This window comes from Janthinobacterium rivuli (assembly GCF_009208735.1).
Lineage (GTDB): Bacteria > Pseudomonadota > Gammaproteobacteria > Burkholderiales > Burkholderiaceae_D > Janthinobacterium.
This window is the reverse complement of sequence record NZ_WFLJ01000019.1, coordinates 1-57,671: the sequence shown is the minus strand read 5'-3', so window position 1 is coordinate 57,671 and position 57,671 is coordinate 1. Positions and strand designations below refer to the sequence as shown.

Below are 57,671 nucleotides of genomic sequence, written 5' to 3'. Positions count from 1 at the left end.
CGAAGAAGCGTCGTTCACGCATCTGGCCGATCTTTGCCATCATCGTGCTGGCGCTGATCGCCGGCGTGGCGTGGTTCGTCATGCGCGAAGTGCGCACCTCGGCCCTGCAGGCGGAATTTTTCACGCGCCTGGACCGCCAGCTGACTTTCAAGGTCGAACCCGGCCCTGCACCGGCGGGCGCCATCCGCTATCCGCAGCACGGCCCGTATGACGAGCGGCTCGGCTATGCCAGCCTGCCTGACTTCATTTCCAAGCTGAATGCGCGCGACTATGCCGTCACGGCGCAGGCGCGCATGTCGCCGAAAATGGTGCAACTGGTCGACCGGGGCATCTTTGCCACGTATCACGAGAAAAACCGCGCCGGACTGAGCATCCTCGATTGCCGCGCCGCGCCCCTGTTCGCGGCCAGCTATCCCGAGCGCATGTTCGACGGCTTCGCCGATGCACCGCAGGCGCTCGTGCAAAGCCTGCTGTTCATCGAAAACCGCGAATTGCTCGACCCTGGCACGCCCATGCGCAACCCGGCCGTGGAATGGGACCGCCTGAGCAAGGCGATCCTGGACAAGGCGCTGAATATGTTCGGCGGCCACCGGGGCGGCGGCGGCAGCACCCTGGCCACGCAAATAGAAAAATACCGCCATTCGGAAGATGGCCGCACCAGCTCCATGCAGGACAAGTTGCTGCAAATGATTTCGGCCAGCCTGCGCTCGTACCAGGATGGCGAAAACACCATGGAAGCGCGGCGCAAGATCGTCGTCAATTACCTCAATACCGTGCCGCTGTCGGCCAAGAGCGGCTTTGGCGAAGTGAACGGCATCGGCGACGGCATGTGGGTCTGGTATGGCCGTCCGTTCGCCGACGTGAAGACTTTGCTCAAGGGTAATATGGACCAGCCGGGCAGCGCCCTGGCCTACAAGCAGGCGCTGAGTCTCTTGATCGCGCAGCGCCGTCCCTCGCACTACCTGGTGGCCGGGGGCGCCGACCTGGAAGAATTGACCAACAGCCATCTGCGCCTGCTGGCGCAGGCGGGCGTGATCTCGCCGCAGCTGCGCGATGCGGCCATCGCCGAGAAGCTGCGCCCATCGACGGCCTCTGGCGTGCAGTCGGAAGCGTCGACCTCGTTCGTCACGCGCAAGGCCTCGAATGCCGTGCGCAACCACCTGGCCAGCATGTTGGGCGATCCGCGCTTGTACAACCTCGACCGCCTGGACCTGAAAGTGGTCAGCACGCTCGACGCGCAGGCGCAAAACGCCGTCACCAAGGTCTTGCGCGAGCTGCGCGACCCGGAAGTGGCGAAAGCGGCCGGCCTGACGGGCAAGGGCATGCTGGGCAATGGCGACCCCGCCAACGTGGTCTACAGCTTTACCTTGCTGCAAAAGGGCGAGCAAGCCAACTTGCTGCGCGTGCAAACGGACAATTTCGACCAGCCGCTCGACATCAACGAGGGCGCCAAGCTGGACCTCGGTTCCACGGCCAAGCTGCGCACTCTGGTGACTTACCTGGACATCATCGACCAGCTGCACCAGCGCTACGGCGGCATGGGCGCCGCCGAACTGAGTAAGATCGCCGTCGATCCGAAGGACATGCTGTCGCAGTGGGCGATTGCCTACTTGAAACCTTTGCCGCTCGGCGAGGCGAGGAATTTACCCGCCATGCTGGCGGCCGCCATGGAACGCAAATATTCGGGCAACCCGGGCGAAGGCTTCTTCACGGGCGGCGGCTTGCACCATTTCGGCAACTTCTCCAAGCTCGACGACAGCCGCATCATGACGGTGCAGCAGGCGCTGCGCCAGTCGACCAATCTGGTGTTCGTGCGCCTGATGCGCGACGTGGCCCGCTACTACATGTTCTCGCGTCCCGATTCATCGGCTTCGCTGCTGGCGGATGCGGACGATCCGCGCCGCGCGCAATATTTGAGCCGGTTTGCCGACAAGGAAGGGCGCGAATTCCTGCACCGCTTCTATCAGAAATACCGTGGCAAGAGCGTCGACGAGCAGGAAAAGATCTTATTGGCCAGCATCCGCCCGACCCCCGTGCGTCTGGCGAATATCTTCCGCACCGTCAATCCGAAGGGGACGGTGGCCGAATTCGGCGACTTCCTCAACGCCAACTTGCCGTCGCAAAACGAAGTACCGCCCGAGCGCGTGGCCAAGCTGTACCAGCAGTACGCGATGGAAAACTGGTCGCTGGCCGACCGCGGTTATCTTGCCAACGTGCATCCGCTGGAATTGTGGATGGTGGCTTACCTGCGCCAGCATGAAGGTTCCACCCTGTCGCAGATGGTGGCGGCCAGCGAAAAGGAACGCCAGGAAGTCTACAAATGGCTGTTCAATACGCACCGCAAGCATGCGCAGGACCGCCGCATCGCCAACTTGCTGGAAGTGGAAGGTTTCCTGGAAATCCACCGCCAATGGAAGAAGATGGGCTATCCATTCGACTCGCTCGTGCCGTCCTACGCGACGACCCTGGGCGCCTCGGCCGACCGTCCCGCCGCGCTGGCCGAGTTGATGGGCATCATCATCAACGATGGTGTGCGCAAACCGAGCGTGCGCATCGATTCCATGCATTTCGCCGCCAACACGCCGTATGACACCATGGTCAAGCGGGGCAGCAAGGTGGAGGCGGAGCAAGTGTTGTCGCCGGACGTGGCCAAGGCGGTCGCCAAGGCAATCCGCGAAGTGGTGTCGGACGGCACGGCGAAACGGGCGAAGACGGCGTTCGTCGGCGCCGACGGCGTGCCGATCCCGATGGGCGGCAAGACGGGCACGGGCGACCAGCGTTTCGACGTGTATGGCGCCGGCGGCCGCCTGATCGAATCGCGCTATGTGAACCGTTCGGCCACGTTCGTCTTCAATATCGGCGAGCGCTTCTATGGCAGCATGACGGCGTATGTGCGCGGACCGGAATCGAAGAACTACGATTTCACCAGCGCCTTGCCGGTGCAATTGCTGGTCTCGCTGGCGCCGAGCCTGATGCCGCTGATCGAGCCGCCCGCGTCGGCCGAAGGCGTGGCGAAGCAGTGCACGAATTAAATCGTTGCTGCAACTAAAAGCCGGCCCTCGCGGGCCGGTTTTTTTTGCACAGGAGTAAAAGAAATGGAAACAACGCAGCGCATTTTTGAGCAATACCACCGTTTTGACGATGGCGCGCTCGTCTCATTCGAGCAAATGTACGGGCCCCACGGCGTGCAGGCCGTGCGCATCGTCTTGTACGCGAGAAATCATGCATTGGAAGGCAACGTCTGGCGCCAGGTCGCCATCACGGTGGGCGCGGTGCGGGAAGTGCTGCTCAAGACTCAGGGTAACTTCATCAACCGCATCTGCTGCGGCGTGAAGTTGCTGCGTTTCGGCGACGTCTGGTGCGTCGACGTCGACGGCACGTATACGCACGATGATCCGGCGAGCTTGGAGGAGGTGCGCCGCGATGGCGATTGCTACGTCATCGGCGGCACGGTCGCGGCAATCGAACTGGACTAACCGGCAAACACGGCGGTCTTAGCTTCCAGGCGCGCGTGATACGCGGCGATGGCGGGATACGCGGGACGTTGCATGGGCGCCATCAGCCAGCGCTTGACGGACAGCCCCAGCACGATATCGGCCAGGGTGAACTGTTCGCCGCAGACAAAGGCGCCCGTGCGCTGCAATTGCTGCTCGAGGATGCCCATCATCTTGTTCCATCCGGCAATGCCGGCCGCCAGCTGCGCCGCATCCTGGTGCGCGGGGCTCTGGCGCACCAGCGACATGAAGGCGTAGCGCCAGCTGTTGTTCAGGTCGCCCATTTGCCAGTCCATCCATTTTTCCACTTGCGCGCGGGCGCGGGGACTGCTTGGCAGCAAGTCGTCGCGGCCGGCCTGGGCGCACAGGTAGCGGCAGATCGTGTTCGATTCCCACAGCACCAGGTCGCCGTCGACCAGCACGGGCACCATGGCGTTCGGGTTCAGGGCCAGGAAGGCCGGGTCGTCCGTGCTGCGAAAGCCGCTGCCCCAGTCTTCGCGTTCGTATGGCAGGTCGAGTTCCTCGCAGGTCCACAAGACTTTGCGGACGTTGATCGAGGCGGCTTTTCCAAGAATTTTCAGCATGCGGGGCTCCGGGGGCAGGTGAGTGATCTGCTACTGTAGCGGATTTGACCACGCCACGCATGTGAGATGCCTTGCATAGTTGAGGTTTTCTTGGCATCGTAGCCACCCATGAAACCTATGCGCCACCACATGTCCAAAATTCTCGCGTTCAGCCGCTTTTCCGTGCGCGATTTCCTCGCCACCGCCGGTCCCACCCTGCTGCTGGTCGGCGCGTTCTGCGCGCTCGCTTACTGGCTGGTCGACCCGGCGCCGCCGCGCCAGGTGAGCCTGTCGACGGGGCAGGACAATAGCGCGTATGAAGAGTTCGGCAAGAAATACGCGGCCACCCTGGCCAAGCACGGCATCAAGGTGACCTTGCAGCCGTCGCTGGGCTCGCAGGAAAACCTGCAACGCCTCAATAACGGCAAGACCGATATCGCCTTCGTGCAAAGCGGCTCGACGGAGCACGCCGATGCCGAGCGCCATGGCCTGATTTCCCTGGGCAGTTTATTTACGGAACCCGTCTGGCTGTTCTTGCGCGAAGACAAGGCGGTGACGGAACTGACGCAATTGAAGGGCATGAAGATCAACCTGGGGCCGGAAGGCACGGGCGTGCCCAGCCTGTTCCGGCAGTTGCTGTCCGTCAATGGCGTGGAAGCGAAGGAATTGACGGTCAGCGACCTGCAGAATACGCCCGCCACGGTGGAACTGCTGGAAGGGCGCATCGACGGTCTCGTGTTCAGCTCGGCGCCGGAAGCGCCGCTGATCCAGATGTTGCTGCAAACGCCGGGCATCAAGCTGTTTGATTTTTCGCAAGCGGAAGCGTACACGCGGCGCCTGCCTTTCCTCACGCATGTCGTTTTGCCGCGTGGCATCGTCGACCTGGGGCAAAACATTCCCGCGCAGGATTATCATTTGATCGCGCCGACCGCCACCCTGGTCGCGCGCGAAGACTTGCATCCGGCCCTGGTCGACCTGTTCGTGCAGGCGGCGGCCGGCATACACGGCGGCACGGGCTGGTTCCAGCAGCAGGGGCAGTTCCCATCCGCGCGCTACACGGAAATTCCCGTCGCGCCGGAAGCGCTGAAATTCTACAAGGATGGCGCGCCCGTGCTGCAGCGCTACATGAGTTTCTGGCTGGCCAATTTCTTCGACCGCATGTGGGTGCTGGTGGTGGCGCTCGGCGCCCTGATATTGCCCCTGTCGCGCGTCGTGCCGCCCCTGTACGTGTGGCGCATCCGCTCGCGCGTGTACCGCTGGTACGGCCAGCTGCGCACGGTGGAGCAGGCGCTGGAAGACGTGCCGGAGGAGCAGCGCGCGCAAGTGTATGCGGCGCAATTGCAGCGATTGGACCAGATCGAGGAAATGGTCAACCAGATCTCGATACCGCTGTCGTTTGCCGATGGCTTGTATGGCTTGCGCAGCCACATCAATTTCGTGCGCAAGCGCATTCTGACGCTGATGGGCGAACATCCAGAGGCGGGTGAGCCAGCCTGAAGCATCAAGCCAGGGCGGGACTTGTCTCTGGTCGACGTATGGCCGTCATCGGCAGCTGTTCCGTTACTCCTGCTTTCAAGCGCCCAGCCACGGCAAACCCGCCTTGCACCAGCCGCCGATCTGCTTGCGGTGGCCGTCGGCGTCCTTGTCGCCTTCAAAACCTTCGAGGATGTCGAAGCAGTTGATATAGCCGTGCTCGGTGGCCAGCTTGGCGGCGTGGCGCGAACGCACGCCGGAGCGGCACAGGAACAGCAGCACCTCATCCTTGCCGGCCTGGGCCGCCAGCTGCGCGAGGAAGTCGGGATTCGGCACGCCGCCCGGATACGTGGCCCACTGCACCGCACCATGCTGGGTATCGGCGATGTCGACCCTGCCTACCCAGTCGCGCTCGGCATTCGTGCGCACGTCGATGAGCTTGACGCCGGCATCGCCTTGCAGCAAGTCATATGCTTCCTGCGGCGTGACGGCGCCGGCATACGGCGTACCTTCATTGGCCCGGCTGCGGGCGGTGGTCAGGATGTCGGCGGCGGTGTTCATGGCGTCCTCGATGAAAGTGGGCAGGTGTGAGTACGATTATAGTGCGCCGTCCGCGCCCCGCAAACGGGAATCCATGGTGCACGGCGCATGCACCACAACGAGGCATTTTTCAGAAATCGGCATAAAATGCACGATAATGGTGCGTTATGCGTTTTTTGCACTTGCATAGTGCATTCTTGGTTGTGGGCAAACGCGCGTGAAAATCGCGGGCTGGAAAACTTTCACTGGGATGGCCGGGTTTTGACCTTGGCGGCCACGTCCGTTCAGAAGCTGGCATGGAATCTGCTATGATCCTTATGAGTTTTGGTGGCACGCAATGTTTGCTTCGCTTCATCAGCCCAGACGCACTAAGGTCGGCTCACCCCACATTCATTTAGGAGATACGCATGGCAATGACAGCCGCAGAAGTCTTGAAGATGGTAGAAGAAAACGAAGTCAAATTCGTTGATTTCCGCTTTGCTGATACCCGTGGTAAAGAGCAGCACGTGACGGTTCCCGTGTCGCACTTCGACATGGACAAATTCGAGTCGGGCCACGCCTTTGACGGTTCTTCGATCGCTGGCTGGAAAGGCATCGAAGCGTCCGACATGATCTTGCTGCCGGATCCAAACACGGCCAATATCGACCCGTTCATGGAAGAAACGACCCTGTTCATGCAGTGCGACGTGATCGAACCGTCGGACGGCAAGGGCTACGACCGCGACCCGCGCTCGATCGCGAAACGCGCCGAAGCCTACCTGAAATCGTCGGGCATGGGCGACACCGCCTACTTCGGCCCTGAGCCGGAATTCTTCATCTTCGACAGCGTGCGCTGGAAGATCGACATGTCGGGCTGCTTCGTCAAGATCGGTTCGGACGAAGGTTCGTGGTCGACCGGCAAGGACATCGAAGGCGGCAACAGCGGCCACCGTCCTACCGTCAAAGGCGGCTACTTCCCCGTGCCACCAGTGGACAGCTTCCAGGACATGCGTTCGGAAATGTGCCTGATCCTGGAATCGCTGGGCATCCCGGTTGAGGTACATCATCACGAAGTCGCCGGCGCCGGCCAGAATGAAATCGGCACCAAGTTCTCGACCCTGGTCGAGCGCGCCGACTGGACGCAAAACCTGAAATACGTGGTGTGGAACGTGGCGCACAGCTATGGCAAGACCGCCACCTTCATGCCGAAACCTATCGTTGGCGACAACGGTTCGGGCATGCACGTGCATCAATCCGTATGGAAAGATGGCAAAAACCTGTTCGCCGGCGACGGCTATGCCGGCCTGTCCGATTTCGCCCTGTACTACATCGGCGGCATCATCAAGCACGCCAAGGCACTGAACGCGATCACCAACCCGGGCACCAACTCGTACAAGCGCCTGGTACCAGGCTACGAAGCGCCGGTGAAATTGGCGTACTCGGCGAAAAACCGTTCCGCCTCGATCCGTATCCCGCACGTGGCCAATCCAAAAGGCCGCCGCGTCGAAGCGCGCTTCCCGGATCCACTGGCGAACCCGTACCTGTGCTTCGCCGCACTGCTGATGGCCGGCCTGGACGGCGTTGCCAACAAGATCCATCCGGGCGAAGCCGCCTCGAAAGATCTGTACCATCTGCCGCCGGAAGAAGACGCACTGATCCCGACCGTGTGCGCTTCGCTGGAAGAAGCACTGGAAGCCCTGGACAAGGACCGCGAGTTCCTGACCCGTGGCGGCGTGTTCAGCGATTCCATGATCGACGCTTACCTGGAACTGAAAATGCAGGACGTACAGCGCATGCGCATGACCACGCATCCTGCCGAGTTCGACATGTACTACTCGCTGTAATGGCGCCACGCCGGCAATGTGCCGGTTGTGAATAAGAAACGCGGGTGAGGCGATGGTCTCGCCCGCGTTTTTTTATGCAGTACGCCAAGGCCGTGAGAGTGTGGTGTTGTATAGTCGGCCCAGGAACGATGCGGCACGAGCCGACAGGAGTGAAGATTGACCAAGCATTACAGAATGGCGCTGATGGCAGGATTGCTGGGCGCGGCGGCGCAGGCGCACGGACAGTTGTATGTCTGCGCCGATGCGCAGGGACACAAGACCTACACGGACAAGCGCGCCGGCGCGCATTGCCAGCTGCTCGATTTGCCGGGGGCCATGACGGAGCCGCCGCGCAAGACGGCGCCGCTGGCCGGCGCGCCTGCCCGGCCCGCCACGCAGGCGGTGGCCACGGCGGCGCCGGCCGCCGGCGCGTTTCCCAAGGTCGATGGCGCCGAGCAACGCGCGCGCGACCTGGACCGGCGCCAGATCCTGCAGGATGAGTTGCGCAGCGAAGAGCAGAAACTGGCGGCGCAGCGCCTGGAATTGAATGGCGGCCAGCCCGAGCGCCAGGGCAATGAGCGTAACTACGCGAAATACCAGGAAAGAGTGGCGCAGTTGAAAGAGAATATCAACCGGACTCAGCAGAACGTCGAGGCCCTGAAACGCGAGATCGCGAATATTCGGTAAAGCACATGACATTAGACAACCATTCCAGCCGTCCCGCCCACCTGGCCGGCCTTGATTTGTTGGCCTCGGCCGTGATCCTGCTCGATGGCGACGGCCGCATCAGCTATGCCAACGCGGCGGCGGAAAACCTGCTGGAAAGCTCATTGAAAGCGCTGTCGCGGCAAAAGTTGACGGCGCTGTTCCTCAATCCCGATGAGCTGGCCGGCATCTGCGCGCAGGCGCTCGAACATAAATTTTCCGACCTGCGCCAGGACCTGACGCTGGAGCGCCTGGGGCGCGAGCCGCTGCGCGTGCACAGCATCATCAGCGCGCTCGACGCGCCGCGCGATGGCGTGCTGATCGAGCTGCGCGAAAACGTGCAGCAGTTAAAGCTCGACCGCGAGGAGCGCATCCTCGACCAGAGCCAGGTCAACAAGGAGCTGATCCGCAACCTCGCGCATGAAATCAAGAATCCGCTGGGCGGCATCCGCGGCGCGGCCCAGCTGCTGGAGCTGGAATTGCCGGCCCTGCACCTGAGCGAGCTGCGCGAATACACGCAAGTCATCATCAAGGAAGCGGACCGGTTGCAGACCCTGGTCGACCGCCTGCTGGCGCCGCACCGCCGCCCGCACATCGTGGGCGACGTGAATATCCATGAAGTGTGCGAGCGGGTGCGCAGCCTGATCCTGGCCGAATTTCCCAGCGGGCTGACCATTTCGCGCGATTACGACGCCTCGATCCCCGAGTTTCGCGGCGACAAGGAGCAATTGATACAGACCGTGCTCAACATCGCGCACAATGCGGCGCAGGCGCTGGCCGAGCGCATCGAGGCGGGCGATGCGGAGCTGATTTTCAAGACGCGCGTGGCGCGCCAGGTGACCCTGGCCAAGGTCCGCTACAACCTGGCATTAGACTTGCATATCATCGACAATGGACCGGGCATCGCACCCCAGATCCGCGACCGGATTTTCTACCCGCTGGTGTCGGGCAGGGAAGGCGGCAGCGGGCTGGGACTGACCTTGGCGCAAACCTTCGTGCAACAGCACCTGGGCGTGATCGAGTGCGAAAGCCGGCCTGGATACACCGATTTCAGGATCGTTCTCCCCTTGCCATAAGCGAGGAAGTATCCCACCCATGAAATCCATTGCGGGACGCACACACTAATGAAGCCAATCTGGATAGTTGACGACGACGAATCAATCCGCTGGGTGCTGGAAAAAGCCCTGGCGCGGGAAAATCTCGCCACCAAGAGTTTTGCCAATGCGCGCGACGCCATCGCCGCACTGGAATTTGACACGCCGCAAGTGCTCGTGTCCGATATCCGCATGCCGGGCGCCTCCGGCCTGGAATTGCTGCAGACGGTCAAGTCGCGCTTTCCCGGCTTGCCGGTCATCATCATCACGGCCTTTTCCGACCTCGACTCGGCCGTCGCGGCCTTCCAGGGCGGCGCCTTCGAATACCTGGCCAAGCCCTTCGATATCGACAAGGCTGTCGAGCTGATCCGCCGCGCGCTGGAAGAAAGCTTGCGCGAGACCAGCGTCGAGTCGGGCCCGTCGGAAACGCCGGAAATCCTCGGCCAGGCGCCGGCCATGCAGGAAGTGTTCCGCGCCATCGGCCGCCTGTCGCAATCGAACGTGACGGTGCTCATCACGGGCGAATCCGGTTCCGGCAAGGAATTGGTGGCGCGCGCGCTGCACAAGCACAGCCCGCGCGCGGCGCAGCCGTTCATCGCCCTGAATACGGCGGCGATCCCCAAGGATTTGCTGGAATCGGAACTGTTCGGCCATGAGCGGGGGGCGTTTACGGGCGCCCAAACGACGCGCCGGGGCCGCTTCGAACAGGCCGAGAACGGCACCCTGTTCCTCGACGAGATCGGCGACATGCCGTTCGACCTGCAGACGCGACTCTTGCGCGTGCTGTCCGACGGGCATTTCTATCGCGTCGGCGGGCATCAGCCCATGAAGGCGAACGTGCGCGTCATTACGGCCACGCACCAGAACCTCGAGCAGCGCGTGCGCGACGGCCTGTTCCGCGAAGACTTGTATCACCGCCTGAACGTGATCCGCCTGCGCCTGCCCAGTTTGCGGGAGCGGCGCGAGGATATCCCCATCCTGGTGCGCCACTTCCTGGTGCAGAGCGCACGCCAGCTGGGCGTGGAAGCCAAGCGCATGAGCGAGCCGACGATGCAGTTTCTCAGCAGCCTGGATTTGCCCGGCAATGTGCGCCAGCTGGAAAACCTGTGCAACTGGATCACCGTCATGGCGCCGGGCCAGACGGTGGAAATCAAGGACTTGCCGCTGGAATTGACGCAGGGGCAGGGCGATGCCGCAGCCAGCGCGCCGGCGGGCGAAGCTGCACCGGCGGCCGTTGCCCATCCACACGGCGGCCAGGTGTTCGAAGCGGCCGCGCCCGCCAACGGCGCGCCGCCGGGCTGGATCGGTTTGCTGGAATTGCAGGCGGCCGGCATGCTGGGCGCGGGGCAGCAGGAAGTCATGGCCGTGCTGGGACGGCAATTCGAGTCGGCCCTGATCAAGACGGCGCTCAAGCATACGCACGGGCGCAAGAACGACGCCGCCGTGCGCCTGGGCATCGGCCGCAACACCATCACCCGCAAGATCTCCGAACTGGGCATCGACGGCGCCAAGGACGATTGACGCCTTGCCGGACGGGGACTCCCCCGTCCGCCTTTTCTTGCGGTGTTCCTCGTACGCCACAACACCCACAGCAGGCGATAAGGTAAGCTGGCGCCTGTCGGACTGTTTCGTCCGGTGTTAACTTTCATTGTGGAACTGTATGCTGATTAACTGCGTGGCCTACCAGGATGGCAAAAAACTGGCCGACTTGCCGATTGACGATATCAGCGATTACGTCGAGCGCCCCGACTGTTTCGTCTGGGTGGCCCTGCTCGACGCCACGCCGGCCGAGCTGAAACAGATGCAGCACGAGTTTTGCCTGCACGAACTGGCGGTGGAAGACGCGCAGCGGGGCCATCAGCGTCCGAAGATCGAGGAATATGGCGATTCCCTGTTTGCCGTCGTGAAAACCGTGGAAATGGTCGAGAACGAACTGGTGCTGGGCGAAGTCGATATTTTTGTCGGCGCCAATTATGTGCTCTCGTCGCGCAGCAACAGCTCGCAAGGTTTTCTTGGCGTGCGCGCGCGCGCCGAGCGCGAACCGCATCTGCTGCGCCAGGGCTCGGCCTTCGTGCTGTACGCGCTGATGGACGCCGTCGTCGACCGTTACTTTCCCGTGCTCGACGCGCTCGAATCGGAGCTGGAACTGATCGAGGACCGCATCTTCGACCGCGGCACCGAGCGCGACAATATCGAACGGCTGTATCAATTAAAACGCAAGGTCATGGTCTTGCGCCACGTGGTGGCGCCGCTGATGGAAGCGGTGGGCAAGTTGCACGGCGGGCGCGTGCCGCCCCTGTGCCACGATACCCAGGAGTATTTCCGCGACGTGCACGACCATTTGGCGCGCATCAATGGCACGCTCGACACCATCCGCGACACCATCAGCACGGCCATCCAGGTGAATCTGTCGATGGTGGCCATCGACGAGAGCGAAGTAAACAAGCAATTGGCGGCCTGGGCCGCTATCTTTGCCGTGTTTACGGCGTTTGCCGGCGTGTGGGGCATGAACTTCAAGTTCATGCCGGAGCTGGACTGGCAATACGGCTATCCCGTGGCCGTGGGACTGATGAGCTGTGTCTGCGGTTATATGTATTACTTGTTCAAACGTTCCGGCTGGCTGTAAAAAATTCCTGGATATCTGTATTATTAAGCAATAGCCAGGGGTACAATCGCGGCAGGTCCGCTGGGGCGGGCCATGGCTGAGAGTCGCCGCGCCGGCGGGCGTGCCTGCGCTTCCGGTGCCGTGCAGGAGCATTCATGAGTATTCCGTTGTTTGATGTGAATTCGCAAGAACCCCTGTTCGATGCCGAGCAGCGGCGCACCCTGGCGGAAGCGGCCCTGCGCTCGATTACCGCCTCGACGGCGCACGCCCGGGGCGACGACTTCCTGCGCATCCTCGTCAAGGACTTGGCCGAAGCGCTCGACGTGCACTATGTGATCGCCGGGCGGCTGGTGCGCCTGGACGATGGCAGCGAAGGCATCCGCACCCTGGCCCTGTGGGGTGGTGACGGCTACCAGCCGAATATCGAATACAGCCTGCAGCACACGCCTTGCCAAGACGTGACGTGCCAAAGCATGTGTTTTCATGGCAGCGATATCCAGCGTCGCTTTCCATACGATAGTCTCCTCGTCGACATGCAGGCGGAAAGCTATGTCGGCATGCCGCTGATCGATACCGATGGCAAGACCCTGGGCATCCTGTCGGCCATCGACACGCGGCCCATCGATGAAAACAAGCGCTTGCTGGCCTTGCTGCTGCTGTCGATCTTTTCGGCCCGCGGCGCGGCCGAGCTGCAGCACCAGGAGCGCACGCAGCAGCTTGAGGAGATCGTGCGCGTGCGCACCGAATCGCTGCTGGCGGCGCAGGCGAACCTGATCGAGCAGGAACAGATGGCGGCCCTCGGTTCGCTGGTGGCCGGTGTCTCGCATGAAGTCAACACGCCCATCGGCGTGGCGCTGACGGCCGCGTCGAGCATGGGCAGTTATGCCGACCAGCTGGTGCAGCTGCTGGGCGGCGCCAAGGTCAGCCGTGCCGAGCTGGTCGACATTGCCGAATCGCTCAAAGGCGCGGCCGCCCTGATCGAGCGCAACCTGGCGCGCGCCGCCGACCTGATCGGCAATTTCAAGCAACTGGCCGTGGACCAGGTCAGTGAATACGTGGCAGACCTGGCGCTGCACGACTATGTGCACGGCCTGGTATCGGCGCACAGCCCGGAATTGCGCAAGGCGGCGCTGGGCGTGGAACTCGACATCGCCCCCGATTGCCAGGTGCGCCTGGCGGCTGGCAAGCTGTCGCAAATCCTCTCGAACCTGTTGATGAACAGCGCCCGCCACGGTTATCCGCAGGGCGGGCCGGGGCGCATCACGATACGTGCGCGCATCGAGGCGGACGACACCGACGCGGCCGCGCGCTGGCTGCTGCTGGATTTTTCCGACGACGGCATCGGCCTGGCGCCGGCCGTGCGCGAACACATGTTTGAACCGTTTTTCACCACCAAGCGGGGCCAGGGCGGCTCCGGCCTGGGCATGCACATCGTCTACACCATCGTGCAGCAACTGGGCGGCCAGGTGTGCGCCATCGACAGCAGTCCCGGCTGTCACATACAGATCAGGCTGCCGCTGGCCAGCTGACGCTGCACGGCCTCGCGGCTGGCCGCGAGCTGCGCTTTTCCCTTGTCTCCCCTGCTTTTCACATGTTGTATGTACGCCATACGCATGCTGAGTTCTGTTGACACTCATATTCTTGCCGTGATTCTATGTAGTTGTCTAGTTGACTTTCAGTCTCCTAGTGCCATTTCTGTACCAGTGTCCCAGTGAACTTCACGGCACGTGATCGTGGTGCCGTGCAAGGCGTTTCCTTTAGATAAATGAGTGCAATCCGGGTAGCAAATCCGGAGTCATATATAACCATACAAATGAAAAAGGGTTCACCATGCTTAAAGAAACCGTCATCTCTCGTGCCGTTCGCATCTTCTGCGCCGGTGGTGTAGCCGCCGCCATGTCCGTTGTTTCGCAGTCCGCGATCGCACAAGATGCACAGGCTGCCGATACGCAAATCCAGCGCGTGGAAGTCACGGGCTCGTCGATCAAGCGCATCGCCGCCGAAGGCGCCTTGCCGGTTACCGTCCTGACCGCCGAAGCCATCCGCACCTCGGGGGCCACCTCGGTCACCGATCTGGTCAAGAAGCTGTCTTCCGCCCAGGGCGCCACCAGCGAAAGTTCCTCGGTTGGCGGCAGCACCTTCGGTTTCTCTGGCATTTCCGTGCATAACGTGGGTGAGACGCGTACGCTCGTCTTGCTGAACGGCAAGCGCCTGGCCCAGTTCGGCGGCCAGACGCTGACGGGCTTCGCCGCTGGCTTCGACTTGAATTCGATCCCTATCTCGGCAATTGAACGTGTGGAACTGCTAACCGATGGCGCCTCCGCGCTGTACGGTGCCGATGCCATCGCTGGCGTGGTCAACTTCATTACCAAGCACGATACGACGATCGGTGATGTGTCCATCGGCTACTCCGCACCAAAAAACGGTGCGCGTGAGAAACGCCTCAGCGCCACCAAGGGCTTTGGCAACCTGGACGAAGATGGCTACAACGTGGTGCTGACCTTTGGCCACGACGAGCGCGACAAGCTCGCTTCCGTCGACCGCAGTTTCGCCAACACGGGCAAGGTGCAATTCTCGGCCAATGGCAAGCGCTATCAGAAGCAACAGTTTTCGGCCAGCCCGATTCCGGCCAATGCCACCGATGACAAGGGCCAGTTGATCAGCCCTTACCAGAAGGCTAACGGGTCCTGCCCGGACAAGACGTTTCGCGTGATCGAACCGTATACCGATGGCAGCGGTCTGGTCGATGACTACTGCGGCTACGATTTCACCAAGGACCTGGAAATCTACCCGGAGCGCAAGCGTGACAACTTCATGGCATCGGGCACCTTCAAGATCGCTGGCCACGAAGTGTATGCGGATGTATTGCTGTCACGCACGAAACAAACGTCGCGTATCGCCCCCGTGCCTGGTGCGATCGCCGTCGATGCGGGCACGCCGCTGCATGACAAGTATTTAGTGCCAGCTGGTATTACCGGCGACAGCACGGCGTTCTACCGCTTGTTCGACATGGGCCAGCGTACCTCGAAAGATACGGCCGATTTTGCCAGTGTGGTGGTCGGCACGCGCGGCGTCGCTGCCGGCTGGGATTACAATGCATCATACAACTTCTCCGAAAGCCGCGTAAAAGGCAGTATTTCCGGCTATCCTGGCGCGATTGCCGTCAACAATCTCACATCGAGCGGCTTGCTCGACCCCTTCGTCGGTCCGGGCAAGCAGTCCACCGCGGCGCAGGAGGCCATCAAGAGCGCCACGTTCTCCGGCTACTGGGATGGCGGCACCTCGCGCCTGCAAACCATCAACCTGAATGGTTCGACGGAAGTGCGGCGTCTGGCTGGCGGTCCCATGATGTTGGGCGTGGGCGCGAACATCAACCGCGAGGAATTCTCGGCCAAACCGAGCCCGTTTGCACAAGGCATCCTGGCCGATCCGGTAAAAGGCACCTTGTGCGGCGGCACGACGGGCCTGGAATGCGACCAGCGTTTCGGCGACGCGGCCAGTAGCCAGCCATACAGCGCCAGCCGCACCTCGAAGGGCATCTTTGGCGAAGTCATCGCACCCGTGCTGAAAGAGCTGGAACTGGGCGCGGCCCTGCGTTTCGATGAATTCTCGGACTTTGGCGGCGCCACCACGGCCAAGGCCAGCTTCAAGTGGACGCCGGCGCCCACCTTGCTGATCCGCGGTTCGGTCGGCAATGGTTTCCATGCGCCGACAGTACCGCAAGTGAATGCTTTGCAGCGCGGCTATGGCGTCACCAGCGACAAGTACACGTGCTCGCCAGCCTTGCAAGCCATCGCCACGCGACTCAATGCGCAATGTCAGCCAGGCAATCGCCAGTACGACCAGCTGGCCGGCGGCAACCGCGACTTGCAGCCTGAGAAATCGAAACAGGCGACCATCGGTTTCCGTTATGAGCCGATCAGCGCCATCACCCTGGGCGCCGACCTGTGGCATGTGCAGATCCGCGATTCCTTCGGCCAGCTGACCGAGCAGCTGGTATTCGCCAATCCGGCCAACTTCCCGAAATCCTGGGGCGTCAACAAGGACGTGGGTACGGGGACCACCTACCTGGCCTTCCTGGCGGATAACCAGAATCTCGGTAAATCGTTTGCCACCGGCGTTGACATCGATATCAGCGCCCGTTACCGCTCCGGCATCGGCCTGTTCACGTCGCAGCTGAACGCGACGCAAATGCTGCGCGAGGATGTGCAGCTGGAACGCAATGGCAAGTATTATTCGGCGCTGGGCAACTTCGCCGATCTGGGGACGGTGACTTTCCGCACGCGCGGCCAGTGGACGAACACCCTGAAAACGGGCAACTGGGCCAATTCGCTGACCGTCAACTTCCTGTCCGGTTACAAGGACCAGGAAACGTCGGTCGACGTGCTTGACGCTTCCGGCGCCGTGACGGGCCAAGAAAAGATCCGCATGCAGGTGGGTTTCTATTCGACGCTCGACTGGCAAACGGTGTGGACTCCGAGCAAGAGCTGGGTCCTCACCGCAGGCGTGCTGAACCTGACGGACAAGAGCCCGCCATTCGTGCCATCGACGTCTGGCGCGAACCGCGGCCAGCAATTCGGCTATGACGACCGCTACTACGATCCGCGCGGCCGCACCGGCTACCTGAATGCCTCGTACAAGTTTTAAGCGGGGCCAGCAGGCATAAAAAAACCGGCACTGAGTGCCGGTTTTTTTTCGTCCCGCCTGCAGGCGGAGGCTGGCGTAGCTTAGCCGCGCGCCGCCATCGACAGCGCCACCGCTTCGGCCACCTTGATGCCATCGACGGCCGCCGACAGGATACCGCCCGCATAGCCGGCGCCTTCGCCGGCCGGGAAGAGGCCCCGTGTATTCAGGCTTTGCAGGTCATCGTCGCGGCGCTTGATGCGGATCGGCGACGAGGTGCGCGTTTCCACGCCCGTCAGCACGGCGTCGGCCTTGTAGTAACCCTTGATCTGCTTGTTGAACGCCGGAAACGCTTCGCGCAGGGCCGTGATCGCGTACTCGGGCAGCGAGGGCGCCAGATCCGTCAGGTGCACGGCCGGCTTGTACGACGGCACCACGCTGCCGAACTCCGTCGAGGCGCGGCCAGCGACGAAATCGCCGACCAGTTGTCCTGGAGCATCGTAGTTGCCGCCGCCCAGAGCAAACGCGCGCTCTTCCAGCTCGCGCTGCAGGGCGATGCCGGCCAGCGGGTCGCCCGGGTAGTCGGCTGGCGTGATGCCGACCACGATGGCGCTGTTGGCGTTGCGCTCATTGCGCGAATACTGGCTCATGCCGTTCGTCACCAGACGGCCCGGTTCCGAGGCGGCTGCCACCACCGTGCCGCCCGGGCACATGCAGAAGCTGTAGACGGAGCGGCCATTGCTGGCGTGGTGCACCAGCTTGTAGTCGGCCGCGCCCAGGATCGGGTGGCCGGCGCTGGGGCCGAAGCGGCAGCTGTCGATCAGGGATTGCGGATGTTCCACGCGGAAGCCGATCGAGAACGGTTTCGCTTCGATGTACACGCCGCGGCGGTGCAGCATCTCGAAGGTGTCGCGCGCGCTGTGGCCGATGGCCAGCACGACGTGGTTGCTGGCGATGGTTTCGCCGTTGTCCAGCACCACGCCACGCACCTGGCCGCCGTCGCTGCCTGGCTCGATGTCGAGATCGACCACTTTGCTGCTGAAGCGGTATTCGCCGCCCAGCCGCTCGATGTTTGCGCGCATTTCTTCCACCATCTTGACCAGGCGGAAGGTGCCGATGTGCGGCTTGCTCACATACATGATTTCCTCAGGCGCGCCCGCCTTGACGAATTCCGTCAAGACCTTGCGTCCGTAGTGCTTGGGATCCTTGATCTGGCTGTACAGCTTGCCGTCCGAAAAGGTGCCGGCGCCGCCTTCGCCGAACTGCACGTTCGATTCCGGGTTCAGTTCGCGCTTGCGCCAGAAGCCGAAGGTATCGACCGTGCGTTCGCGCACCTGCTTGCCCCGCTCCAGGATGAGAGGGCGCAAGCCCATCTGCGCCAGGATCAGCGCCACGAACAGGCCGCACGGGCCGGTACCGATGACGATGGGGCGCGGCTCATTGGTGTGGCCGGCCAGCTGTTCGCCGCCGGCGACGAATTTGTAGTCGGTGTCGGGCGCGGGCATCAGGTGCACATCGTGCTGCAGGCGCGCCAGCACGGCCGCTTCATTCTTGACGTCCACATGCAGCGAGTAAATCAACACCACGGCACTGCGCTTGCGCGCGTCGTAGCTGCGCTTGAAGACCGTAAAGCCGAGCAGCTCATCCGCGGCTATGCCGAGGCGTGCAAGGACGGCGGCCGGCAGGGCCGCTTCGTCGTGTTCGAGGGGAAGTTTTACTTCGTTGAGTCGCAACATGATGTGTATCTATAAAAATGGCTGGGCTCCGTATCTAGCGGAGAGTCTGTGAGGCAGCGCGCGCGGCGGCATCAAGGCGCTATTTTACCTGCTGCGAAGACTGTTGATGCAATGGTCGCGAGCCGGACGGCGCCGCTAATCGCATCGCTGTCGGGGATGCCAGGGGGCGATGGCAGCGTGCATGTCGCGGCGATGCATGAACAGACACAGTCGCAATAAATACAGCACGGCGGCTCCGGGCGAAAGGCGGATGGAATTGAAACAATATGCTGAAAAATTAAGAAGCGCACGCGAATTAATATTCGAAGTATATATTGATATACATCATCCGAATATAAGCGGTGGTCTTGCGGTATTTTTAATTAAAAATAACTCTGTATTGCGGGATATTTAAATTTTAAAAATCGCGCACGTTTGTTTATGCGCCGTGAAAGTTGCGTTCTGAAGCGGATACTAATGTAGTGTAAAAAGTGAGCTTTTGAAAGTATAAGTTCACTATGTTGCACTTCTACAACGATTAATTTTTCCTTAGCGCATGTCCTGCCGCACGCTCCGCCGCCGTCTCAAGCCGCCATGTGGCGTGCCAGCCGCGGGCAAAAGTAGCTGGTCAGATTGTGCCAAGTTGGTGCGCAATGGTTGCCGTAGCCGGAGGATTGAGGGACTCAGGCAGACTTTTTTTCTGTCTGTGTTGTAGCCGTGCGCCTTCGCCGTCCAGTCAGGCACCGCACCAATAACTGCAGAGTAGAGCATCAGCAAAATGTGTCCGCACCAATCTGGTGCGCGCATGGTTGTTGAGAGGTGTAGCAATTTTTCTTATGAAGCGAAATTAAAACGCTCGGGTGGAAAAAAGTGTTGTTTCTTTGTTGAATCCGCTTTTGAGTATTGTTGACAGTGCTGCTTTGAAAATGGTTTGATGACGTAATGTCATAGTAACCTGGCTGGCTCGCTCATAAAGCGAGAAACGGTTGGACACAAAGCCGACAGTACGGGATTCAGAAAGACATTAAACATAATTTTATGTTTACAAGAGCCTGACTAGATCAGCAGGTATAATTTCATCGGAGAACTTATGCACCAACGTACCAAGATTGCCGTAGCAGTAGCGATGGCATTGAACTCGCTTACAGCATTTGCCCAAGAGCAAGCTGAAGCCCCGCAGCGCGTGGAAATTACCGGTTCCCGCATTCGTCAAGTAGACTTGGAAACCGCGCAACCTGTTCAAAAGATTACTGCTCAGCAGATTCAGGCTACCGGTCTGATCACTGTCGGCGATATCCTGAACCAAATGACGTCAGCGGGTACACCAGCTTTCAGCAAGGGTGCCGTCCTGACCTCGAACCGCGAACAAGGCGGTCAATACATCGACATGCGCAACCTGGGCGCCAACCGCCTGCTGGTGCTGGTCAATGGCAAGCGCTGGACGCAATCGGTAGACGGCTACACCGACATGTCGACCGTACCGTCGTCCATGATCGAACGCATTGACATCTTGAAAGACGGCGCATCGTCGATCTACGGCTCCGATGCAATCGCCGGCGTGGTCAACATCATTCTGAAAAAGCGCCTTGAAGGCGCCCAGATCAGCGTCTACAAGGGTATCAACGAAAAAGGCGACGGCAAGACCGAAGACTACTCGCTGTCGTATGGCGCGAATGCTGAAAAAGCCTCGATGATGTTTGGCATTTCGCACAGCAAGACCGAGCCGGTCTGGGCCAAGACGCGCGATATCACCTCGCAAAGCTATGGTACGGGCGACTTCTTCGGTCAAGGCTTCGGTGCCGCGCCATGGGGCCGCATCACGCCAGTTACTGCTGCCGGCACCAGCAATACCGTTGCTGCAAATGGCGGTTTCAATAAGATATTGAACCATACCGGCGGCTTTGATGGTAGCGGCGTTGGCGCGGACTCGCGCAACCCGGCGAACTATCATAATTTCGCCAACTCGAACGATGACAAGTACAACTCGTCGCAGCAGATGATGTTCCAGTCGCCGACCAAGCTGACTTCGATCTTTACCAAAGGCACGATCGAACTGCCAGGCGACTTGCGTTTCACGACGACGGCCATGTACGCCGAGCGCAGCTCGACGCGCCAGATCGCTGGCTATCCGCTGAACAGCCTGTCGCAGCCTAATTATGGCGTGTATATCGACAAAGATAGCTATTTCAACCCATACGGCAACCAAGTCGCCGGTGCTGGCAAAGGTCAGGACCTGTTCTTCGCCCGCCGCACGACCGAGCAGCCGCGTATCACCGAAAACAACAACCAGACCTTGCACATCGATGCAACCCTGGAAGGTCAATTCACGCTGCGCGGCCTGCCATGGAACTGGAGCGCTGGCTATAACCACAATTCGCTCAAAGGCGAAAACCTGAGCACCGGCAACCTGAATCTGTTGAACCTGAAGAAAGCCCTGGGTCCATCGTTCATGAACGGCGCTGGTCAGGTACAGTGCGGTACGGCAGCGAGCCCGATTCCACTTTCGCAATGTACACCTTTCAACATTCTGGGCGGCCCATCCGTATCGAACCCGGAAGCCTGGAAATATGTTTCGGCTAATGGTCAAGGCACCTACGGCAGCACCGTCAACAGCATCACGGCAGATGTCTCCGGTGAACTGTTCACCTTGCCAGCTGGCGCGGTTGGCTTCGCTGGCGGTATCGAGAAACGCGACGTGCGCGGCTACGACCGTCCGGGCCAATTCGATCAGTCCGGTTATTCGACCGATCTGGCTGCAAACACGACCCAGGGTCGCTATTCGGTGAAAGAAATTTACCTGGAAGCGAACATCCCTCTGCTGAAAGGTCAAAGCTTCGCCAAGCTGCTGTCGCTGGATCTGGCTTCGCGCTACTCCGACTATGACAACTTTGGTTCGACAACCAACAGCAAAGCCAGCGTCATGTGGAAACCAGTTGACGACTTGCTGGTCCGTGGTACGTGGGCTGAAGGCTTCCGCGCACCTGCGCTGGGCGATACCTTTGGTGGCGGTGGTCAAAGCTTCGACTCCTACCTCGACCCATGCGACAGCCGTTGGGGACTGGCCGCTCGCAATCCAGCCGTTGCTCAACGTTGCGCCGCAACCGGCGTACCGGCAGGCTACCGTCAGTTGGCACAATCCGGCGCTGCAGTACCAGCCGCTGGCGCACAATCGACCGTGCCTTTCCAAACCGGCGTGGGTAACGATACGCTGACGCCAGAAACGGCAAAAACCAAGACCTTGGGTTTCGTTTACAACCCATCGTTCGTGCCAGGCCTGTCGGCTAGCCTGGACTGGTTCAAGATCAGCGTGAAAGACCAGATCTCCGGTTGGACCGCTGCTGAAGTCATCAGCAATTGCGTCGTCGAAGGCCTGCAAAAGTACTGCGGCGATGTTGTGCGTAACTCGACTGGCGCCATCACCGGCCTGTCGCGCGGCACGATCAACAAGGGTGAATTGTCGACCGAAGGTTTCGACATTGGCCTGGGCTATCGCCTGCCGCGTACGGCATACGGTAACTTCGCTATTCGTACTGAATCGACCGTCCTGCGTTCGTTCAAGCAAAAAGCTAGCGCTACTACCGACTGGCAAGAGTACGCAGGCGAGTTTACCTATGCCCGTCTGAAGTCGAACATCAGCCTGGATTGGATGATGGGTAACTGGAGCTCGACCCTGACCGCGCGTTACACCAGCGGCGTCAAGGATCTGTGCCTGGATGCCGAGCTCCAATGCTCGAATCCTGATGATCAAGGCGTCAGCTATGACGGCGGCGGCTACAACAAGCGTGGTTCGACCACCTATATCGACCTGAACGTGGCGTACAAAACGCCTTGGAAAGGTCAGATCTCGGTCGGCGCAAACAACCTGTTTGACCGCGCTCCACGTCTGATGTACGCAGCAACGAGCCAAGGCGCCGGCGTTTCCTCCGCGTCGGCTGTCGATCCTAACGTGCCTATCGACCGTTTCGTCTACGTACGCTACAACCAGTCGTTCTAATTCCACGCTCCGCAAGGAGCTTGGCATGAATGTCTGAAAAAAAACCCGCCTGGTTCGCCTGGCGGGTTTTTTTATGCATGCATGGAAAGCGATTTCTGGCAGGATACGATGGTGCGGGGCGAGTCGCCCGGTGGTCGGCGGGGAGAGACGGATGGGGCAACCGGCTTGCCGGGGCCTGCCGGCGGCTGGCTTGTCGCTACATCCCGCCCCACAAGGCACTCAGCGTGGCCAGCGCCGTCAATCCCGCCGTCTCCGTGCGCAGGATGCGCGGGCCCATGGTCAGGCCGATGGCGCCGGCGGCCAGCGCCGCTTTTTCTTCCGACTCCGAAAACCCGCCTTCCGGCCCCACCATCACGGTGAGTGCTTGCGGCGGCTGGTGGCGCGCCCAGTCGGCCAGCGACTGCTCCGCCCGTGGCGTCAGGATGATGCGTTTGTGTAAATCTTGCTGGCGGCTCCAGCTATTAAAGTCTTGCAGCGGCGCCAGCTGCGCCAGGCGGTTGCGCCCGCATTGTTCCGAGGCGGACACGATGATACCTTGCCAATGCGCGAGTTTTTTCTCGGACCGCTCGGCGGACAGGCGCACGACACAGCGCTGCGCCGACAGCGGCACGATGCCCGCCGCGCCCAGTTCGATGGCTTTTTCGATGATCCAGTCCATTTTCGACGCTTCCGGCAGCGCCTGCGCCAGGGTCACGGCGTACGGCAGTTCCGCTTCGCGCGCCACGTGCGCCTGGATTTCCGCCGTCACGCTGCGCTTGGCGACCGCCACCAGGCTCGCCTGCACTTCGCCGCCTTCGCCATTGAACAGGGTGATGAGGTCGCCCGGCGCCAGGCGCACGACCTGGATATGGTGGGCGACAGCCTCCGGCAGGGCGATGGTGGTGCCGGCAACGAGCGGCTGGGGACAGAAGAAACGCGGCATGCAAATCCTAAATTGGGCGAGATATGGGGTGGAAAGACGTCAAAGTATAGCCATTTGGCGGGCCAGTACGCCGCAATTCTAATTTGCGGCCCCCCAGTCTGGTAAAATAGTTGACTACAGAAAGCAGCCGGCTTCCCTGTCCGCGCTGTTGCACACGAATCCCAAACTCGCGACTGACCCACACCATCATGACAACTACGCTCCCGACTACCAAAATGGCCAATGCGATCCGCGCACTGGCAATGGACGCTGTACAAAAGGCCAACTCCGGCCATCCAGGCATGCCGATGGGCATGGCCGAGATCGCAGTTGCCCTGTGGAGTGGTCACTATCGCCACAATCCCGCCAATCCAAAATGGCAGAACCGCGACCGTTTCCTGTTGTCGAACGGCCACGGTTCGATGCTGCACTACGCGCTGCTGCACCTGACGGGCTACGACCTGTCGATGGATGACATCAAGGCCTTCCGCCAAATGCATTCGAAAACCCCGGGCCACCCGGAAGTCGATGTCACGCCAGGCGTGGAAACGACCACCGGCCCGCTGGGCCAGGGTATCGCCAACGCCGTCGGCATGGCCCTGTCGGAGCAACTGCTGGCCGCTGAATTCAACAAGCCTGGCCACGACATTGTCAACCACTACACCTACGCTTTCGTCGGCGATGGTTGCCTGATGGAAGGCATTTCGCACGAAGTGTGCGCGCTGGCCGGCACCCTGGGCCTGAATAAACTGATCGCCCTGTACGATGACAATGGCATTTCCATCGACGGCAAAGTCGAAGGCTGGTTCACGGACGACACCCCGGCGCGCTTCGAAGCGTACGGCTGGAACGTCATCCGCGCCGTCGACGGTCATGACGTTGCCGCCGTATCTGCCGCCATCGCCGCCGCCAAGACCGCAGCGAAGCCAACCTTGATCTGCTGCAAGACCATCATCGGCAAGGGTTCGCCGAACCTGCAAGGCGGCGACAAGGTCCACGGCGCCGCGCTGGGCGACAAGGAAATCGCCGCCGTGCGCGAATACATCGGCTGGGATGCCGCACCGTTCGAGATGCCGGCCGACGTGTACGCCGCCTGGGATGCGAAGAAACAAGGCGGCCTGCTGGAAGCGGACTGGAACGAGCGCTTTGCCGCCTACCGCCGCGAATTCCCGCAGCAAGCCGCTGAACTGAACCGCCGCATGCAGGGCGAACTGCCACAGGCATTCGAAGCGGCCCTGAGCGCCGCCATCGCTTCCTGCGTGGAAAAGAAAGAAAACATCGCCACCCGCAAGGCCAGCCAGAACGCCATCCAGGCACTGGCATCATCCCTGCCGGAATTCCTCGGCGGCTCGGCCGACCTGACCGGTTCGAACCTGACCAACTGGAAAGAGTGCGTGGCCGTGCGTTCGGGCCAGCCTGGCAACCACATCAACTACGGCGTGCGCGAATTCGGCATGAGCGCCATCATGAACGGCATCACCTTGCACGGCGGCTACATCCCGTTCGGCGCCACGTTCCTGACGTTCTCCGACTACAGCCGCAATGCGCTGCGCATGGCCGCCCTGATGAAGCTGCGTTCGATCTTCGTGTTCACCCACGATTCGATCGGCCTGGGCGAAGACGGCCCGACGCACCAATCGGTCGAGCACGTCTCGTCGATGCGTCTGATCCCGAACCTGGACAACTGGCGTCCGTGCGACACCGTCGAGTCGGCCGCTGCCTGGGGTGCCGCCGTGCGCCGCAAGGATGGCCCGTCGACCCTGATTTTCTCGCGCCAGAACCTGCCGTACCAGGAGCGTAGCGCCGAACAGATCGAGAACATCTACCGCGGCGGCTATGTGCTCAACGACGTGGCGGACGCCAAGGCCATCCTGATCGCCACCGGTTCCGAAGTGGAACTGGCCGTCGCCGCAGCCAGCGCGCTGGCTGCCGAAGGCATCAATGTACGCGTGGTGTCGATGCCGTCGACCGACGTGTACGACCGCCAGGACGCCGCCTACAAGGCCAGCGTGCTGACGAAGGGTGTGCCGCGCGTGGCCATCGAAGCGGGCGTGACCAGCTTCTGGTACAAATACGTGGGCCTGGAAGGCGCCGTGGTCGGTATCGACACGTTTGGCGAATCGGCCCCGGCTGGCGTGCTGTTCAAGCACTTCGGCTTTACGGTCGAGAACGTCGTGGCCAAGGTGAAAGCGGTTATCGCCGGCTGATATTGATTTTTAACGCCCCTGGCGATCTGTTCGCCAGAGGCGTGCATGTACCTTCTTTTTTAATCAGGAGCAGAGTATGACGATCAAAGTTGCAATCAATGGCTACGGCCGCATCGGCCGTAATGTGTTGCGCGCTTTCTACGAAGGCGGCAAGAAACAGGATATCCAGATCGTTGCCATCAACGACCTGGGCGATGCCAAATCGAACGCCCACCTGACCCGCTACGACACCGCGCACGGCAAGTTCCCGGGCACGGTCACCGTCGAAGGCGACAACATGATCGTCAATGGCGATCCGATCCGCGTATTCGCACAGCGCAACCCGGCTGAAATCCCATGGGGCGAGCTGGGCGTGGACGTCGTGCTGGAATGCACGGGCTTCTTCACCACCAAAGAGAAAGCGTCGGCGCACTTGAAGGGCGGCGCGAAAAAAGTCATCATCTCGGCACCAGGCGGCAAGGACGTCGATGCTACCGTCGTGTTCGGCGTGAACCACTCGGTACTGAAATCGACCGACACCGTCATCTCGAACGCTTCGTGCACCACCAACTGCCTGGCACCGCTGGTCAAGCCATTGAACGACGCCATCGGCATCGAAACGGGCCTGATGACCACCGTGCACGCCTACACCAACGACCAGGTGCTGTCCGACGTGATGCATGAAGACCTGCGCCGCGCCCGTTCCGCCACCATGAGCATGATCCCGACCAAGACGGGCGCCGCCGCCGCCGTGGGCCTGGTGCTGCCTGAGCTGAATGGCAAACTGGACGGCTTCGCCATCCGCGTGCCGACCATCAACGTCTCGCTGGTCGACCTGTCGTTCATCGCCAAGCGCGACACCACCGTGGAAGAAGTCAACGCGCTGATGAAGGCCGCTTCGGAAGGCGCCCTGAAAGGCATCCTGACGTACCAGACCGAACCGCTCGTCTCGATCGACTTCAACCACAACCCGGCTTCGTCGAACTTCGATTCGACCCTGACCAAAGTGTCGGGCCGCCTGGTAAAAGTATCGTCGTGGTACGACAACGAGTGGGGTTTCTCGAACCGCATGCTCGACACCACCGTCGCATTGATGTCGGCCAAGTAATTCCTGGCTAGCCACAAAAAAACGCCCTTCGGGGCGTTTTTTTTATTCATGGCTGTGCGATGAGAAACGGCGCCGGTAGAAACGCCATAGAAGGCGCAAGTCGCGCAGCACGGGCACGCCGGACAACAGGGTCAGCACGCCGGCCAGGATGATGGTGGCGGCCGGAAAGCCGATGTGCTTGAAGGCCAGGGCGCCGCTGACGCCGCCGATGAAGAAGCAGGCGATCAGCAGGCTGTGCGTTCGCAGCTTGCCGCGGTTGACCTTGACCATCCGGTCCGGCAGGTGGCGCCGGTTGTAATACGCCATCTTGCCCAGTTCGATGCCGATATCGGTGGACAGGCCCGTCACGTGCGTGGTACGGATGACGGCGCCCGAAATCTTGGTGATGATGGCGTTCTGCAAGCCCATCACAAAGCACAGCAGCAAGATGGTCACGGGGCCCAGGATGTCGGGCATGGCGGCAAGGTAATTTCCCGTCAATCCGAACAGCAGCAGCAAGGCCGCTTCCAGCAGCAGGCTGGCGGCAAACTGGCTGTGCAGCCGGCGCCGCTTGCCCCAGTTCACCATGATGGCCGTCACGGCCGCGCCGCTGACGAAGGCCAGCCACGCGCCCAGCGCGGCCAGGGCCATGGTGATATTGCCCAGTGCCAGGTCGTCCGCCATACCGGAAACGATGCCCGTCATGTGCGAGGTATAGCCGCCGATGGCGAGAAAGCCGCCCGCATTCACGGCGCCGGCCACCAGCGCCAGCACGCAGCCCAGCTGCAGGTTGGCTTGCGTATCGCGTGTCGATCCGCTCAGGCGCGACAGGTAGTGGAGTGGCATGCCCGGGCCGGCCTCAGGCTGAGGCGCCGAAGATGGCTTGCCACAGGCGCATGACATTCTCCGCATGCACGCGTACGCGCTCCGGTTCCACGCGGGCCAGGTCTTGCCCCTGCAAGCGCAGCTGATGCTGCAGCTTGCGCAGCGCGCGGTAGGCGTCGGCGACCAGGGTGGCCAACTGGGCGTCGATCAGCCCCAGCTCGCCGCACAGGCGCAGCAGGGCGATATTGCCCGAATTGGCCGTCAGCTGCGGATACTGCGCCGCATGCTGCAGCACCAGGTATTGCACCATGAATTCGATGTCGATCATGCCGCCCGGATCCTGTTTCAGATCGAAGCTGCCCGGGCGCGGCGGATGGGCATCGAGCATCTTCTTGCGCATGGCCACCACTTCACCCTTGAGCGGGCCGTTTTCCGGCCTTTCCTTGCGCAGGATCGTGTCGCGGATGCGCTCGAAATGCTTGCCGATGCTGACGTCGCCGGCGCAGAAGCGTGCGCGCGTCAGGGCCTGGTGTTCCCACACCCAGGCCGCGCTGCCCTGGTAGCGCTCGAAGGCCTGCACGCTGGAGACCAGCATGCCCGAGGCGCCGTCCGGGCGCAGGGCGATGTCGATGTCGAACAGGATGCCGGCCGAGGTGTGCGAGGTCATCCAGGTAATGAAGCGCTGCGCCAGCTTGGCGTACAGGCCTGGCGCATCCTGGTCATCGTCGTCGAACAGGAAAATGACGTCCAGGTCCGAGACATAGCCCAGTTCCTTGCCGCCCAGCTTGCCATACGCGATGACGGCGAATTTCGGCACCTCGCGGTGGCGCGTTGGCAAGGTTTGCCAGACGGCTTGCACGGTGGCGGCGACGATGATGTCGGCCAGCTGCGACAGGTAGTCGGCCAGCTTTTCCACGCTCAGGTCGCCCGCCAGGTCTTGCGCCAGGCATTGGAACAGCTGCGCATGGTGCATTTCGCGCAGGATATCCATCTGCCGCTCCGTGTCGCCGGGCGCGTCGTCGAGCTGGCGCTGCAGATCCAGCGCCAGCGCGGCCGGGTCCGGCACGCTGTTGCGGATGCGCTCGTCTAACAGTTCATCGAGCAGGATCGGGTGCTGGGTGAGGAAGGTGGCGGCCCAGCCGCTGGCGCATACCATGCGCACGACGCGCTCGAGCGTATGCGGATACTCCGTCAGCAGCGACAGATAGGCCGAGCGGCGCGCGATCGCTTCCAGGAAATCGAGCAGCCGGCCCAGAGTGGCCAGCTGGCTGGCGTTACCGTTGGACACGGAGCAATCGGTGATCAGGGGCAGGGCCGAATTGACGAGGGCCACCAAACGCGTGCGGCTCGCCTCGGGCAACGATTGCAGCCGCGGCGCCTGCCACGTGGCCAGCAGGCGGCGCGCGCAGGCGGCCGGCTCGTGGAAACCCAGCGCGGCGAAGCGCGCCTCGATGGCTTCCTGCTGGTCGGAGGCGGCGCAGTCGTTCGACGTCTGCGGGTCGATGCCCGTGTCGGCAGGGGGCGCGCCGCTGCTCTTGTCGCTGAACATCTCGTCGAACTGGCCGGCGACGAACACGCGGTGCGCTTCCAGCTGGGCCAGCAGCGTGGGCGTATCGGGCAAACCCATCATCTGCGCCACGATGAGGCGGTCGGCCTCATTCGCGGGCAGGGTATGGGTTTGCGCATCGTCAAGATACTGCAGCCGGTGTTCCAAGTTGCGCAGGAAAGTGTAGGAAGCAAGTAATTGTTCCACGATGGCCGGCTCCAGCAAGCCTTTGTCCGCCACCGTGCGCAGGGTGGCGCGCGTGGAACGCTCGCGCAGCTCGGCGTCGCGCCCGCCGCGTATCAATTGAAACACTTGCGCGAGGAATTCGATTTCGCGGATGCCGCCACGGCCCAGCTTGACGTTGTTGCTGCGGTCCGGGTGCAGCCGCTCCTGGCGGTTGACCTCGGCGCGGATCTGGCCATGCATGGTGCGGATGGCATCGATGACGCCGAAATCGAGGTAGCGGCGGAAGACGAAGGGGCGCACGATGGCGTCGAGCGAGGCAATGTCTTCCGGCTTGCCCGTCACGGCGCGCGCCTTGACCCAGGCGTAGCGTTCCCATTCGCGTCCCTGCACGATCAGGTATTGCTCCACCATGCCCAGGCTGGCGGCCAGGGGACCGGAGTTGCCGTTCGGTCGCAAGGCCATGTCCACGCGGAAAGTAAAACCGTCTTGCGTGATCTCGGCCAGGGCGGCGATCAGTTTCTTGCCCATGCGAATGAAAAACTCGTGGTTGGACAGGCTGCGCTGGCCAGGTGCGGTGACTTGCGTGTCGCCATCTTCCGGGTAGACAAAGATCAGGTCGATGTCCGACGAAACGTTGAGTTCGCCGCCGCCCTGCTTGCCCATCGCCAGCACCATCAAGGCTTGCTCCTCGCCCGATTCCTCGCCGACCGGCATGCCGTGCAGGGCTACCATCTCGGCCATGATGGCATCCACGTGCGTGCGGATGGCGAAATCGGCGAAGCCTGTCATGGCCGTGACCACTTCGTTCAAGTCCGCCTGGCCTTCCAGATCGCGTGCGATCAGGCCGCAGACGAGCAGGTTGCGCAGGCGGCGCATGGCCCGCTCGGGCGGCAGCGGCGGCGTGGCGGCGCTCGATTGCTCGGCCAGCGCGGCCGCGAAGTCGAGCTTGTCCAGCGGCGCGCGCACCAGTTGCGCTACCTGCGCGGCGCGCTCGGGGGCGGCGTCCAGCCAGCGCTGGTAGAAACGGGAGGCGGAGATCAAAGGCTGTGTGCTCATGGTGTCGGTCAGGGTCTCATGGATGCTGCGTGCAGGTTCTTGTTTAACTTGGCTGCGAACGGCGGGGGATGCGGTAAAATTGTGCCGCTGGCGCTAACGCCGCCGGCAGTGCGTGCTCTTCCGAACGATGGTAAGGGAGGCTTTGCTCAGACGCAAGCGCGAGGATGCAGGCGCGCACCACGAATGCAGACGATTTTTGCCATTATTTGACGCCGGGCCAGTTTATTAGCTTATTGATGCAAAAACCGCCAGAAGCAAGCGTGACAGAACATGTGCCATTGGCCCTGCGCTGGCAGCGGCTGCGTGCCGCCTATCGCATGGCCAACCTGGCCACCCATCATGTATTGGGTTTTACCATCAAACTGGTGCTGCTGGCGTATTTCGCCTTCGCCGTGCTGTTTTTATTCCTGCGCTACGCCATCTTGCCGAATATCGATTACTACAAAGGCGATATCGAGCGGGCGGCCAGCCGCGCGCTGGGCAACCCTGTCAGTATCGCGCGTATCTATGCCTCCTGGCATGGCGTGCGGCCGAATCTCTTCCTCGGTGACGTGACCCTGCGCGACCAGGCGGGCCGCCAGGCGCTGAGCCTGCCGAGCATCTCGGCCACCGTGTCGTGGTGGAGCGTGCTCGGTTCCGTGCGCTTCACTACCCTGGAAATCACGCGGCCCGACCTGGATGTGCGGCGCAGTACGGATGGCAAGCTGTATGTGGCCGGCGTGCTGGTCGACAGCAAGCAGGGCAGCGACGGCAAGGGCGCCGACTGGCTGCTGTCGCAGCATGACATCATCATTCGCGACGGCAAGGTGCGCTGGACGGACGAAGCGCGCGGCACACCCGAGCTGGCTTTAACCCAGGTCAACTTGCTGCTGCGCAACCGCTGGCGCAGCCACCGGCTTGGCTTGCAGGCCACGCCGCCCGCCAGCTTGGCCGCGCCCATCGATGTGCGTGCTCACTTCACGCATCCGCCCTTCAGCACGCGCATCTCGGATGTGTCGATGTGGAAAGGCGAGCTGTACGCCGACCTGAAGAACGCCGACCTGGCCGCCTGGCGCCGCTACCTCGACTATCCGTTCGAGCTGAGCCAGGGCAAGGGCGCCCTGCGCGCCTGGTTGAGCCTGGATCACGCGCGCCTGGCCGGCTTCACGGCCGACGTGAGTCTGACGGACGTGCAGGCGCAGCTGGCCGAACATATCGCCCCGCTCGACTTGCTGTCGGTCAGCGGGCGCATCTCGGCAAAAGAAGAGCTGTCGGCGCAGGTGCCGGACGGCAAGCCCACCTTTGGCGCGAACGGGCACCAGGTCGAGCTGACGAACTTCGCGGTGGAAACTCGCGATGGTCTCAGCCTGCCGCCCACGACCCTGTCCGAACGTTTTGTTGCCGCCACCAAGCGCAAGCCGGCGCGCACGGAAATCACGGCCAAGTCGCTCGATTTGCAAACCCTGGCCGCGCTGGCCGACAAGCTGCCGTTGGGCGAACAGCAGCGCCAGCGCCTTGACGCCCTGGCGCCGCGCGGGCGTTTGCAGGATTTCTCGGCGCAATGGGAAGGCGAGATGGCGACACCGGCCAGCTACCGCCTGCGCGGCAAGCTCATCGATCTGGGCCTGAATGCGCAGCCGGCGCGCCTGGCCGTGGCGAAGACGGCGAGCAGCCCCGCGCAGGCCGCCGCACCGGCCATTCCCGGCTTCGACCACCTGACTGGCAGCATCGACGCGAACGACAAGGGCGGCAGCATCGCTATCGATGCGCAGGACCTGGTGCTGCAATTGCCCACTTACTTGAGCGAACCGGCCATGCCGTTCGAACAATTCGCCATGCAGGCGCGCTGGACGTTTGAAGCGGAGAATATGTTGCAAGTCGAGCTGGACAAGCTCGACTTCAATCAGCAAGGCTTGCGCGTCGCCTTGCAAGGCACACACCGCCTGCCGCTCGACGGCAAGAACCTGGGCCAGGTCGACCTGACGGGCACGATCGACAATTTCCAGATCAACACCATCGGCCGCTATCTGCCGCTGCAAACGCCCGAGCACCTGCGCCACTGGCTGACAGGGGCACTGGAAGGCGGCATGGCGCGCGATGTCAGCCTGCGCCTGCGCGGCGAACTCGAGCATTTCCCCTTCAAGGCCGACACGCCCGCCCAGCGTAGCCGGGGCGACTTCCGCGTGGCCGGCAAGATCGAAAATGGCACCCTGAATTACGCGCCCGGCGAATTTGCCGAAAGCGGTCCGCTGGCCGGCAAGGCGCCCCTGTGGCCGCAGGCGGACAAGATCAAGGGCAGTTTCGTGTTTGAACGGGCGCGCATGGAAATTCGCGGCGACACGGCCACCACGGGCGGTGTGGCCTTGACGAATGTGAAGGCCGTGATTCCCGACCTGACCGTGTTCGACACCTTGCTCGATATTGAAGGCAACGCGGCCGGGCCGATGCAGGAATTCCTCAAGTACGTGACGGCCAGCCCCGTGCTGGGCTGGATCGAGCATTTCACGGATGAAACGACGGCGACGGGCAACGCCAAGCTGGCCCTCAAACTGCACTTGCCGATCGAGCGCATGCTCGAATCGACTGTGCAGGGCAGCTTGCAACTGGCGGGCAACGACGTGGTGCTGTTCCACGACATGCCTCCCGTGCTGGGTGCGCAGGGCAAGATCGAGTTCAATGAAAAGGGCGTCAACCTGAATGGCTTGAATGGCAGCCTGCTGGGCGGGCCGCTGGCCATCTCTGGCGGCACGCAGGCGGACAGCTCGATTCAGGTGAAAATCGCCGGCAACATGACCATCGACGGTTTGCGCAAGACCTATCCGGCGCCCGTGCTGCAGCGTCTGGCGAAACATTTGAATGGCGGCGCCCGCTACAGCGGCCTGATCACGGCGCGCGACCACCAGGTGGTGGTCAACGTCGAGTCGCCGCTGACGGGCCTGGGCCTGGATTTCCCCGCCCCCCTGAAAAAGCCGGCCGGCGACAGCCTGCCCGTGAAATTCACCTTGACGGGCAATGCGGCCAATGGCGCGGGCCTGCGCACGGACGATATCCGCATCGCGCTGGGATCCGGCATCGCCGCCCGTTACCAGCGCCAGAAGCAGGGCAAGGACGCCTGGCGTCTGGTGCGCGGCGGCATCGGCGTGAACGTGCCGGCGCCGGAACCGGACAGCGGCATGATGTTCAACGTCAACATGAAAACCCTGGACGTGGACAGCTGGATTGCCGTCGGCAGTGAAATCGCCGGCAGCGGCACGGCGACGGCCGACAGCGCCGCCACCGACGATGCGCCCGATATCGCGCAATACGTGGTGCCGGACATGATGGCGGCCCGTGCTAGCGAACTGATGCTGGGCGAGCGCAAGCTGGAAAACGTGGTCGTGGGCGCCACGCATCAAAAGGATGTATGGCAAGCCAATATCGACGCGAAACAAGTGTCCGGCTACGTGACCTGGCTGGAAACGCCTTCCGGCCTGGGCAAGATGACGGCGCGCCTGTCGTCTCTGATCATTCCGGAGTCGGCCGTCAACGATGTGAAGAGTTTACTGGAAGGCAAGAGCGGCGCCCAGTCGATTCCTTCGCTCGATATCGTCGCCGAGCAATTTGAACTGTTCAACAAGAAGATCGGCCGGTTGGAGTTGCAGGCCTATAACACCATGGCCGCGGGCGGGCGCGAATGGCGCGTGGGCAAGCTGCAACTGTCGAATCCCGATGGCGCCCTGAGCGGTAATGGCAAATGGGTCATCAAGGATGGGCAAAGCACGACCAGCCTGCGTTTCGGTCTCGATATCGTCGATGCGGGCAAGTTGCTCGACCGCTTCGGCTTTGCCGACACGGTGCGCCGCGGCAAGGGCCGCCTGAGCGGCGACATCGCCTGGAATGGCTTGCCGTATTCGCTCGACATTCCCACGCTGTCAGGGCAGATCGAGATGAACGTGGAATCGGGCCAGTTCCTCAAGCAGGATCCGGGCGCGGCCAAGCTGTTGGGCGTGCTCAGCCTGCAAGCCTTGCCCCGCTTGCTGAAACTCGATTTCCACGACGTGTTTTCCGAAGGCCTGGCCTTCGACGGCATCACGGCCAACGCCAGCATCAAGCGCGGCGTGGTGAGCACGGACAACCTCAAGATGCACGGCGTGGCGGCAACCGTGCTGATGGATGGCACGGCCGATATCGCCAATGAAACGACGAATCTGCACGTGGTGGTGATCCCGGAATTCAATCTGGGCACGGGGCCGCTCGTGTACGCACTGGCCGTCAATCCCGTCATTGGCCTGGGCAGTTTCCTGGCGCAATTGTTCCTGCGCGCCCCCGTGATGAAGGCGCTCACTTACCACATGCAGATCGCTGGCCCGTGGAAGTCGCCCGTCGTGACCAAGCTCGATGGTGGTAAATTGGAACCTGTCGCCGTGCCTGCCGCCGCAGCGGAGGCCGTGGCGAAATAGGCGAGGCGTTCGAATGGAGAAGAGGTGGCAATGATGCATACAGTGGCAGCAGTACAAATGATTTCCTCGCCGTCCGTGGAAGACAACCTGGCCACGGCGCGGCGCCTGGTGGCGCAGGCCGCCGCCAGCGGCGCGCAGCTGGTGGTGCTGCCCGAATACTGGGCCATCATGGGCAAACAGGAAACGGACAAGCTGGCCCATGCGGAACAGCCCGGCAGCGGACCGATCCAGGATGGCATGGCGCAGATGGCGCGCCAGCATGGCATCTGGCTGATCGGCGGCACCTTGCCCCTGATGTCGGGCGAGGAGGGCAAGGTCCTCAACACGACGCTGGTGTACGACCCGCAAGGCGCGCCGGCCGGTCGCTACGACAAGATCCACCTGTTCGGTTTTACGCGCGGCACCGAGTCGTACAACGAATCGCGTACCATCGTGCCAGGCGCGCAGGTGCGCTCGATCGAGACGCCGTTCGGCCGGGTCGGCCTGTCCATCTGCTATGACCTGCGCTTTCCCGAACTGTACCGCGCCATGGGCGATTGCGCGCTGATCGTCGTGCCGGCCGCGTTTACCCATACGACGGGCAGCGCCCACTGGGAAGTGCTGCTGCGCGCGCGCGCCATCGAAAACCAGTGCTATGTGCTGGCCTCGGCGCAGGGCGGCTTGCATCCGAACGGCCGCCGCACGTGGGGACACAGCATGCTGATCGACCCGTGGGGCGAAGTCAAAGCCGTGCTGCCCGAAGGCGAGGGCGTGGTCAGCGGCGAGATCGACCTGGTGTTCCTGGCCGGCGTGCGCGAGTCGCTGCCGGCCCTGGCGCACCGCACTATGTGAGGAGGACTTGACATAAGTTGCTGTCAGGTACTGAGAATGAGTTGAATATAATTAGCGAGTGCAAAGCTATGAAGCCATTTGAACCGAATCTGTCCAGCCTTGCCGTGGCGCGCGATATCCTGCTCACGCCATTCGGCCTGGATGAAGACAAGCTGCTCAAAGCCCTGGGCACGATGTTTACGCACAAGGTCGACTATGCCGACCTGTATTTCCAGTCGACCAGGAGCGAAGGCTGGAGCCTGGAAGAGGGCATCGTCAAGACGGGCAGTTTTTCCATCGACCAGGGCGTGGGCGTGCGCGCCGTGTCTGGCGACAAGACGGCCTTTGCCTATTCCGACGATATTTCCGAGCGGGCCCTGCTGGAAGCGGCGGCGGCCACGCGCACGATTGCACGCGCCGGTTCGGGCAAGATCAAGATTGCGGGGCGCACGCTGGCGCAGGGTGGGCGTTCGCTGTACCTGCCCGATGATCCGCTCGCCTCGCTGGACGCCACGGCCAAGGTGCAATTGCTCGAGCGCGTGGAAAAGATGGCACGCGCGAAAGATCCCCGAGTCGTGCAAGTGATGGCGGGCCTGGCCGGCGAGTACGACGTGGTGCTGGTGCTGCGCAGCGATGGCGTGCTGGCGGCCGACATCCGTCCACTGGTGCGCGTCTCGCTGACGGTAATCGCGGAACAGCATGGCCGCCGTGAAACGGGTTCGGCCGGTGGTGGCGGGCGTTTCAGCTATGACTATTTCAGCGATGCCGTGCTGGAACAATACGCGGCGGACGCCGTCAATTCGGCCCTGGTGAATCTGGAAGCGCGCCCTGCGCCGGCCGGCCCCATGACCATCGTGCTGGGACCGGGCTGGCCCGGCATCCTGCTGCATGAGGCGATCGGCCATGGCCTGGAAGGCGATTTCAACCGCAAGGGCTCGTCCGCGTTTTCCGGGCGTATCGGCGAGCGCGTGGCCGCCAAGGGCGTCACCGTGGTTGACGACGGCACCCTGGCAGGCCGGCGCGGTTCCCTGAATATCGATGACGAGGGCAACCCGACGCAGTGCACCACGCTGATCGAGGACGGCATCCTGAAGGGGTACATCCAGGACACCATGAACGCGCGCCTGATGAAGATGCCCGTGACGGGCAATGCGCGCCGTGAATCGTTCGCCCACCTGCCCATGCCGCGCATGACGAATACGTATATGCTGGGCGGTGACAAGGACCCGGGCGAGATCCTTGCCTCCGTCAAAAACGGCCTGTATGCCGTCAACTTCGGCGGCGGCCAGGTCGACATCACGAACGGCAAGTTCGTCTTCTCGGCCAGCGAGGCGTACATGATCGAAAACGGCAAACTCAGCTATCCGGTGAAGGGCGCCACCCTGATCGGCAATGGCCCGGACGTGCTCAACCGCGTTTCGATGATCGGCAACGACATGCGCCTGGACTCGGGCGTGGGCGTGTGCGGCAAGGAGGGGCAAAGCGTGCCCGTGGGCGTGGGGCAGCCGACCTTGCGCCTGGACGGCATTACCGTCGGCGGCACGGCTTAGGTATTTGCCCGACACGCCCGGCACGTTGATGCAGATCAAAACTTGTACTTCACCCCCGCACTGATGAAGCGTCCGGCCGCGCCCGCGTAGTCGAGCGGGTTGTAGCCCGTTGCGCCATACGTGAGCGGATCGAGCGGGGCGATCTTGTCGAACAGGTTTTGTATCGTTGCAAACACTTCCAGCTTGGGCGTGGCCAGCCAGCGGGCCGTCAGGTCCACCGTGGTGAACGAGGCGATGCGGCAGCCGCGCGGCGCGTCCGTGCCATCGGCGAAATGCGTGGCGCAGCCGTCCGGGTCATTCTTGAACAGCACGTTGTCGAGGTGGGCGCGGTAGTTGACGTTGGCCGTGACCCGCCAGTTCTGGCGTTCCCAGGTGGCGCCCAGGTTCACCCTGTCCGCTGGCGTGCCCATGCAGTTGGACACGTCGCAATTGCCATGCGTGCCGGCAAAATCGCTCTGCGTGCCGTCCTGTTCCGTGCGCAGCCATTTGTACAGGTGCGTCCACTTCAAGTCGAAGGTCAGGTTGCCATAGCCGCTGTTGAGGTTGAAGCGCTGGCGCGCGTCGATATCGATGCCGCGCACCGTCGTTTGCGCCGAATTCACATAATTGGCCAGCACGGCCGTGATGGCGCCCGGGTCGCCGGCGATGCCGGTGGCCGTCGACGGGTCGCGCGCCACGTGGCCTTCGGCGATGGCGGTGTCCGTTTGCTCCTGGTTGATTTCATTCTTGCGGCGGATTTGCCACAGATCGACGGAAATGCTGGTGCGCGGCAGCGGGTCCCATACGGCGCCCACCGAATAGCTGCGCGAACGTTCGGGCGACAGCTTGGGATTGGGCGAGGTGATGACGGCGATGGAAGCCGGATCGCAAGCCGCTTCCACGCCCAGAGCGCAGCGCAGCGGATCGCTGGCGGTGGAGAACGCGGCCAGGCCGCCGACGCCGTTTTCCGCCGCGCTGGGGGCGCGGAAGCCCTTGGCGAAGGTGCCGCGCAGGGCCAGTTCGCGCACGGGCGTCCATTTCACGCCCACTTTGGGCGTATAGGAATTGCCCACGTCGGTGAAATGGTCGGCGCGCAGGGCGCCCGACAGCTCCACGCTCTTCAGCACGGGCGCCAGCACCTCGGCATAGAGGGCCGAGGCGTTGCGGCTGCCCTTGTAGGCGGAGTAGCCCAGGCCGATGATATTGCCGCGCTCCGTGCCCGCGGTGGGTTTGAGTTCCGTCGATTCGTGGCGGAATTCCGCACCCACGGCCACGCCCAGGCCGCCGCCGTCAAGCTTGGCCACCTCGCGGCTGGCCTTGAAGTCGATTTGCGCGATATGCGTCTTGGCGTCGTTCGAGATGCGCGGCGACAGGGCCGCGTACAGCTCGCGCGAATTGAGGCCCGCGTTTTCCGCGATGCGCCACAGGCTGCCGGCCGGCAGGGCCGCATACGCGGGGTTCAGGCTGGCCCGCTCCACATTGGTGGCGGTCGGGTTGAGCAGGGCGAAGGCCACGTCGCGCTGCAGGTAGCCGTCCAGGTCGTTCGAGACCTTGTTCTGCGAGTACAGCAGGGCGCTGTCGATATCCCAGCCCGCCACGGCGCCCTTGATGCCGGCCACGAAGCGGGTAAACGTGGAATCGACTTCCGACAGGCGCGGCCCCACGTCGGCCGCCAGGTAGCGCAGCCGCGCCGCCGTGCCGAAATACGGATTGTCCGGGTGGGCGGCGCCCAGCGACACGCCCGCATTGCTGACGGGGCCGCCCGGGTAGCCCACCGAGCCGCTGACCGTCGAGGGTGTGGTGGCAGAGTGCGATTCGCTGTGATACAGATTCAGCTCGGCATACGTCTGCAGGGCCGGCGTCAGTTGCCAGGCGCCACGGCCGAAGAAATTGATGTTTTTTTGCCTGGGCTGGATCTGGCCGTACTGCTGCGCGGCATCGGTCAGGCAGCCGCCGCCCGGGTCGCCCTGCGGGTGCGTCGTGAAGTTGCCGCAGGCGGCGCCGGGGAAGGTGCGCGTAAAGCCCACGCCGGCCAGGTTGCCGCGGTTGTAGTAGTCGAGCGTGTCGGGATTGCGCACATTGCCGTTGACGGCGCTGCCGGCCGCGTTGTTGGTGGTGATGGCGCCCGCGCCGCTGAGCGTCTCTTGCGCGCTGAAACCCAGGTCGCGCAAGTCGCTGCGCCCGACGGCGCTCCGCCCGGCCCGGTCGCGGTTCCAGATGGCGGCCTTTTCGCTGTATTCGAGGTTCAGCAGCACGTTGTAGCGGTCGCTGTCGATGTCGCCGAAGCCGTGGGTGATGGCGGCGCGCGCGTCGCGCCCGTCCCAGTCCTTCGTCTTGCCGTAATTGCCCTTGATGGCCGTGCCCTGGTAGTCACGTCGCAGGATCACGTTGACGACGCCGGCGATGGCGTCCGAGCCGTAGATGGCCGAGGCGCCATCCTTGAGGATTTCCACCCGTTCCACCGCTTCCAGGGGAATGATGTTCAGGTCGGCAAACACTTTCTGGCCATCGTCGGCCAGGCCATACGGCGCGACGCGGCGGCCATTCAGCAGCACTAGGGTCGAAGCCGTGCCCAGGCCACGCAGCGACACGCCGGAGGCGCCGGCGGCAAAGCCGTTGCCGAAAGTGGTGGGCACGGAGCCCTGGTTGTCGACGGCCAGGGTTTGCAGCAGTTCTGCCACGCTGGACTTGCCTGACTTTTCAATGTCGGCCGCATTCAGGGTTTGCACGGCCGAAGCCGTTTCCGCCTGCGCGCGGCGGATGTTCGAGCCGGTGATTTCCACGCGGGCAATGGGCGCCGCTTCCTGTGCCAGGACGGGCAGGGCGAGCAGGGCGCTGGCCAGGGCCAGGCCGATGCGTGGCGGTGAAAAGGATGGATGGGCGGTTTTTTTGTAGATCATGCGATTCTCCGGAAGGTCAGACAGAAAAAGGTGAGGTGCACCTTGGAGTCTTGGCCGTGCGGCCCGGCCGGGATTCGATCTACATCAGGAGTGCGCTGCTTCCCTTCGTCAAATCGGGCTGGCGTGGCGTGCGCGCCACGGCGGCCACAGCGTTGGTGAGCCGCCGCTGCGCATCAACACCGCGCAACTTTTTTTGCTTTTTGACGTATTTTTCAGTGTAAAAGGGCGGCAACATGCGGCTTTTCCGACAAATACGCTTGCCAACCCTTGCAATTTAGGTTTATAGTCGTTCATCACTTACGGATAAATCGCATGTTCGCTCGCCACTTTTTTACCGCTTACTTTTACTTTAGCAATTCCAGCCCAAAGGCGGTGGAGTAGCGGTCGGTTCACGTAGCAGCAAAACGAGATCCCAGCAAATTCTAAAAAACCGCCACTGATGGCGGTTTTTTTTTACCCAGATGTTTTACCCATCCTTAAATTTTGGAGAAAATGATGCCCCGCACCGATGATTTGCGCATTCGCGAAATGAAGGAACTGACACCGCCGTCCCACCTGATCCGCGAATTCGCCTGCTCGGAGCAAGCCGAACAGACCGCCGCCAGCGCCCGTATTGCCCTGCACCGTATTCTGCATGGCCAGGACGATCGCCTGATGGTGGTGATCGGGCCTTGCTCCATCCACGACACCAAGGCGGCGATGGAATATGCGCGTCTGCTGGTCAAAGAGCGCGCGCGTTTCGCCGGCGAACTGGAAATCGTCATGCGCGTCTACTTCGAGAAGCCGCGCACCACGGTGGGCTGGAAGGGTCTGATCAACGATCCGTACATGGACAACAGCTTCCGCATCAACGACGGCTTGCGCATGGCGCGCGAGCTGTTGCGCGATATCAATGAGCTGGGCTTGCCGGCCGGCACGGAGTTCCTCGACGTCATCAGCCCGCAATACATCGCCGACCTGATCAGCTGGGGCGCCATCGGCGCGCGCACGACGGAGTCGCAGGTGCACCGCGAGCTGGCGTCGGGACTGTCCTGTCCGGTCGGATTCAAGAATGGCACGGACGGCAATGTGAAAATCGCCGTGGAAGCCATCAAGGCCGCCTCGCAGCCGCACCATTTCCTTTCCGTCACGAAGGGCGGGCACTCGGCCATCGTCTCGACCAACGGCAACGAGGATTGCCATATCATCTTGCGCGGCGGAAAAACCCCGAACTATGATGCGGCCAGCGTGGGCGAGGCATGCAAGGCCATCGCCGCGCAAGGCCTGGCGGCGCGCCTGATGATCGATGCCTCGCATGCGAACAGCTCGAAAAAACCGGAAAACCAGATCCCCGTGTGCGCCGACATCGCCAGCCAGGTGGCAGGCGGCGATGGGCGCATCGTCGGCGTGATGGTGGAGTCGCACCTGGTGGCGGGGCGCCAGGATCTGATCCCGGGCAAGGAATTGGTCTATGGCCAGTCCGTCACGGACGGTTGCATCGACTGGAGCGCCAGCGTGGCCGTGCTGGAAAACCTGGCGCAAGCCGTCAAGCAGCGCCGCTTGCAGGGCGACGCGGAGTAACGTGGCACGCAGCATGAAAAAAAGCCCGGAAAGCTAAGCTTTCCGGGCTTTTCAGTTTTCAGCTCACGGTGAGCTTAGAACTTGTAGGAACCGCTCAGGTAGAACTGGCGGCCCAGGGCGCTCGAGTACGATGGGTTGTAGCCCACTTGATGCGAACCCGTGTTACGCAGGGTGAACGGCGGATTGCGGTCGAACAGGTTCAGGATGCCGCCCGTGATTTCCACGTTCTTCAGCGGACGGTAAGCCGTCTGGAAGTCGAAGGTGGTGTAGCTCGGCACTTCCAGCTGGATGCCATAGCATTCGCCAGGGCTGCCGGCGACGATCACGGCGCAGTCTTTGACCGTCTGTTCCTTGTCCGTATAGCCGTTGCGGTAGCTGGCGCTCAGCGTATGCGTGAACTTGGCCGTCTCATACGTGCTGGTGGCGCGGATGATGTTGCGGAAGCTGACCTTGTCGTTCGAACCGTAGCGATTCAGGCTGGTTTCCCATTGATCGTTGGTGCCTGGCGTCGTGTAGCGCGAGCGCAGCAGATAGGTACCCATCAGGCGGCTCGTCAGACGGCCGTCCAGCAGCTTCATCTTGTGGGTGAAGTCGTAGTCGATACCGCGGTTTTCCACTTTGCCGATGTTGATTGGCAGCAGTTTGACGGCCAGCACGTCCTTGCCCGTCGAGGTGATGTGCTTGGTGGTGAACAGATCGGCATACTTGGATGGATTGTTGAAGATCAAACCTTCGGAAACCGCAGTCACCTGATCGTTGATCTGCACATTCCACAGGTCGAACGACATCGACAGGCTGTCGATCGGCTCGAACACGGTGCCGATGCTCCATTGCTTCGACGTTTCCGGTTTCAGGTCCGGATTGCCGCCCTGGAAGGCTTCGAACTGCTGGCGTCCGACGCCGCTGCAGTAGCTGGCCAGCGGGTGACCGCCCATGCCATTCGCCGCCGTCAATGGGCATTGGTAGTTACCGCCCGTGACGCCCCAGTCTTCCAGTGGACCAGCGATTTCCTGCATGCTGGCGGCGCGGAAGCCGGTGCCGGCAGCGGCGCGGAACATCAGGCTTTTGGTCGCGGAATACTTGCCGCTGACTTTCCAGGTGGTGGCGTTTTCTTTCTTGCCTACCGTCTTGCCCGTCAACTTGTCGTCGATGGCGCCGATCTGGTCATAACGCAGCGAGCCGGTCATTTCCAGTTTTTTCGAGATCGGCAGCATCAGCTCGGCGTAGGCGCCGGCATTGTCGCGCGCGTATTCACTGTCGACTTGTGCATTGTCAAACAGGATCTGCGCCTGCTTGGCGACGTCGGCCTGCTTCACCTTGTACGAGGTGTTGCGGTAGTCGGCGCCCACACCCAGCATGGCGGTGCCGCCTGGCAGCGAGAACACAGGACGCGAAGCGCGGCCGTCGATGCCCTTCATTTCCACGGTTTGCGTGTTGTACGTGCCGCTGAAACCCGTGCCCATCAGTGCCTGACGCATGGCGTCCGGCATGGAACCCACAGGGTAGGCGAACGGGTCGATATTGCCGGCGGCGACTTGCGCGTCGAATTTGTCGGCCAGCGGGAAGCCGCTGACGTATTTCTGCGTCTGCTTGTTTTTCGAGTACGTCACGGCCGAGTTGATGTCCCAGCCGAATGCATTGCCATCGACGCCGGCGACGATGTGGGTGGCCTTGGTGCCGTAGTCGTACACGCGGTTGCCCATTTCCGACAGGCGGTATTTGGCGACGGCGCCCGTGGCGTTGGCCAGTTGCGCAGGCGTCAGGTTCGGCGCCAGATATTTGTTGAACAGCGGCGAGCCGACATCGACGGAGAAATCGGCCGGGTACGGCGCGATGCTGGCGATGATGCGCGCTTCCGTATAGGCCAGGTCATAGAAGCCCTGGAAGCCGGTCTTGCCCAGCTTGACGGTACCCGAGCTGAACAGCGAGTCGCGCTTCGATTCGGGATTGATTTCGATGGTCGATGGCGAATCGAAGTAGCAATTGCCGTCGCCGTAGAAATCCATGTTGCTGGCGGCGCATTTGCCGCCATGGGCCAGCGCGTACGGATTCAGATTGACGTTGTCGACGAAGGGCTTGTTGGTCTCTGGATCGATGACCACCTTGCCGTTCGCATCGGTACGGTTGTAATCGACCGTGGCATTGCCTGGTGCCGAGCGCGAGGAACCGTTGATGAATTGCAGTGCCTTGCCGGTCTTCGGATCGTTGAAATTGATGATGCCGCTTTTCGCGAAGCTGCGTTGCGATGCTTTCAGCGATTTTTGTTCGTCATGGCTGGCCGACACGAAGATGCTGTAGCCGTCTTCGTCGATGTCGCCGAAGCCCTTGCTGATCGAAATCGAATTGCTGGCCCCGCCTTTTTCTTCAGGACGCGAATACTTGGCATTGATTTCCAGCGGCGAGGTGCCTTTTTTCAGGATGAAGTTGACCACGCCGGCGATGGCGTCGGCGCCGTACAGGGCCGAGGCGCCGTCCGTCAGCACTTCCACGCGCTCGATGGCGGCCAGTGGAATCGAGTTCAAGTCGATGGTGGTGCCCGAATTGGATGGCGCAAGACGGCGGCCATTCAGCAGCACCAGCGTGTAGGCTGAGCCAATATCGTGGATCGAGGCCGTGGTGACGCCGCCGCCGCCACCGCCCACCGAATCGGCGGCCACGGAGAAGCCCTGCATTGCAGGAATTTGCTGGATGAAATCGGTAACCGTGGTAACGCCGGTTTTCTTGATGTCTTTCTGGTTGAACGACTGCACCGGCAGCGACGCTTCGGAAGCGATGCGCTTGATGCTCGAACCCGTGACTTCCACGCGCTGCATGGTGCCATCTGTTGTTTCTTGCGCATACGCGGCGTGCATGCTCAGGGCCATGCCGCCTGCAAACATCAGGCGCAGCGACCGCGACATTACATTTTCTATCATCATCTGAAATTCCTTGTTATTGTGATAAAGGCGGCAATTATTTTGAAATAACTTGTTGCTTGCCAACAATTTATTTGCCTTTTTGAAAATCCACCAATGAAAATTCTGTAAATTTTCCGGGCCCTCATCAAAACATTCACCATTCAGATTGTCAATTTCGTGCGGACTTTTTGGACGAAATGCAACATTTCCCTGTTTTTTTTGTAATCCTTCAGCAATAAAGTATCGGGAACCCTTGTCAGCCTTGCTCAGATGGGTAAAATAAAACGGCGCACATCATCGCTGATGGCGCCGCTTTTCTGTTGCTGGCAAGCTGTTGCCCGCGCTGCCTGTTTTATCTGTTGACCTGAAAATTTCCCTTAAAACGTATAGCTGCCGCGCAAGTAGTAGGCGCGCCCGATCGGGTCCGTGTAGCGCGGGTCATAGCCTTTCTGGAACAGGGTGCCCTGGTTCGAGAACGGCGGTTCCTTGTCGAACAGGTTTTTCACGCCGGCCGTCAGCAGCAAGCCTTTCCACACATAGCTGCCCGAGACGTTCAGCAGGCTGTACGACGGCACATCGTGGCGGAACTGCGGATCCACCTGGTTCTGGTCCGTGTAGCCGGACTTGAACGATTGCGACACGGTGGCGCCCCAGTTGCCCATGCGCCAGTTCAGCGCGGCCGTATGTTTCCAGCGGAATACGGGATTGTTGTCCGCATAGCGGCCCACGTTGGCGATGAATTCACCGCCGCGCTCGTTCTGGTAGTCATACTTGTGGGTCCAGGTGCCGTCCACCGACACGCTGAAGTCGCCGTAGGCGCCGCGCCCCAGGCGGGCATTCAGGCTGACGTCGATGCCGTCTGTCTTCACTTCGCCGAGGTTGTCGTTCAAGTCCAGGATGGCGTAAGGGGAGCCATCGGGATTGCGCAGGAACAAGGCCTTGTATTTTTCGTAGTTGCCGTAGATCGATTGCTCGGGCAGCGACGAAATCTTGTCCTTCAGGTGGATGTTCCAGTAATCGATGGCCACCGTCACTTCCTTGACGGGCTCGAGCACGAGGCCGAAGGCGAAGGTGGTGGATTTTTCCGGCTTCAGCTTTTCATTGCCGCCTTGTAGCTTGAATTGCTGCAAGTCGCAATCGCGCAGGGGATTGGCGCCCGGCTGCGGCACGCCGCCCGGGCACAGGATGGGGTCGTCGTAGGAATCGTTGGTATCGTTCTTCGACGGCGGCGCATTCTTTTCAAACAGGGTGGGGGCGCGGAAACCCGTGCTGGCCGAGCCGCGCAGCACCAGCGCGCTGCTGGCCTGGTAGCGCAAGGCCAGCTTGGGATTGGTGGTGCTGCCGACATCGCTGTAGTGGTCGAAGCGGGCCGCCAGTTGCACTTCCAAGTCCTTGATCAGCGGCAGGTTGACTTCGCCGAAGACGGCTTCGATGTCGCGCGAACCGTTCTTCGATAGCGAGCCGGACAGGCCGGAACTGGTGGCCTGGCTGGCGATGTCGCGGTTGACGTTGAATTCCGCCTTTTCGCGCCGCAGCTCGCCACCCAGTGCGATGGCCAGCGGGCCGCCGGCCAGCTGCATCAGCTCGCGGCTACCCTTGATGTCGAAGCCCGTCGTGGTGACCTTGGCGTTCTGCACTTCGCCGCGCAGGGCGGTGCTGTCCAGGTAAGCCTTGCCGGCCGTATCCTGCATGCCGAACGGGTTCAGGATGCCGTTCAGCACGCCGGCGGCGAACGAGGCATCCTGCACATAGCCACCCGTAAATTTCTCGGACGACTTGCTGATGGCGTGGCTCAGGCCCGTCTTGTAGTCCCAGCCGGCCAGTTCGCCTTCGAGCGCCACCACCAGGCGGTCCGCCTTGCCATCGGAATCGATTTGCCGCTGGCCCGCTTCCACGGGACGCCAGTTGACGCTCAGCGGCTGGCCCGACAGGCCAGGCTGGGCCGGCACGCCGCCCGCATTGCCCGGATAGTATTTGCTCGTATTGGGCAGGATCAGGCCCGTTTGCGGTGGTGGCGCCGTGCGTGCCTTGACCTTGTTTTCCGAATGCAAGTATTCCACAGTGGCCAGGTGGCCGCCACCGAGCTTGAAGGCGCCCTTGCCGAAGAAGGCCACCTGCTCCTGCGCCGGCAGGTCGTCGATCTGGCGCGTGTAGTCTTGGCGGCAGGTGCCGTTGGCCGCCGCCACGGACAGGGGCGGATTGCAGCCCGTGGCCGCGTAGGGATTGCCGGCCAGGCCCTTGCCGCCGTTGGCGGCCGCATCGAAGTAATTGCCGGGGAAGGTGGTGCCGCTGGTCAGCGACAGGCCGCGCGAGGGAATGATGCCCGTCGCCGAGAAGGCGCGGTCCTGCGAGGTCAGCACATTCTGCTTGTGGTAGTCGACCACGCCGAAAATATTGTAGCCATCGGTGTCGAGCTTGCCGAAGCCCGTCGACAGGTTGATGCGGTGTTCGCCGCCGCCCTTGTGCTCGGGCGCGACCGCTTCGGCGGTGATGTTGGTGACGTTGACCGAACGCTTGGTGATGAAGTTGATGACGCCGCCGATGGCATCCGTGCCGTAGATGGCCGAGGCGCCGTCGCGCAGCACTTCGACGCGTTCCAGGGCGGCAATCGGGATGATGTTCAGGTCGACGCTGGCGCCGTCATACGGGTGGTTCGCGATGCGCCGGCCATTGAGCAGCACCAATGTCTTGTCGCCGCCCAGGCCGCGCAAGTCGGCGCTGGCCTGGCCGCCCGTGGGCAAGCCGCTGGTGTTGCCGCCAACGGCATTGCCGCTGCCCATGCTGGAGGCGTTCGAGGGAATCTTGCTGAGCACTTCCTGCGCCGTTGTCAAACCCTGCTTGGCGAAATCTTCGGCCTTGAAGATGGAGAGGGGAGTGGCGGTTTCCGAGACGAGGCGCTTGATGGAGGAGCCGGTGACTTCGACGCGCTGCATGCCGGCGGTGTCGCCGCCGTCCTGTGCCAGTGCCGGCTGGCTGAGAAAACCGGCGGCAAGCCCGCTGGCGCAGATCAAACGGATGGAACGGGACAGGCATATTTCTCTAATCATGTTCAAGACTCCTGATAAAGCGGTTGGCTAAAAGGTCAAGAACGGTCGCGCGGGTAAGCACGTCCGAGAATATTGAAAAGTGAAATGATTTATCTCTTTTCAATTGATCGAATGTAATGATCGGCAAAACTCTTTGTCAACACTGCTCTGTACTTTGTGTATTTAAACAACGGCGTGCCCCCTGGCATGTTGATTTAAAACAAATCTTCCCCGTTTTGTGGTGGATTTCTCCAGCGAAACTATCTTTTGCTGCGTAGCGCCTGTCGCGGCGCCGAATGCTGTGCCGCAGCGTAGATGGCCGTGCCTCGCTTCTTTTATGCAAGACAAGCTGGCGTGACGCGGCGCAGCAAAATGGCGCCTGGCGCGGCTTCGCCGTGGCGTACTTTGGATTTTTCTTGGTCGGCAAGGGGGAACTGCGTTATCGTTACGCGTTTTTCAGGCAGTCGGGACGGCTGCCTCGATGGCTGACAACAAGGCATAGATCTTGCGAGGATGGACTGGTTTTGGCGGTGGAATCCTGTATCCCAGGGGGAAGCCAGTACAAGCGCACCAATACGGTGCGACAGATAATCGAGATGAAGGGTATTACATGAAGTCACCATGGATGCGGCGCGTGGCGCTGCTCGCCTGCCTGGCCACCCTGCCGCTGGCCGCCGTTGCTGCGGATGCCAACCCTGCCCCTGCGGCCACGCCGGTCAAAACCTTGCGCTATATCTTGCCGGCAGCCGAGACGGGCTTCGATCCGGCCACCGCGCGCGACCTGTATTCGAACCACATCACGCAGGCCGTCTTCGACACCCTGTACACCTATGATTACCTGGCGCGTCCCGTCAAGGTGGTGCCCGGCGCGGCCGCCGCCATGCCGGAGGTGTCGGCCGACGGCAAGACCTATACCATCCGCCTGAAGAAAGGCATCCTGTACACGCCGGACGCCGCGTTCGGCGGCAAGCGCCGCGAACTGACGATGGCCGATTACGTGTATTCGTGGAAGCGGCTGTTCGACCCGCGCCTGGCGTCGCCGCACAGCTGGCTGTTCGAGGGCAAGGTGGTGGGCCTGGACGATCTGGCGAAGGACGCGGCCAAGACGAACAAGCTCGACTACAGCAAGAAGGTGGCTGGCCTGGAAATCCTCGACCCGTACACCTTGCGCATCACGCTGACCAAGACGGATTTCAATTTCCCCATGATCCTCGCCTACGTGCCGACGGCCGCCGTGGCGCGCGAAGTGGTGGAAAAATACGGCGACGTGAAGGGCGAAGTGGGCTCGAATCCCGTCGGCACCGGTTATTACACGCTCGGTGAATGGACGCGCGGCAACCGCATCGTCCTGAACCGCAATCCGCAGCACTTGCCCGAGACGTGGAATTTCATGGCCGGCGACGACCCGGACGACCAGCGCATCGTGCGCCAGATGCAGGGTAAACGCATTCCCGCCATCGACCGCATCGAAATTTCCGTGATGATCGAAGACCAGTCGCGCTGGCTGTCTTTCCAGAGCGGCGGCACGGACGTGTTCTGGCTCGACGGCCCGCTGGCGCCGAAAGCGCTGCTCAACGGCAAGCTGCGCCCGGAACTGGCGGAAAAGGGCGTGCAACTGTCGCGCCTGCTTGACCCGGAAATCAGCTACTACTACTGGAATATGGAAGACCCCACCCTCGGTGGTTTCAGCAAGGAAAAGATCGCCCTGCGCCGTGCCATTGCCATGGCGCACAATATCGATGAGGAAATTCGCATCATCTGGAATGGCCAGGCCAAGCGCCTCGACTATCCGATCCCGCCGGGCGTCGTCGGCTACGACCCGCACTACAAGAGCCTGCTGCAATATGATCCCGTGCTGGCCAATAAATTGCTCGATAAGTTTGGCTACAAGAAGGGCGCCGATGGCTGGCGCACCTTACCGGACGGCAAGCCGCTGCTGATCCGCTACGCTTCGCGCAACGAAGCCAATGGCGTGCTGCAGGCGGAAATGTGGCGCAAGACCTACAACTCGCTGGGCATCCGCATGGAAAACGACCGCATGATCTTTTCCGATATTTTAAAAACGGAAAAGCAGTGCAAGATGCAGACGCGCACGGCGCCGTGGCTGGCCGACTATCCGGACGGCGACAACTTCATGCAGCTGTTCTACGGCCCGAACACGCACCAGAACAACAACGGCTGCTACCAGGACCCCGAGTACGATAAATGGTACGCGGCCAGCCAGGCCATGCCGGCCAGCCCCGAGCGCGACGAGCTGTTCCACAAGATGGCGCGCCGCCTGGAAGTGAACGCGGGCGCCCTGATCGGCTATGCGCGCTACCGCAACATGCTGGCGCAAAAGACGGTGCAAGGCTACAAGAAGCACCCGATCCTGTTCCAGGAATGGGCGTATATGGATATCGACAGCACGGGCGCGCCCGTGGCGCCTGCGGCTGACTCGGCTAAAAAATAAGCGCGGCCGCTTTTAACACCATATACGACAAGGAATCATTATGTTTGCTTATATCCTGCGCCGCCTGTGGCAGATGCTGCCCACCATGCTGGGCGTCGTCCTGCTGGTGTTTATCCTGTTCAACTGGGTGGGCGGCGATCCCGCCTACATCCTGGCCGGCAAGATGTCCAGTGCGGAAAGCATCGCCAACATCCGCCGCCAGCTGGGCGTCGACCAGCCGTATTACGTGCAGCTGTGGATCTTCATCAAGCAGATCGTCACGTTTGATTTCGGCCAGAGCTGGGCGACCGGCGAGTCCGTGTCGCACATCATCACCTCGCGCCTGGGCCCGTCGATGATGGTGCTGATCCCGCTGACCGTGCTGGAAACGTTTTTTGGCGTGGCGCTGGCGCTGGCAATCGCCTTCGTGCGTGGCTCGCTGACGGACCGCGCCGTCATGATCGCCTGCACGGTGGGCATGTCGATTTCCATCCTCGTCTACATCATCGTCTTCCAGTACGGCTTCGCTTATAAACTGGGCCTGTTCCCCGTGCAGGGCTGGGGCGACAGTTTCTGGGAAAACCTGCTGCGCTATTCCACCTTGCCGATCCTGATCGGCCTGGCCGTATCGATCGCGCCGACCCTGCGCCTGTTCCGCACCTTCGTGCTGGACGAGGCGAACCAGGATTACGTGCGCACGGCGCGCGCCAAGGGCTTGAAGGAAGGCCGCATCATGTGGGTCCACGTGCTGCGCAACGCCGGCATCCCTATCATCACCTATGTGATGTCGAACTTGCCGGCCCTGCTGATCGGCGCGTTCCTGCTGGAACGTTTCTTTGGCATCCCCGGCATCGGGCGTGAAGTGATCCTGGCCGTCGAGCGCAGCGACTTTCCGGTGATCAAGGCGATCACCGTGTATGTCGCCGCCGCCACCATGCTCTTCAACCTGCTCACCGACCTGCTGTACCAGGCGGTCGATCCTCGCGTACAACTGAAGTAGAAAGAGACGATGTCGAAACCTCATACATCGCCCGGCCTGTGGGCCCTGGCGTGGCGCCGTTTGCGCGGCGACAAGATTGCAATGGTATCGCTGGCCGTGGTCGGCGCCTTTTTCCTGCTGGTGCTGGCCTCCGCCAGCGGCCTGGTGGCGGCGAACTGGGAAGATGAAGTGGCCGTCAGCTACGCGCCGCCCACCTTCGTCGGCGCCGACAAGGATGCTGCCGCGGCCGGCGACGGCGCCATTCCCCTGACGGACGAGCGCAGCGCGCCGACATCCGTCAACGTGCTCGACCCGCTGGCCGACGATATCGCCGAACTGCGCGCCCAGATGGGCAGTAACCCTTCGGCTGGCGTGGAAATGTACGGCGTCACCGACCCGCTGGCCGACGACTTGACAGCCTTGCGCGCCGGCATGGGCAAGGCCAAGAAACTCGTCACGCACAAGGCGGCGACACTGCCGTTCGGCGCCGACAAGTGGGGCCACGACATCCTGCAGAAAACCATCAAGGGCGGCGAGACGTCGATCGTCGTGGGCCTGGTGGCGGCCTTGCTGGCCGTCGTGCTGGGCACGCTCTTTGGCGCCGTGTCCGGCTACTTCGGCGGCATCGTCGACGACTTCTTCAACTGGTTCTACAGCATCTTCACGTCGATTCCATCGATCCTGATGATCCTGACCGTGGCGGCCGTGCTGCAGCAGAAAGGCGTGCTGACCATCGTGCTGATCCTGGGCTTGACGGGCTGGACGGGGCCGTACCGCTTGATCCGCGCCGAATACATCAAGCACAAGGCGCGCGAATACGTGATGGCGGCCGACGCCATCGGCGCCTCGCACTGGCGCAAGATGTTCTCGCACATCTTCCCCAACGTCAGCCACGTGGCCTTGGTGCAAATGTCGATCCTCGTGGTGGGCTTCATCAAGGCGGAAGTGATCCTGAGTTTCCTCGGCTTTGGTGTGCCGGTGGGCACCGTCTCGTGGGGCAGCATGCTCAACGAGGCACAAAATGAACTGATCCTGGGCAAATGGTGGCAGTTGACGGCCGCCGCCACGGCGATGGCCGTGCTGGTGACGGCGTTCTCGCTGTTTACCGATGCCTTGCGCGATGCGCTCGACCCCAAAGTGAAATAGGAGTTGCTCATGGACCAGAATAACCTGTTGGAAGTGCGCGACCTGCGCGTCACCTTCCGCCTGGACAAGAAGACCACGTTCGAAGCCGTCAAGGGCATCTCGTTCAACGTGCCGCGCAACAGCACCGTGGCGCTGGTGGGCGAATCGGGCAGCGGCAAGTCCGTCAGCTCGCTGGCCGTGATGGGCTTGTTGCCGCCAGATAACACCATCATAGCCCCCGGATCGACCATCCATTTCGGCGGGCGCGACCTGCTGCAACTGTCGATCGCCGAGCGGCGCACCATGTGCGGCAAGGATATCTCGATGATCTTTCAGGAGCCGATGTCGTCCCTGAACCCCGTCTTCACGGTGGGTTTCCAGATCGCCGAAGTGTTGCGCCAGCACATGGGCATGAACCGCAAGCAAGCGCGCGCACGCACCCTGGCGCTGCTCGAGGAAGTGGGTATTCCCGATCCGGCCACCAAGATCGACGCCTACCCGAGCCAGATGTCGGGCGGCCAGCAGCAGCGCGTGATGATCGCCATGGCGATCGCCTGCGAACCGAAACTCCTGATCGCCGACGAACCGACGACGGCGCTGGACGTGACGATCCAGAAGCAGATCATGGACCTGATCGCGGCGCTGCAAAAGAAGCATCAGATGTCCGTGCTCTTCATCACCCACGACCTGGGCCTGGTGGGAGAGATCGCCGACCAGGTGATCGTCATGCGCCACGGCGAAGTGCGCGAGACGGGCGAGGTGCGCCAGGTGTTCGAGGCGCCGCAAGACAGTTATACCAAGGCGCTGCTGCATTGCCGTCCGTCCCTGGATGAGCGTCCGTGGCGCCTGCCCGTCATCGCCGATTATATGGAAGGCAAGGCCGGCCCCGGCGTGGAAGTCAAACAGCGCACGCGCGGCTATACGCCGGGCGACGAGCCCGTGCTGGTGGTCAATAATTTAAGTAAAAGCTTTTATACGCGCGAGGGCTTGTTCGGCAAGCGCGAGTTCCAGGCCGTCAAGGACGTGTCGTTCACTTTGCCACGCGGAAAAACGCTGGGTGTGGTGGGCGAATCCGGTTCCGGCAAGACGACGGTGGGCTTGACCCTGCTGCGCCTGCACCAGGCGACGGGCGGCACGGCCATGTTCCACGGCAAGGACCTGATCGCCATGCCGAACAAGGAGTATCTGCCGTACAAACGCCGCATCCAGATCATCTTCCAGAATCCGTATGCCTCGCTCAATCCCCGCTTCACGGTGGGACAGATTTTGCTGGAGCCGATGCGCATCCACAAGATCGGCGCGACCGACCAGGAACGCATTGCCAAGGCTTACTGGCTGCTGGACAAGGTGGGTCTGCCGGAACAGGCTTTTCACCGCTATCCGCACGAGTTTTCCGGCGGCCAACGCCAGCGCATCGCGATTGCCCGCTGCCTGACCATGCAGCCGGAAATCCTCGTCTGCGACGAATCCGTGTCGGCGCTCGACGTGTCGGTGCAGGCGCAGGTGCTCAATCTGCTGCAGGACTTGCAGGATGAATTCGGCCTGTCCTACATCTTCATTTCGCACGACTTGTCCGTCGTCAAATACATCGCCGACCAGGTGATGGTGATGCACAAGGGGCAAGTGGTGGAGCTGGCCGATTCGGATGAGCTGTACCGCAATCCGGTGCATCCGTACACGCGCACCCTATTGAGCGCCATACCGAAGGGCGTGCAGTTGTAGGGGGCTTTTTACGGTAAGATAGCGGCCATGCCCAACCTCATTTATCTGCTCGAACATTACGGTGTCCTGATTGTCTTTGGCATCGTGCTGGTGGAGCAGCTCGGCTTGCCGATTCCCGCCTTTCCCATCCTCGTGGTGGCGGGGGCGCTGGCCGTCGATGGCGACATGAATGGGGGGCTGGTGCTGGCCGCCGCGCTGGGCGCTTGCCTGATCAGCGACTTCACGTGGTTCCGCGCGGGCCGGCATTTCGGCAAGCGCATCCTGCGGCTGCTGTGCCGCATCTCGCTGTCGCCCGATTACTGCGTCAGCCAGACGGAAGACAAATTCAAGCGCTGGGGCCCGAAAGCCTTGATCGTTTCCAAGTTCGTGCCGGGATTCAATACCGTGGCCGCTCCCATGTCGGGTGCGCTGGGCACGCCGCCGGGCTTGTTCTTCCTGTACGCGGGCCTGGGCGCCTTGCTGTGGAGCGGCACGGGCATTGTCGTCGGCGTGATTTTCCATGCCAGCGTGCAGCAGGTGCTCGACTTGCTCAGCACCATGGGCAGCACGGCCTTGCTGATGCTGGCGACCTTGCTGGGCCTGTTCCTGCTGTATAAATTCCTTGAACGCCGGCGTTTCCGCCAAGCCTTGCAGATCGAGCGCATCGGCATCGATGAATTGCTTGAACTCATAGAGCAGGGCGAGGAGCCGTTGATGGTCGATGCCCGCAGCGCCACGGCGCAGGCGCTGGAGCCGGCCGTACCGGGCGCCTTGTTCTTCAATGGCAAGGAACCGGTGCCGGCCATGATCGCCATGGACAAGGACCGCCACATCATCGTGTATTGCAGCTGTCCCAACGACGTGACGGCCGCGCAGGTGGCCAAGCTGCTGCACCAGCACGGCTTTCACCGGGCCAAGCCCCTGCATGGCGGCCTCGATGCGTGGAATGCCGCCTACCGCTCGGACCAGCCGGCGCCCGCCAGTCTGCTGGGCGAAGGCTTGCCCTCCTGATTCCGCCGCCTCCGGCGCGCCAGGCGGGCAGTGAAAGACCGCCTTGAAAACCGGTAGTAATAATACGAAAACACCATCGCCGGGTTGCTGCGAAGGCAGCGCCACACGCGTGCCGCCGCGTCCCGGGCGGCTTTGCGCAAACTCCGGCATACTCTGCTTTCAAGGCGATTCCTGCTGCTGTGCAGCATGCTTTTCACGCGTCTAATGGGTGCGAGTGCTTACTATAAATCATTGTTTTTGAGCAATTTCGGCACCGCCTGTTGCATTTGGAGTGGAACTACCAATAAAGGTCTGATTTGATGTACTTAAACTACAAACTTTGCTTGCCTCCGGGCGCATTCATCCTTTAAGCTTGGCGTCCCATGCGTCCCACTTCATCATTTAAAATCATGAGCGCTTCGTCTTCTCCCGTACTGCCGACTTCCGCCTTCGCCGATGGACCGCGCCTGCTGGCCGACGTGGGTGGCACCAATGCCCGTTTCGCCCTGGAAGTGGCCGCTGGCCACATCACCCTGGTGGAAGTGCTGCCCTGTGCCGATTACCCGAGCCTGTCCGTCGCCCTGCAAGCCTACCTGGCCTTGCCGCACATCGTTGCCGCCGGCGGGCAAGCCGTGCGCCATGCGGTGATCGCCATCGCCAATCCCGTCGACGGCGATTTCCTCAGCATGACGAACCATCACTGGTCGTTCTCGATCCGCGCCATGCGCGAAGAGTGCGGTTTCACGACCCTGGACGTGGTCAACGATTTCACGGCCCTGGCGCGCGCCTTGCCGCAGCTGTCTAACGAGCAAAAGCACCAGGTGGGCGCGGGCACGGCCCGTCCGAACACGGCCATCGGCCTGATCGGCGCCGGCACGGGCCTGGGCGTGTCGGGCCTGATTCCATCGCACGGCGGCTGGATCGCCCTGCAAAGCGAAGGCGGCCACGTCAGCTTTGCGCCGTTCAATGAAGTGGAAGTGAGCATTCTGCAATTCGCCTGGCGCGAATACGAGCACGTCTCGGCCGAGCGCCTGATTTCCGGCGATGGCCTGGAACTGATCTACCGCGCCCTGGCCGACCGCGCGGGCGTGCCGGCGGAAGACTTGCCGGCGGCGGAAATCACGCGCCGCGCGCTGGCCGGCGAATCCCAGCTGTGCGACGACGTCATCGAAGCGTTCTGCTGCATGCTCGGCACCGTGGCGGGCAACGTCGCCGTCACCCTGGGCGCGCTGGGCGGCATTTATATCGGCGGCGGCATCGTGCCACGCCTGGGCGCGCGTTTCGACCGCTCCGGCTTCCGCGCCCGCTTCGAGCGCAAGGGCCGCTTCGCCAATTACGTGTCGCAAGTGCCGACCTTCGTCATCACGGCGCAGTACCCAGCTTTCCTGGGCGCATCGGCCATCCTCTCGGAGAAACTCGCCTCCCTGTGATGCGGGAGCGGGCGATATGTCGCGCCAGGGCCGGGTAAAACGCGTGTTTTGCCCGGTTTTGCGCTTTTCCGCTTTTTATCAGGTACAATTGGCATCGTTGGATGAAACGACGACTGTCGCTCCCCTGTCTGGCTGGTCCGCCGCCACAGGAGAAGCAGCTGCTCCGGAGATCGTTTCATTGCTGGTTATTTAAGGCCAGCACCATGGATCGCAGAACTTTCACTGCATCCGCATCAGTCCCGCTTTGCGCGCACCGGCCAAGGCGTCGGAAAACAGCCTCAACTTGTAACCCCAGCACGGCGTCGTCATCGATGTCTGCCACCCGTTACGTTGAAATGAACGTTTTGATTTCTTTCTCTGCACACGAATTGCAACACACATCCGCACAGAATTGCTATGAATACAATTGAGGCTAAAAAAGTCCTCGAAACCGCGTTGCTGTGCGCTCGTGAGTCGCTGACGATCCACAGCCTGAAAAAGCTGTTCGTCGATGCGGACGAGAACGGTCGCGTGCGCGGCGTCGGCGTCGGCGCCGACACGATCAAGCAATTGCTGGAAGAGTTGCGGCAAGAGTGGGAAGGGCGCGGCATCGAGATCGTTAGCCTGGCCTCGGGCTGGCGTTTTCAAAGCCGCCCGGAAATGAAGATGTATCTGGACCGTTTGACGCCCGAGCGGCCGCCCAAGTATTCGCGGGCGACCCTGGAAACCCTGGCCATCATCGCCTACCGCCAGCCGGTGACGCGCGGCGATATCGAGGAGATTCGCGGCGTTGCCGTCAATTCGCAGACGATCAAGATGCTGGAAGATCGTGGCTGGGTTGATGCCATCGGTTACCGCGACGTGGTGGGACGGCCGGCCTTGCTGGCCACCACCAAGCAGTTTTTGGATGACCTGGGTTTGCATTCGCTGTCCCAGCTGCCGCCGTTGCAGCAAATCAGCGAAATGCAGGGCAATGGGCTCGAAGCCCTGGAAGCGGCCCTGCAAGAAAATTTTGACAAGGCAAGCAATGAGCTTGTCCCCCAGCTTGGTGCAGGTAGCAATACGGCTGTGACAGATGTAGATGTGACAGCAAGCCTTGATGCCGGCCCCGATGCTTCGCCCACGGACGAAGCCTACACTCACGACCCTGCGCCAGAACTAACGGTTGACGCTGCGCCAGGTCAGCACAGCCAAGAAACGAAGAATGAATAATCCGAACACACCCGAGACAGTAACCGCCAGCGACGAAGCCATCGTTGCCAAGCCCAAGCGCCGTACCAAGGCTCAGATCGAAGCCGATACGGCCGCTGCCGCCGCTGCCGGCGACAGCGTCGCCGCCAAGCCGAAGCGCCGCACGAAAGCCGACGTGGCTGCTGACGCGCCCGTTGCCGTCGCCGCCGATGCTGCGCCTGCCGCCAAGAAAACCCGCGCCAAGCCAGCCTTGAAGGCCGTGGCCGACGCCGCCGAAGCGGCTGCCGAGGCGGTCGCCGCCCCGGCACCG

35 protein-coding genes and 1 pseudogene (1 of these 36 running past the window's edge) are annotated in these 57,671 nt (G+C 62.0%); 26 read left to right on the top strand and 10 right to left on the bottom strand.

Annotation, left to right across the window (positions count from 1 at the left end; all coding sequences use genetic code 11):
• Window positions 1-3,032: the 3' portion of a transglycosylase domain-containing protein gene (locus tag GCN78_RS22990; RefSeq protein ID WP_152253771.1), read on the top strand. It extends 97 nt beyond the left edge of the window; only the last 3,032 of its 3,129 coding nucleotides appear in the window; the start codon falls outside the window, past its left edge; it ends in the stop codon at window positions 3,030-3,032.
• A 63-nt stretch (window positions 3,033-3,095) separates the two neighbouring features.
• A complete protein-coding gene (locus GCN78_RS22985) occupies window positions 3,096-3,476 on the top strand; it encodes a hypothetical protein (protein ID WP_152253770.1) in 381 nt (126 codons plus the stop codon).
• Here GCN78_RS22985 and GCN78_RS22980 read toward each other — a convergent pair.
• Entirely contained in the window at window positions 3,473-4,078 is a 606-nt protein-coding gene (locus GCN78_RS22980; RefSeq protein WP_152253769.1) for a glutathione S-transferase family protein, read from the bottom strand. The genes GCN78_RS22985 and GCN78_RS22980 overlap by 4 nt on opposite strands.
• A 129-nt stretch (window positions 4,079-4,207) precedes the next feature.
• Between GCN78_RS22980 and GCN78_RS22975 the strand changes: the two genes are divergently transcribed.
• The gene (locus GCN78_RS22975; RefSeq protein ID WP_152253768.1) at window positions 4,208-5,554 is read left to right on the top strand and encodes a TAXI family TRAP transporter solute-binding subunit; all 1,347 of its coding nucleotides are present in this window, start codon (window positions 4,208-4,210) and stop codon (window positions 5,552-5,554) included.
• A gap of 75 nt (window positions 5,555-5,629) precedes the next feature.
• On the opposite strand, the gene GCN78_RS22970 is transcribed toward GCN78_RS22975, so the two are convergent.
• Complete coding sequence (locus GCN78_RS22970) at window positions 5,630-6,091, bottom strand: rhodanese-like domain-containing protein (protein ID WP_152253767.1); 462 nt, start codon at window positions 6,089-6,091, stop codon at window positions 5,630-5,632.
• 386 nt (window positions 6,092-6,477) lie between these two features.
• Here GCN78_RS22970 and glnA point away from each other — a divergent pair, with 386 nt between their 5' ends.
• The 7 genes from glnA to GCN78_RS22935 all read left to right on the top strand — a co-directional run bounded on the left by glnA (window position 6,478) and on the right by GCN78_RS22935 (window position 16,923).
• A complete protein-coding gene (glnA, locus tag GCN78_RS22965; RefSeq protein ID WP_070219258.1) occupies window positions 6,478-7,893 on the top strand; it encodes a type I glutamate--ammonia ligase in 1,416 nt (471 codons plus the stop codon).
• A 156-nt stretch (window positions 7,894-8,049) separates the two neighbouring features.
• Window positions 8,050-8,559 carry a DUF4124 domain-containing protein gene (locus GCN78_RS22960; protein ID WP_319633147.1) on the top strand — a complete coding sequence of 170 codons (510 nt, stop codon included), beginning with the start codon at window positions 8,050-8,052 and terminating at the stop codon, window positions 8,557-8,559.
• Window positions 8,560-8,564: 5 nt separating this feature from the next.
• Entirely contained in the window at window positions 8,565-9,653 is a 1,089-nt protein-coding gene (gene glnL / locus GCN78_RS22955) for a nitrogen regulation protein NR(II) (RefSeq protein WP_034760227.1), read from the top strand.
• Window positions 9,654-9,701: 48 nt separating this feature from the next.
• The gene (gene ntrC, locus GCN78_RS22950) at window positions 9,702-11,192 is read left to right on the top strand and encodes a nitrogen regulation protein NR(I) (RefSeq protein WP_152253766.1); all 1,491 of its coding nucleotides are present in this window, start codon (window positions 9,702-9,704) and stop codon (window positions 11,190-11,192) included.
• Between the two features lie 139 nt (window positions 11,193-11,331).
• Window positions 11,332-12,297 carry a magnesium/cobalt transporter CorA gene (gene corA / locus GCN78_RS22945; RefSeq protein WP_152253765.1) on the top strand — a complete coding sequence of 322 codons (966 nt, stop codon included), beginning with the start codon at window positions 11,332-11,334 and terminating at the stop codon, window positions 12,295-12,297.
• A 134-nt stretch (window positions 12,298-12,431) separates the two neighbouring features.
• Complete coding sequence (locus GCN78_RS22940; RefSeq protein ID WP_152253764.1) at window positions 12,432-13,805, top strand: GAF domain-containing sensor histidine kinase; 1,374 nt, start codon at window positions 12,432-12,434, stop codon at window positions 13,803-13,805.
• Between the two features lie 367 nt (window positions 13,806-14,172).
• Window positions 14,173-16,923 carry a TonB-dependent receptor plug domain-containing protein gene (locus GCN78_RS22935; RefSeq protein WP_226939782.1) on the top strand — a complete coding sequence of 917 codons (2,751 nt, stop codon included), beginning with the start codon at window positions 14,173-14,175 and terminating at the stop codon, window positions 16,921-16,923.
• Between the two features lie 80 nt (window positions 16,924-17,003).
• On the opposite strand, the gene GCN78_RS22930 is transcribed toward GCN78_RS22935, so the two are convergent.
• Window positions 17,004-18,635, bottom strand: a complete 1,632-nt coding sequence (locus GCN78_RS22930) for an NAD(P)/FAD-dependent oxidoreductase (RefSeq protein WP_152253763.1) — start codon at window positions 18,633-18,635, stop codon at window positions 17,004-17,006.
• Window positions 18,636-18,831: 196 nt separating this feature from the next.
• Between GCN78_RS22930 and GCN78_RS22925 the strand changes: the two genes are divergently transcribed.
• Both GCN78_RS22925 and GCN78_RS22920 read left to right on the top strand, forming a co-directional pair.
• Window positions 18,832-19,029 (top strand): hypothetical protein, encoded by a 198-nt coding sequence (locus GCN78_RS22925; protein ID WP_152253762.1) that lies wholly within the window; start codon window positions 18,832-18,834, stop codon window positions 19,027-19,029.
• Window positions 19,030-19,704: 675 nt separating this feature from the next.
• The gene (locus GCN78_RS22920; protein WP_152253761.1) at window positions 19,705-22,608 is read left to right on the top strand and encodes a TonB-dependent receptor domain-containing protein; all 2,904 of its coding nucleotides are present in this window, start codon (window positions 19,705-19,707) and stop codon (window positions 22,606-22,608) included.
• A 196-nt stretch (window positions 22,609-22,804) separates the two neighbouring features.
• On the opposite strand, the gene GCN78_RS22915 is transcribed toward GCN78_RS22920, so the two are convergent.
• Window positions 22,805-23,530 carry a 16S rRNA (uracil(1498)-N(3))-methyltransferase gene (locus GCN78_RS22915; RefSeq protein ID WP_152253760.1) on the bottom strand — a complete coding sequence of 242 codons (726 nt, stop codon included), beginning with the start codon at window positions 23,528-23,530 and terminating at the stop codon, window positions 22,805-22,807.
• Between the two features lie 188 nt (window positions 23,531-23,718).
• On the opposite strand from GCN78_RS22915, the gene tkt reads away from it, so the two are divergent.
• Window positions 23,719-25,716, top strand: a complete 1,998-nt coding sequence (gene tkt / locus GCN78_RS22910) for a transketolase (RefSeq protein WP_152253759.1) — start codon at window positions 23,719-23,721, stop codon at window positions 25,714-25,716.
• Window positions 25,717-25,792: 76 nt separating this feature from the next.
• Window positions 25,793-26,803, top strand: coding sequence for a type I glyceraldehyde-3-phosphate dehydrogenase (gene gap / locus GCN78_RS22905; RefSeq protein WP_152253758.1), 1,011 nt, complete (start codon window positions 25,793-25,795; stop codon window positions 26,801-26,803).
• A gap of 42 nt (window positions 26,804-26,845) precedes the next feature.
• Here gap and GCN78_RS22900 read toward each other — a convergent pair whose 3' ends face one another.
• Together GCN78_RS22900 and glnE are read right to left on the bottom strand one after the other, a co-directional pair.
• Window positions 26,846-27,628: a YoaK family protein gene (locus GCN78_RS22900; RefSeq protein WP_152253757.1), complete on the bottom strand. Its 783-nt coding sequence runs from the start codon at window positions 27,626-27,628 to the stop codon at window positions 26,846-26,848.
• Window positions 27,629-27,641: 13 nt separating this feature from the next.
• On the bottom strand, window positions 27,642-30,395 hold the full coding sequence (glnE, locus tag GCN78_RS22895; protein WP_413465230.1) for a bifunctional [glutamate--ammonia ligase]-adenylyl-L-tyrosine phosphorylase/[glutamate--ammonia-ligase] adenylyltransferase: 2,754 nt from the start codon (window positions 30,393-30,395) through the stop codon (window positions 27,642-27,644).
• 236 nt (window positions 30,396-30,631) lie between these two features.
• Here glnE and GCN78_RS22890 point away from each other — a divergent pair, with 236 nt between their 5' ends.
• From GCN78_RS22890 to tldD, 3 genes are all read left to right on the top strand, one after another.
• Window positions 30,632-34,813, top strand: a complete 4,182-nt coding sequence (locus tag GCN78_RS22890; protein ID WP_193316835.1) for a YhdP family protein — start codon at window positions 30,632-30,634, stop codon at window positions 34,811-34,813.
• A 30-nt stretch (window positions 34,814-34,843) separates the two neighbouring features.
• Window positions 34,844-35,644, top strand: a complete 801-nt coding sequence (locus GCN78_RS22885) for a carbon-nitrogen hydrolase family protein (RefSeq protein WP_152253755.1) — start codon at window positions 34,844-34,846, stop codon at window positions 35,642-35,644.
• Window positions 35,645-35,712: 68 nt separating this feature from the next.
• Entirely contained in the window at window positions 35,713-37,173 is a 1,461-nt protein-coding gene (gene tldD / locus GCN78_RS22880) for a metalloprotease TldD (protein ID WP_152253754.1), read from the top strand.
• A gap of 35 nt (window positions 37,174-37,208) precedes the next feature.
• On the opposite strand, the gene GCN78_RS22875 is transcribed toward tldD, so the two are convergent.
• Window positions 37,209-40,052 (bottom strand): TonB-dependent receptor, encoded by a 2,844-nt coding sequence (locus GCN78_RS22875; protein ID WP_152253753.1) that lies wholly within the window; start codon window positions 40,050-40,052, stop codon window positions 37,209-37,211.
• 79 nt (window positions 40,053-40,131) lie between these two features.
• Window positions 40,132-40,287 (bottom strand): hypothetical protein, encoded by a 156-nt coding sequence (locus GCN78_RS29435; RefSeq protein ID WP_193316834.1) that lies wholly within the window; start codon window positions 40,285-40,287, stop codon window positions 40,132-40,134.
• A gap of 260 nt (window positions 40,288-40,547) precedes the next feature.
• Between GCN78_RS29435 and aroG the strand changes: the two genes are divergently transcribed.
• The gene (gene aroG / locus GCN78_RS22870; RefSeq protein ID WP_319633145.1) at window positions 40,548-41,612 is read left to right on the top strand and encodes a 3-deoxy-7-phosphoheptulonate synthase AroG; all 1,065 of its coding nucleotides are present in this window, start codon (window positions 40,548-40,550) and stop codon (window positions 41,610-41,612) included.
• A 74-nt stretch (window positions 41,613-41,686) separates the two neighbouring features.
• Here the strand turns inward: aroG and GCN78_RS22865 are convergent, their stop codons facing one another.
• Together GCN78_RS22865 and GCN78_RS22860 are read right to left on the bottom strand one after the other, a co-directional pair.
• Window positions 41,687-44,512: a TonB-dependent receptor gene (locus tag GCN78_RS22865; protein ID WP_193316833.1), complete on the bottom strand. Its 2,826-nt coding sequence runs from the start codon at window positions 44,510-44,512 to the stop codon at window positions 41,687-41,689.
• Between the two features lie 374 nt (window positions 44,513-44,886).
• Window positions 44,887-47,556, bottom strand: coding sequence for a TonB-dependent receptor (locus tag GCN78_RS22860; RefSeq protein ID WP_152253750.1), 2,670 nt, complete (start codon window positions 47,554-47,556; stop codon window positions 44,887-44,889).
• A 589-nt stretch (window positions 47,557-48,145) separates the two neighbouring features.
• Here GCN78_RS22860 and GCN78_RS22855 point away from each other — a divergent pair.
• The 8 genes and pseudogenes from GCN78_RS22855 to GCN78_RS22820 all read left to right on the top strand — a co-directional run.
• Window positions 48,146-49,987 carry an ABC transporter substrate-binding protein gene (locus GCN78_RS22855; protein ID WP_226939781.1) on the top strand — a complete coding sequence of 614 codons (1,842 nt, stop codon included), beginning with the start codon at window positions 48,146-48,148 and terminating at the stop codon, window positions 49,985-49,987.
• 40 nt (window positions 49,988-50,027) lie between these two features.
• A complete protein-coding gene (locus tag GCN78_RS22850; protein WP_034782513.1) occupies window positions 50,028-50,966 on the top strand; it encodes an ABC transporter permease in 939 nt (312 codons plus the stop codon).
• Between the two features lie 9 nt (window positions 50,967-50,975).
• Window positions 50,976-52,091 carry an ABC transporter permease gene (locus GCN78_RS22845; RefSeq protein WP_152253749.1) on the top strand — a complete coding sequence of 372 codons (1,116 nt, stop codon included), beginning with the start codon at window positions 50,976-50,978 and terminating at the stop codon, window positions 52,089-52,091.
• Window positions 52,092-52,100: 9 nt separating this feature from the next.
• Window positions 52,101-53,792 (top strand): ABC transporter ATP-binding protein, encoded by a 1,692-nt coding sequence (locus tag GCN78_RS22840; RefSeq protein WP_152253748.1) that lies wholly within the window; start codon window positions 52,101-52,103, stop codon window positions 53,790-53,792.
• Window positions 53,793-53,819: 27 nt separating this feature from the next.
• Window positions 53,820-54,782: a VTT domain-containing protein gene (locus tag GCN78_RS22835; RefSeq protein WP_100875788.1), complete on the top strand. Its 963-nt coding sequence runs from the start codon at window positions 53,820-53,822 to the stop codon at window positions 54,780-54,782.
• A 389-nt stretch (window positions 54,783-55,171) separates the two neighbouring features.
• The gene (locus GCN78_RS22830) at window positions 55,172-56,191 is read left to right on the top strand and encodes a glucokinase (protein ID WP_152253747.1); all 1,020 of its coding nucleotides are present in this window, start codon (window positions 55,172-55,174) and stop codon (window positions 56,189-56,191) included.
• Between the two features lie 396 nt (window positions 56,192-56,587).
• Complete coding sequence (scpB, locus tag GCN78_RS22825; RefSeq protein ID WP_070280989.1) at window positions 56,588-57,382, top strand: SMC-Scp complex subunit ScpB; 795 nt, start codon at window positions 56,588-56,590, stop codon at window positions 57,380-57,382.
• A pseudogene (locus GCN78_RS22820) lies at window positions 57,375-57,671 on the top strand (23S rRNA pseudouridylate synthase B); the annotation flags it as partial. The gene scpB and the pseudogene GCN78_RS22820, both read left to right, overlap by 8 nt.

Excerpts from the sequence above, each read along its gene's own strand:
- ntrC (WP_152253766.1), top strand. The coding sequence starts at position 9,702 with ATGAAGCCAATCTGGATAGTTGACGACGACGAATCAATCCGCTGGGTG.
- GCN78_RS22900 (WP_152253757.1), bottom strand. The coding sequence starts at position 27,628 with ATGCCACTCCACTACCTGTCGCGCCTGAGCGGATCGACACGCGATACG.
- tldD (WP_152253754.1), top strand. The coding sequence starts at position 35,713 with ATGAAGCCATTTGAACCGAATCTGTCCAGCCTTGCCGTGGCGCGCGAT.
- glnA (WP_070219258.1), top strand. The coding sequence starts at position 6,478 with ATGGCAATGACAGCCGCAGAAGTCTTGAAGATGGTAGAAGAAAACGAA.
- glnL (WP_034760227.1), top strand. The coding sequence starts at position 8,565 with ATGACATTAGACAACCATTCCAGCCGTCCCGCCCACCTGGCCGGCCTT.
- GCN78_RS22850 (WP_034782513.1), top strand. The coding sequence starts at position 50,028 with ATGTTTGCTTATATCCTGCGCCGCCTGTGGCAGATGCTGCCCACCATG.
- aroG (WP_319633145.1), top strand. The coding sequence starts at position 40,548 with ATGCCCCGCACCGATGATTTGCGCATTCGCGAAATGAAGGAACTGACA.
- gap (WP_152253758.1), top strand. The coding sequence starts at position 25,793 with ATGACGATCAAAGTTGCAATCAATGGCTACGGCCGCATCGGCCGTAAT.
- GCN78_RS22885 (WP_152253755.1), top strand. The coding sequence starts at position 34,844 with ATGATGCATACAGTGGCAGCAGTACAAATGATTTCCTCGCCGTCCGTG.
- scpB (WP_070280989.1), top strand. The coding sequence starts at position 56,588 with ATGAATACAATTGAGGCTAAAAAAGTCCTCGAAACCGCGTTGCTGTGC.
- GCN78_RS22845 (WP_152253749.1), top strand. The coding sequence starts at position 50,976 with ATGTCGAAACCTCATACATCGCCCGGCCTGTGGGCCCTGGCGTGGCGC.
- GCN78_RS22930 (WP_152253763.1), bottom strand. The coding sequence starts at position 18,635 with ATGTTGCGACTCAACGAAGTAAAACTTCCCCTCGAACACGACGAAGCG.
- GCN78_RS22890 (WP_193316835.1), top strand. The coding sequence starts at position 30,632 with ATGCAAAAACCGCCAGAAGCAAGCGTGACAGAACATGTGCCATTGGCC.
- GCN78_RS22920 (WP_152253761.1), top strand. The coding sequence starts at position 19,705 with ATGCACCAACGTACCAAGATTGCCGTAGCAGTAGCGATGGCATTGAAC.
- GCN78_RS22830 (WP_152253747.1), top strand. The coding sequence starts at position 55,172 with ATGAGCGCTTCGTCTTCTCCCGTACTGCCGACTTCCGCCTTCGCCGAT.
- GCN78_RS22970 (WP_152253767.1), bottom strand. The coding sequence starts at position 6,091 with ATGAACACCGCCGCCGACATCCTGACCACCGCCCGCAGCCGGGCCAAT.
- GCN78_RS22865 (WP_193316833.1), bottom strand. The coding sequence starts at position 44,512 with ATGTCGCGGTCGCTGCGCCTGATGTTTGCAGGCGGCATGGCCCTGAGC.
- GCN78_RS22860 (WP_152253750.1), bottom strand. The coding sequence starts at position 47,556 with ATGATTAGAGAAATATGCCTGTCCCGTTCCATCCGTTTGATCTGCGCC.
- GCN78_RS22855 (WP_226939781.1), top strand. The coding sequence starts at position 48,146 with ATGAAGTCACCATGGATGCGGCGCGTGGCGCTGCTCGCCTGCCTGGCC.
- GCN78_RS22980 (WP_152253769.1), bottom strand. The coding sequence starts at position 4,078 with ATGCTGAAAATTCTTGGAAAAGCCGCCTCGATCAACGTCCGCAAAGTC.
- tkt (WP_152253759.1), top strand. The coding sequence starts at position 23,719 with ATGACAACTACGCTCCCGACTACCAAAATGGCCAATGCGATCCGCGCA.
- GCN78_RS22835 (WP_100875788.1), top strand. The coding sequence starts at position 53,820 with ATGCCCAACCTCATTTATCTGCTCGAACATTACGGTGTCCTGATTGTC.
- GCN78_RS22840 (WP_152253748.1), top strand. The coding sequence starts at position 52,101 with ATGGACCAGAATAACCTGTTGGAAGTGCGCGACCTGCGCGTCACCTTC.
- corA (WP_152253765.1), top strand. The coding sequence starts at position 11,332 with ATGCTGATTAACTGCGTGGCCTACCAGGATGGCAAAAAACTGGCCGAC.
- GCN78_RS22985 (WP_152253770.1), top strand. The coding sequence starts at position 3,096 with ATGGAAACAACGCAGCGCATTTTTGAGCAATACCACCGTTTTGACGAT.
- GCN78_RS22940 (WP_152253764.1), top strand. The coding sequence starts at position 12,432 with ATGAGTATTCCGTTGTTTGATGTGAATTCGCAAGAACCCCTGTTCGAT.
- GCN78_RS22925 (WP_152253762.1), top strand. The coding sequence starts at position 18,832 with ATGAACAGACACAGTCGCAATAAATACAGCACGGCGGCTCCGGGCGAA.
- GCN78_RS22975 (WP_152253768.1), top strand. The coding sequence starts at position 4,208 with ATGTCCAAAATTCTCGCGTTCAGCCGCTTTTCCGTGCGCGATTTCCTC.
- glnE (WP_413465230.1), bottom strand. The coding sequence starts at position 30,395 with ATGAGCACACAGCCTTTGATCTCCGCCTCCCGTTTCTACCAGCGCTGG.
- GCN78_RS29435 (WP_193316834.1), bottom strand. The coding sequence starts at position 40,287 with ATGTTGCCGCCCTTTTACACTGAAAAATACGTCAAAAAGCAAAAAAAG.
- GCN78_RS22875 (WP_152253753.1), bottom strand. The coding sequence starts at position 40,052 with ATGATCTACAAAAAAACCGCCCATCCATCCTTTTCACCGCCACGCATC.
- GCN78_RS22935 (WP_226939782.1), top strand. The coding sequence starts at position 14,173 with ATGTCCGTTGTTTCGCAGTCCGCGATCGCACAAGATGCACAGGCTGCC.
- GCN78_RS22915 (WP_152253760.1), bottom strand. The coding sequence starts at position 23,530 with ATGCCGCGTTTCTTCTGTCCCCAGCCGCTCGTTGCCGGCACCACCATC.